Source organism: Bacillus sp. NPDC077411 (genome assembly GCF_044543425.1).
GTDB classification, from domain to species: domain Bacteria; phylum Bacillota; class Bacilli; order Bacillales; family Bacillaceae_G; genus Bacillus_A; species Bacillus_A bruguierae.
Genome location: NZ_JBITWA010000003.1, coordinates 230,685 through 288,355, shown reverse-complemented (window position 1 = coordinate 288,355; position 57,671 = coordinate 230,685). Strand labels below are relative to the sequence as shown.

Annotated in this window: 60 protein-coding genes and 4 pseudogenes (2 of these 64 cut by a window edge); 20 read left to right on the top strand and 44 right to left on the bottom strand. The window is 35.1% G+C overall.

Going from position 1 to position 57,671, the window contains the following annotated elements; translation table 11 throughout:
- Positions 1-645: the 3' portion of an MFS transporter gene (locus ACIGHG_RS07080; protein WP_396547795.1), read on the top strand. It extends 534 nt beyond the left edge of the window; only the last 645 of its 1,179 coding nucleotides appear in the window; the start codon falls outside the window, past its left edge; its stop codon occupies positions 643-645.
- Positions 646-1,026: 381 nt separating this feature from the next.
- On the opposite strand, the gene ACIGHG_RS07070 is transcribed toward ACIGHG_RS07080, so the two are convergent.
- From ACIGHG_RS07070 to ACIGHG_RS07060, 3 genes and pseudogenes are all read right to left on the bottom strand, one after another.
- Positions 1,027-1,296 (bottom strand): DUF1292 domain-containing protein, encoded by a 270-nt coding sequence (locus ACIGHG_RS07070; protein WP_336474612.1) that lies wholly within the window; start codon positions 1,294-1,296, stop codon positions 1,027-1,029.
- Between the two features lie 450 nt (positions 1,297-1,746).
- A complete protein-coding gene (locus ACIGHG_RS07065) occupies positions 1,747-2,214 on the bottom strand; it encodes a VOC family protein (protein WP_336474613.1) in 468 nt (155 codons plus the stop codon).
- A gap of 202 nt (positions 2,215-2,416) precedes the next feature.
- Positions 2,417-2,523, bottom strand: a pseudogene (locus tag ACIGHG_RS07060) (IS6 family transposase); the annotation flags it as partial.
- Between the two features lie 242 nt (positions 2,524-2,765).
- Here ACIGHG_RS07060 and ACIGHG_RS07055 point away from each other — a divergent pair.
- A complete protein-coding gene (locus tag ACIGHG_RS07055; RefSeq protein WP_336474614.1) occupies positions 2,766-3,116 on the top strand; it encodes an ASCH domain-containing protein in 351 nt (116 codons plus the stop codon).
- Positions 3,117-3,134: 18 nt separating this feature from the next.
- Positions 3,135-3,575 (top strand): hypothetical protein, encoded by a 441-nt coding sequence (locus ACIGHG_RS07050; RefSeq protein WP_090913608.1) that lies wholly within the window; start codon positions 3,135-3,137, stop codon positions 3,573-3,575.
- Positions 3,576-3,967: 392 nt separating this feature from the next.
- Here ACIGHG_RS07050 and pssA read toward each other — a convergent pair whose 3' ends face one another.
- Together pssA and yeiL are read right to left on the bottom strand one after the other, a co-directional pair.
- A complete protein-coding gene (gene pssA, locus ACIGHG_RS07045; RefSeq protein WP_336474615.1) occupies positions 3,968-4,459 on the bottom strand; it encodes a CDP-diacylglycerol--serine O-phosphatidyltransferase in 492 nt (163 codons plus the stop codon).
- A 270-nt stretch (positions 4,460-4,729) separates the two neighbouring features.
- Positions 4,730-5,428, bottom strand: a complete 699-nt coding sequence (yeiL, locus tag ACIGHG_RS07040; RefSeq protein WP_396547745.1) for a transcriptional regulator YeiL — start codon at positions 5,426-5,428, stop codon at positions 4,730-4,732.
- A gap of 96 nt (positions 5,429-5,524) precedes the next feature.
- Here yeiL and ACIGHG_RS07035 point away from each other — a divergent pair, with 96 nt between their 5' ends.
- Positions 5,525-5,947: a DMT family transporter gene (locus ACIGHG_RS07035; protein WP_396547743.1), complete on the top strand. Its 423-nt coding sequence runs from the start codon at positions 5,525-5,527 to the stop codon at positions 5,945-5,947.
- Between the two features lie 13 nt (positions 5,948-5,960).
- The gene (locus tag ACIGHG_RS07030) at positions 5,961-6,425 is read left to right on the top strand and encodes a DMT family transporter (protein ID WP_396547792.1); all 465 of its coding nucleotides are present in this window, start codon (positions 5,961-5,963) and stop codon (positions 6,423-6,425) included.
- Between the two features lie 10 nt (positions 6,426-6,435).
- On the opposite strand, the gene ACIGHG_RS07025 is transcribed toward ACIGHG_RS07030, so the two are convergent.
- Entirely contained in the window at positions 6,436-6,567 is a 132-nt protein-coding gene (locus tag ACIGHG_RS07025) for a hypothetical protein (protein WP_396547741.1), read from the bottom strand.
- A gap of 203 nt (positions 6,568-6,770) precedes the next feature.
- On the opposite strand from ACIGHG_RS07025, the gene ACIGHG_RS07020 reads away from it, so the two are divergent.
- Positions 6,771-7,505 carry an alpha/beta fold hydrolase gene (locus ACIGHG_RS07020; protein ID WP_396547739.1) on the top strand — a complete coding sequence of 245 codons (735 nt, stop codon included), beginning with the start codon at positions 6,771-6,773 and terminating at the stop codon, positions 7,503-7,505.
- A gap of 130 nt (positions 7,506-7,635) precedes the next feature.
- Here the strand turns inward: ACIGHG_RS07020 and ACIGHG_RS07015 are convergent, their stop codons facing one another.
- From ACIGHG_RS07015 to ACIGHG_RS07000, 4 genes and pseudogenes are all read right to left on the bottom strand, one after another.
- Complete coding sequence (locus ACIGHG_RS07015) at positions 7,636-8,835, bottom strand: MFS transporter (RefSeq protein WP_396547737.1); 1,200 nt, start codon at positions 8,833-8,835, stop codon at positions 7,636-7,638.
- Between the two features lie 258 nt (positions 8,836-9,093).
- Entirely contained in the window at positions 9,094-9,531 is a 438-nt protein-coding gene (locus ACIGHG_RS07010) for a MarR family winged helix-turn-helix transcriptional regulator (RefSeq protein ID WP_396547735.1), read from the bottom strand.
- 287 nt (positions 9,532-9,818) lie between these two features.
- Positions 9,819-10,448 carry a LysE family translocator gene (locus ACIGHG_RS07005; RefSeq protein WP_396547733.1) on the bottom strand — a complete coding sequence of 210 codons (630 nt, stop codon included), beginning with the start codon at positions 10,446-10,448 and terminating at the stop codon, positions 9,819-9,821.
- A 152-nt stretch (positions 10,449-10,600) separates the two neighbouring features.
- Positions 10,601-10,878, bottom strand: a pseudogene (locus tag ACIGHG_RS07000) (VOC family protein); the annotation flags it as partial.
- Between the two features lie 219 nt (positions 10,879-11,097).
- Here ACIGHG_RS07000 and ACIGHG_RS06995 point away from each other — a divergent pair.
- From ACIGHG_RS06995 to ACIGHG_RS25665, 5 genes and pseudogenes are all read left to right on the top strand, one after another.
- Positions 11,098-11,340, top strand: a complete 243-nt coding sequence (locus ACIGHG_RS06995) for an SRPBCC domain-containing protein (protein WP_396547790.1) — start codon at positions 11,098-11,100, stop codon at positions 11,338-11,340.
- Between the two features lie 538 nt (positions 11,341-11,878).
- A complete protein-coding gene (locus ACIGHG_RS06990; protein WP_396547731.1) occupies positions 11,879-12,259 on the top strand; it encodes a GntR family transcriptional regulator in 381 nt (126 codons plus the stop codon).
- Entirely contained in the window at positions 12,252-13,124 is an 873-nt protein-coding gene (locus ACIGHG_RS06985; protein ID WP_396547729.1) for an ATP-binding cassette domain-containing protein, read from the top strand. The genes ACIGHG_RS06990 and ACIGHG_RS06985 overlap by 8 nt, the downstream gene beginning before the upstream one ends.
- Positions 13,124-13,723 carry a hypothetical protein gene (locus ACIGHG_RS06980; protein ID WP_336472575.1) on the top strand — a complete coding sequence of 200 codons (600 nt, stop codon included), beginning with the start codon at positions 13,124-13,126 and terminating at the stop codon, positions 13,721-13,723. Before ACIGHG_RS06985 ends, ACIGHG_RS06980 begins: the two co-directional genes overlap by 1 nt.
- A gap of 425 nt (positions 13,724-14,148) precedes the next feature.
- Positions 14,149-14,671, top strand: a pseudogene (locus ACIGHG_RS25665) (transposase); the annotation flags it as partial.
- A 110-nt stretch (positions 14,672-14,781) separates the two neighbouring features.
- Here the strand turns inward: ACIGHG_RS25665 and ACIGHG_RS06965 are convergent.
- The 5 genes and pseudogenes from ACIGHG_RS06965 to ACIGHG_RS06945 form a co-directional block, all read right to left on the bottom strand.
- Positions 14,782-14,956 (bottom strand): annotated as a pseudogene (locus ACIGHG_RS06965) (AraC family transcriptional regulator); the annotation flags it as partial.
- A 164-nt stretch (positions 14,957-15,120) separates the two neighbouring features.
- The gene (locus ACIGHG_RS06960; RefSeq protein WP_396547723.1) at positions 15,121-15,957 is read right to left on the bottom strand and encodes an endonuclease I family protein; all 837 of its coding nucleotides are present in this window, start codon (positions 15,955-15,957) and stop codon (positions 15,121-15,123) included.
- A gap of 347 nt (positions 15,958-16,304) precedes the next feature.
- Positions 16,305-17,123, bottom strand: coding sequence for an energy-coupling factor transporter transmembrane component T family protein (locus tag ACIGHG_RS06955; RefSeq protein WP_396547788.1), 819 nt, complete (start codon positions 17,121-17,123; stop codon positions 16,305-16,307).
- Positions 17,124-17,128: 5 nt separating this feature from the next.
- On the bottom strand, positions 17,129-18,823 hold the full coding sequence (locus tag ACIGHG_RS06950) for an ABC transporter ATP-binding protein (protein WP_396547721.1): 1,695 nt from the start codon (positions 18,821-18,823) through the stop codon (positions 17,129-17,131).
- Positions 18,824-18,833: 10 nt separating this feature from the next.
- Positions 18,834-19,385 (bottom strand): ECF-type riboflavin transporter substrate-binding protein, encoded by a 552-nt coding sequence (locus ACIGHG_RS06945; RefSeq protein WP_396547719.1) that lies wholly within the window; start codon positions 19,383-19,385, stop codon positions 18,834-18,836.
- Positions 19,386-19,776: 391 nt separating this feature from the next.
- Between ACIGHG_RS06945 and ACIGHG_RS06940 the strand changes: the two genes are divergently transcribed.
- Positions 19,777-21,438, top strand: coding sequence for a M4 family metallopeptidase (locus ACIGHG_RS06940; protein ID WP_396547786.1), 1,662 nt, complete (start codon positions 19,777-19,779; stop codon positions 21,436-21,438).
- A 209-nt stretch (positions 21,439-21,647) separates the two neighbouring features.
- On the opposite strand, the gene ACIGHG_RS06935 is transcribed toward ACIGHG_RS06940, so the two are convergent.
- Positions 21,648-22,874, bottom strand: a complete 1,227-nt coding sequence (locus ACIGHG_RS06935; RefSeq protein ID WP_336472572.1) for a phospholipase D-like domain-containing protein — start codon at positions 22,872-22,874, stop codon at positions 21,648-21,650.
- 337 nt (positions 22,875-23,211) lie between these two features.
- On the opposite strand from ACIGHG_RS06935, the gene ACIGHG_RS06930 reads away from it, so the two are divergent.
- Positions 23,212-23,412, top strand: a complete 201-nt coding sequence (locus ACIGHG_RS06930) for a DUF1657 domain-containing protein (RefSeq protein WP_003198197.1) — start codon at positions 23,212-23,214, stop codon at positions 23,410-23,412.
- Between the two features lie 200 nt (positions 23,413-23,612).
- On the opposite strand, the gene ACIGHG_RS06925 is transcribed toward ACIGHG_RS06930, so the two are convergent.
- From ACIGHG_RS06925 to ACIGHG_RS06910, 4 genes are all read right to left on the bottom strand, one after another.
- Entirely contained in the window at positions 23,613-23,819 is a 207-nt protein-coding gene (locus ACIGHG_RS06925; protein WP_336472571.1) for a hypothetical protein, read from the bottom strand.
- A gap of 48 nt (positions 23,820-23,867) precedes the next feature.
- Positions 23,868-24,293, bottom strand: coding sequence for an NUDIX hydrolase (locus tag ACIGHG_RS06920; RefSeq protein ID WP_336472598.1), 426 nt, complete (start codon positions 24,291-24,293; stop codon positions 23,868-23,870).
- A 250-nt stretch (positions 24,294-24,543) separates the two neighbouring features.
- Positions 24,544-24,867, bottom strand: coding sequence for a hypothetical protein (locus ACIGHG_RS06915; protein WP_336472570.1), 324 nt, complete (start codon positions 24,865-24,867; stop codon positions 24,544-24,546).
- Entirely contained in the window at positions 24,864-25,070 is a 207-nt protein-coding gene (locus tag ACIGHG_RS06910; protein ID WP_090913563.1) for a helix-turn-helix transcriptional regulator, read from the bottom strand. Before ACIGHG_RS06910 ends, ACIGHG_RS06915 begins: the two co-directional genes overlap by 4 nt.
- Positions 25,071-25,482: 412 nt before the next feature.
- Between ACIGHG_RS06910 and fabZ the strand changes: the two genes are divergently transcribed.
- Positions 25,483-25,920: a 3-hydroxyacyl-ACP dehydratase FabZ gene (gene fabZ, locus ACIGHG_RS06905; RefSeq protein ID WP_336472569.1), complete on the top strand. Its 438-nt coding sequence runs from the start codon at positions 25,483-25,485 to the stop codon at positions 25,918-25,920.
- A gap of 197 nt (positions 25,921-26,117) precedes the next feature.
- On the opposite strand, the gene ACIGHG_RS06900 is transcribed toward fabZ, so the two are convergent.
- The 3 genes from ACIGHG_RS06900 to ACIGHG_RS06890 all read right to left on the bottom strand — a co-directional run bounded on the left by ACIGHG_RS06900 (position 26,118) and on the right by ACIGHG_RS06890 (position 27,547).
- Entirely contained in the window at positions 26,118-26,378 is a 261-nt protein-coding gene (locus tag ACIGHG_RS06900; protein ID WP_090913561.1) for a YuzF family protein, read from the bottom strand.
- 149 nt (positions 26,379-26,527) lie between these two features.
- Entirely contained in the window at positions 26,528-27,184 is a 657-nt protein-coding gene (gene bshB2, locus ACIGHG_RS06895; protein WP_336472568.1) for a bacillithiol biosynthesis deacetylase BshB2, read from the bottom strand.
- 12 nt (positions 27,185-27,196) lie between these two features.
- The gene (locus ACIGHG_RS06890) at positions 27,197-27,547 is read right to left on the bottom strand and encodes a YojF family protein (protein ID WP_090913557.1); all 351 of its coding nucleotides are present in this window, start codon (positions 27,545-27,547) and stop codon (positions 27,197-27,199) included.
- 416 nt (positions 27,548-27,963) lie between these two features.
- Between ACIGHG_RS06890 and ACIGHG_RS06885 the strand changes: the two genes are divergently transcribed.
- On the top strand, positions 27,964-29,289 hold the full coding sequence (locus ACIGHG_RS06885; RefSeq protein ID WP_090913555.1) for an ArsB/NhaD family transporter: 1,326 nt from the start codon (positions 27,964-27,966) through the stop codon (positions 29,287-29,289).
- A gap of 35 nt (positions 29,290-29,324) precedes the next feature.
- On the opposite strand, the gene ACIGHG_RS06880 is transcribed toward ACIGHG_RS06885, so the two are convergent.
- From ACIGHG_RS06880 to ACIGHG_RS06860, 5 genes are all read right to left on the bottom strand, one after another.
- Entirely contained in the window at positions 29,325-29,552 is a 228-nt protein-coding gene (locus ACIGHG_RS06880; RefSeq protein ID WP_336472567.1) for a hypothetical protein, read from the bottom strand.
- A 14-nt stretch (positions 29,553-29,566) separates the two neighbouring features.
- Positions 29,567-30,826: a threonine ammonia-lyase IlvA gene (ilvA, locus tag ACIGHG_RS06875; RefSeq protein WP_396547715.1), complete on the bottom strand. Its 1,260-nt coding sequence runs from the start codon at positions 30,824-30,826 to the stop codon at positions 29,567-29,569.
- A gap of 200 nt (positions 30,827-31,026) precedes the next feature.
- Positions 31,027-32,232 carry a multidrug effflux MFS transporter gene (locus ACIGHG_RS06870; protein WP_396547784.1) on the bottom strand — a complete coding sequence of 402 codons (1,206 nt, stop codon included), beginning with the start codon at positions 32,230-32,232 and terminating at the stop codon, positions 31,027-31,029.
- Between the two features lie 328 nt (positions 32,233-32,560).
- Positions 32,561-34,009, bottom strand: coding sequence for a M36 family metallopeptidase (locus tag ACIGHG_RS06865; protein WP_396547782.1), 1,449 nt, complete (start codon positions 34,007-34,009; stop codon positions 32,561-32,563).
- A 759-nt stretch (positions 34,010-34,768) separates the two neighbouring features.
- Positions 34,769-35,677: a VanW family protein gene (locus tag ACIGHG_RS06860; protein ID WP_336472565.1), complete on the bottom strand. Its 909-nt coding sequence runs from the start codon at positions 35,675-35,677 to the stop codon at positions 34,769-34,771.
- Positions 35,678-36,546: 869 nt separating this feature from the next.
- On the opposite strand from ACIGHG_RS06860, the gene ACIGHG_RS06855 reads away from it, so the two are divergent.
- Positions 36,547-37,638, top strand: a complete 1,092-nt coding sequence (locus tag ACIGHG_RS06855) for a DUF3900 domain-containing protein (RefSeq protein ID WP_396547713.1) — start codon at positions 36,547-36,549, stop codon at positions 37,636-37,638.
- Positions 37,639-38,060: 422 nt separating this feature from the next.
- On the opposite strand, the gene ACIGHG_RS06850 is transcribed toward ACIGHG_RS06855, so the two are convergent.
- From ACIGHG_RS06850 to ACIGHG_RS06825, 6 genes are all read right to left on the bottom strand, one after another.
- The gene (locus ACIGHG_RS06850; RefSeq protein WP_396547711.1) at positions 38,061-39,389 is read right to left on the bottom strand and encodes a glycosyltransferase family 4 protein; all 1,329 of its coding nucleotides are present in this window, start codon (positions 39,387-39,389) and stop codon (positions 38,061-38,063) included.
- Positions 39,390-39,426: 37 nt separating this feature from the next.
- Positions 39,427-40,482, bottom strand: a complete 1,056-nt coding sequence (locus ACIGHG_RS06845) for a phosphotransferase (protein WP_396547780.1) — start codon at positions 40,480-40,482, stop codon at positions 39,427-39,429.
- 5 nt (positions 40,483-40,487) lie between these two features.
- A complete protein-coding gene (locus tag ACIGHG_RS06840; protein WP_336472560.1) occupies positions 40,488-41,663 on the bottom strand; it encodes a carboxylate--amine ligase in 1,176 nt (391 codons plus the stop codon).
- Positions 41,653-42,978 carry a glycosyltransferase family 4 protein gene (locus tag ACIGHG_RS06835; protein WP_336472559.1) on the bottom strand — a complete coding sequence of 442 codons (1,326 nt, stop codon included), beginning with the start codon at positions 42,976-42,978 and terminating at the stop codon, positions 41,653-41,655. Before ACIGHG_RS06835 ends, ACIGHG_RS06840 begins: the two co-directional genes overlap by 11 nt.
- Positions 42,975-43,631, bottom strand: a complete 657-nt coding sequence (locus ACIGHG_RS06830; protein WP_336472558.1) for a PIG-L deacetylase family protein — start codon at positions 43,629-43,631, stop codon at positions 42,975-42,977. The genes ACIGHG_RS06835 and ACIGHG_RS06830 overlap by 4 nt, the downstream gene beginning before the upstream one ends.
- 286 nt (positions 43,632-43,917) lie before the next feature.
- Positions 43,918-44,469, bottom strand: coding sequence for an AarF/UbiB family protein (locus tag ACIGHG_RS06825; protein ID WP_336472557.1), 552 nt, complete (start codon positions 44,467-44,469; stop codon positions 43,918-43,920).
- A 324-nt stretch (positions 44,470-44,793) separates the two neighbouring features.
- Here ACIGHG_RS06825 and ACIGHG_RS06820 point away from each other — a divergent pair, with 324 nt between their 5' ends.
- Positions 44,794-44,916 carry a DUF1361 domain-containing protein gene (locus tag ACIGHG_RS06820; RefSeq protein ID WP_396547708.1) on the top strand — a complete coding sequence of 41 codons (123 nt, stop codon included), beginning with the start codon at positions 44,794-44,796 and terminating at the stop codon, positions 44,914-44,916.
- A gap of 407 nt (positions 44,917-45,323) precedes the next feature.
- On the opposite strand, the gene ACIGHG_RS06815 is transcribed toward ACIGHG_RS06820, so the two are convergent.
- Positions 45,324-46,160, bottom strand: coding sequence for an exonuclease (locus ACIGHG_RS06815; protein WP_336472556.1), 837 nt, complete (start codon positions 46,158-46,160; stop codon positions 45,324-45,326).
- A gap of 120 nt (positions 46,161-46,280) precedes the next feature.
- Positions 46,281-46,481: a cold-shock protein CspD gene (cspD, locus tag ACIGHG_RS06810; protein ID WP_020062101.1), complete on the bottom strand. Its 201-nt coding sequence runs from the start codon at positions 46,479-46,481 to the stop codon at positions 46,281-46,283.
- A gap of 517 nt (positions 46,482-46,998) precedes the next feature.
- Here cspD and ACIGHG_RS06805 point away from each other — a divergent pair.
- Positions 46,999-48,111 carry a phosphodiester glycosidase family protein gene (locus ACIGHG_RS06805; protein WP_396547706.1) on the top strand — a complete coding sequence of 371 codons (1,113 nt, stop codon included), beginning with the start codon at positions 46,999-47,001 and terminating at the stop codon, positions 48,109-48,111.
- Between the two features lie 46 nt (positions 48,112-48,157).
- Here the strand turns inward: ACIGHG_RS06805 and ACIGHG_RS06800 are convergent, their stop codons facing one another.
- From ACIGHG_RS06800 to ACIGHG_RS06790, 3 genes are all read right to left on the bottom strand, one after another.
- Positions 48,158-48,775: an acetate uptake transporter gene (locus tag ACIGHG_RS06800; protein ID WP_020062103.1), complete on the bottom strand. Its 618-nt coding sequence runs from the start codon at positions 48,773-48,775 to the stop codon at positions 48,158-48,160.
- An 85-nt stretch (positions 48,776-48,860) separates the two neighbouring features.
- Positions 48,861-49,262, bottom strand: a complete 402-nt coding sequence (locus ACIGHG_RS06795) for an NUDIX hydrolase (RefSeq protein WP_396547704.1) — start codon at positions 49,260-49,262, stop codon at positions 48,861-48,863.
- A 178-nt stretch (positions 49,263-49,440) separates the two neighbouring features.
- Entirely contained in the window at positions 49,441-49,896 is a 456-nt protein-coding gene (locus tag ACIGHG_RS06790) for a ferritin family protein (RefSeq protein ID WP_396547702.1), read from the bottom strand.
- 129 nt (positions 49,897-50,025) lie between these two features.
- Here ACIGHG_RS06790 and ACIGHG_RS06785 point away from each other — a divergent pair, with 129 nt between their 5' ends.
- Positions 50,026-50,778: a (S)-benzoin forming benzil reductase gene (locus tag ACIGHG_RS06785; RefSeq protein WP_336472552.1), complete on the top strand. Its 753-nt coding sequence runs from the start codon at positions 50,026-50,028 to the stop codon at positions 50,776-50,778.
- Between the two features lie 127 nt (positions 50,779-50,905).
- Here ACIGHG_RS06785 and argH read toward each other — a convergent pair whose 3' ends face one another.
- From argH to ACIGHG_RS06770, 3 genes are all read right to left on the bottom strand, one after another.
- Positions 50,906-52,414 (bottom strand): argininosuccinate lyase, encoded by a 1,509-nt coding sequence (gene argH / locus ACIGHG_RS06780; protein ID WP_396547701.1) that lies wholly within the window; start codon positions 52,412-52,414, stop codon positions 50,906-50,908.
- A gap of 101 nt (positions 52,415-52,515) precedes the next feature.
- Positions 52,516-53,616: a serine hydrolase gene (locus tag ACIGHG_RS06775; protein WP_396547778.1), complete on the bottom strand. Its 1,101-nt coding sequence runs from the start codon at positions 53,614-53,616 to the stop codon at positions 52,516-52,518.
- Between the two features lie 127 nt (positions 53,617-53,743).
- Complete coding sequence (locus ACIGHG_RS06770) at positions 53,744-54,691, bottom strand: nucleoside hydrolase (protein WP_336472550.1); 948 nt, start codon at positions 54,689-54,691, stop codon at positions 53,744-53,746.
- A 219-nt stretch (positions 54,692-54,910) separates the two neighbouring features.
- On the opposite strand from ACIGHG_RS06770, the gene ACIGHG_RS06765 reads away from it, so the two are divergent.
- Positions 54,911-55,417 (top strand): DoxX family membrane protein, encoded by a 507-nt coding sequence (locus tag ACIGHG_RS06765; RefSeq protein WP_336472549.1) that lies wholly within the window; start codon positions 54,911-54,913, stop codon positions 55,415-55,417.
- A gap of 141 nt (positions 55,418-55,558) precedes the next feature.
- Here the strand turns inward: ACIGHG_RS06765 and ACIGHG_RS06760 are convergent, their stop codons facing one another.
- Positions 55,559-55,846 (bottom strand): ribosome small subunit-dependent GTPase A, encoded by a 288-nt coding sequence (locus ACIGHG_RS06760; RefSeq protein ID WP_396547698.1) that lies wholly within the window; start codon positions 55,844-55,846, stop codon positions 55,559-55,561.
- A gap of 1,005 nt (positions 55,847-56,851) precedes the next feature.
- Positions 56,852-57,671, bottom strand: the 3' portion of a protein-coding gene (gene panF / locus ACIGHG_RS06755) for a sodium/pantothenate symporter (protein WP_336472547.1). The gene runs 614 nt beyond the window's last position; only the last 820 of its 1,434 coding nucleotides appear in the window; its start codon lies beyond the right edge, outside the window — the gene reads right to left on this strand; it ends in the stop codon at positions 56,852-56,854.

Genomic DNA, 57,671 nt, shown 5'->3' with positions numbered 1-57,671 from the left:
ATTGATGGGATATTACGAATCACATTGCTTCATGATGAACCGAAACAAGATACAGAGCAACGCGTTTCTTATCGTTCCATCTTAAAGATGCACTCTTTATTTATGATCATCGGAATTATTATAATTGGAGCTGCCTTGCCTAGCGCTTTAGAACCGACTCTTCCTTTATATTTACATAATGTTTTACACGTAAGTTCAGGAACAATTGGACTTTTATTTGCTGTTCCTACTCTCGCCTATGGGTTTACTGCTCCAGTAATTGGGACACTGTCAAATAAACTTGGCAGAAATCAAACAATGATTATTGGACTTATTATTGCTGCTCTATGTTTTCCATTCGTAACACTCGTTCCTAATATTATTACTGAGATATTAGTTCTTGCTGTGTTAGGAATTAGCTTCAGTTTCTTACTAGCACCCGCTCTGCCAGAACTGACATACCTTGCAGACAAAAATGGAATTCGTGCATACGGTACACTCTTTGCTATCTATAACACAGCATACTCTATTGGCATGTTCTGTGGTCCAACGTTAAGCGGTAGTCTATCCGATTTATTTGGATTAACAAATACATTATACATCTTTAGTCTTATTCTCCTATGTTATCTTGGACTGTTTTTTTTGAAAATAAAAAAACAAGCGTGACTATCCTATAACGTATTTTTAAAGGATTTAATGTTAGATTAAAAATGTATCCAAGATATTATCTTTTCTTCTTTGTTCATTCTAGTATATTTAAGTGTCATTTTGGGTGTACTACGATTCAGTATTTCTTATAACATGGCTACATCTTTTGTTTGCTTATAGGGGTCCTGCCCCATCACCATCAAGCTAAAGGAACGAGTTATCCCCAAACAATAAATACGAGCAAAATGCAAAAAATTTTCGTTCTAGGGGTGGTATGAGAGTTTAAGTTGATGGGCATGTGACAGGACCCCACATCCATCAACTTAAGGATGTGTAACGGTACCCCTATATACAAAAACAGAAGGAAAATATACATCCCCCTCCTGTATCCAACCAATATTATTCTTGCTCGTCCATAATTTTCTCAAATGCAGCAGATACTTTTTCAAATTCCTCATCACTCTCAATGTATGAGAATTCACTACCTTCTTCTACTTTTAAAAAGAAGATATCAATGTCTTCCTCTGTTTCCGTTTGAATGTCTTCTACAAAGCCAACAGCAATGTATTCTGCTCCTTCAACATTCAGCGTTCCGAGCACTTCAACTTCCTGCTCCTCATTACTCTCATCGCTAAGGGTAAAAATTTCGCCTACTTCAATTTCCGACATATTCATTCTCCTCCTGTTATACTCTAAAAAATAGAACGTTCAAATCGTATACTTACTAGTATATCTTTCCATAAAAAATCAAATTAATGCGCAAAGAACAACAATTTCTTGCTGCTTCAGCGTAAGAATCCAACTAAAAGGATATCATCTGTGAATATGAATGAATACATTTTGGGCTCTCGTCACCCTTTCTCATTAACATAAGAGAATAGTAACGAGCTTTTAACTTCAAAAATAGTCTAAATCCTTAAGTTGATGGGCATGTGACAGGACCCCATGCCCATCAACTTAAGAAATCTCTTGTCCCCAAAATGAAAAAATGAACTGAATTTTCGTAGACAACTATGGAGAGATAAAGTGAAACTTCCATTTTGGGGATACTCCAAAATATTAGCTTGATAGTGATGTGTTGTGACTCCGTTTAGTAAAATAAACTTATCACACAATCTTTCACTTAAATGTATTGTTAACTCGTTCCTCCCAATCTACGAAGGACAACTTATCTGTAATATGTTTTAATTCATTAGAAACTTCAACATAACATATTAATTCTAAACTGTTACCATCCGGGTCCTTGAAGTATACTGAAGCATTCCCTTGATGCGGGCGAATAAATGGCTCAATAGACTTTCTATTACCAAATGGGACAGCTTCAACTTGAATAGAATCTAGCCACTTTAAAGATTCCTTTAAATCTTCATATGAAACTCGAAAAGCAATATGTCGTAAGGAAGGGTGGTATCGAGTTTCATACTCATTTCCTTCCCATAAACCAAACCAACTTTTCCCTTCTTCAATCCAAAAGAAAGCAGTGTTTTCATCACACCAAGCAAGATCCAATCCTAATTTCCGGTAAAATTCAATTGAATTTTGTAAATTACTAACTGGTAAGTGTGCTTCATACAATCCTTTAATCATATGGTTACCCTCCTACTCTCTATTCTTGAATATTAACTATATCAATGTACAAGCAATATTAAATCCACTAAAAGTATTAAAGTTCTATACATCTTTAGAGGTAGTGTAATAGGGACACACCAATAATACACCATATTGCATTCTCAAAACTAAAAAAGTACGGTAACAAATTTATCGTGAATTTGTTACCATACCTTTTTACCACCAAATCACGAAAACTGAGGTTGTACCGTGTAGATACCATCTCACGGTTAGTAAAATAATACCAGGCAGATAATGCTTCCATTTGAACAAATTTTGATTTTCCATACCGATTACATCCCTTTTTTTGAGTACTAGTATCAATATGTCCAAGATTCAGAGATTAATTGCTATTATCTCGAGGTTTTCGCACCAAAACCAAGGGCTGCTTTTTCCCATTATTGGCGTTTATCATATAAACATTGTACGAAATTTTGTTATCTCTATTAAGTAGAAACTTGCTATATAGAATAATTTTTTTATATGATAAAGTGGACTTATGCTTAAATGAAAAAAGGAGAGTGACCCAGATGACAAACCAAAATGAAACGAACGCTTTACCACCAAAAACATGTACGATTGAACGTCTCATCACGATTCAGGAGGACATTGAAAAAGTGCTTGCAGGACATAAAACGGCTACTCGCCGCAACGGGAGATATGCGGATGTCGGGGAAGTAATGGAGCTTCAAGGTCACCGGTATGTTGTGGAGAAGGTCTATTCGCAGTCACTTGGCGAATTGACTGATGGGCATGCCCGTCAAGAAGGCTATACGAATGTGGAGGAATATAAGCACTCTATCCTGTCTCTTCACCCTGGCATGCCATGGCTGCCAAATATGAGAGTTTGGGTTCATGAATTCCGTCCCATCGAAGGTTAATGTGATATAAGGATGGACATGTTGTATCGACTGCTTCTGTATGTACATATTTTCAGTGTAATCTTATCCATCGGCCCGTTTTTTGTATTGCTTCCGCTCATCAAAAAATTGCGGGCTTCAGAGGCCGGAACACAGCAGGCTTATCTGGATATATTCCGATTTTCGGTAAGGCTGGCCAAGCATGCCGGGCATGTGCTGGTTGCATCCGGAGTTCTGCTTGTACTGGCGGGCCCTTGGACTTGGAAGACCCCTTGGATAGTGATGACCCTTATTCTCATGGCGAGTTCATTATTTTTCCTGGCCCGCGCCTTTTCGCCGACCATTCGGAAATTCGGCGAAAAGGGCCAAGACAAGGACGCCTTGATTCAATTGTTGCGGCGTTCTGTTTGGATTTACATTGTTCTTTTAATGGCGATGTTATGGTTCATGGTGACAAAGCCTGCGTTGTGGCAGGGATGATAGATCTAGGGCGAATAGTGGCTTGGTGTGATTGCCGTTTGAATTCGCCGGGCGGCATGGAACAAGGACAAGCCAAAACTGGCTTGTCCTTATTGTAATTACGCTTTGAAGAGGTGATGGAATAGCCTTTTACGATCTGGGCCTACTATCTCATCACTATCAAGTTAAGAAATACATTCTTCCTCAAAACGAAAAAAATAAACTAAATTTCTATGGGCAACTATGAAAGGATGAAGTTTTCGTTTTGGGGATACTTCAAAATCTTAGGTTGATGGGCATAAGGTCCTGCCACATTGCCATCAACCTAAAAAAACGAGTTACCCATAGGGAAATATTCTCGTTCGGGGGTATTAAAAGATCTTAACTTAATGGCCAAGAGACGGTACCTCCCCTTAAAGTTTTTTAAACCTAATTGGACTTACCATTAAGAGAGCGAGGATTAAGGTAATCCATGCATTACTATATGAAAACAATCCCATGACAGCCAATGGTAATCCAGCAGCTGGAATAGGTAATCCCATAAAATACCCAATGGTTGGTTTAACACTAAATTTAGCTAATCTTAAAGCACCCATCGTTGGGAAGAGGATAAATGCCAAAGAAGTTAAAATAGATGGTGCCGCTATCGAATGAAACAGAAGTGCAGGAGCAACGCCAAAACTAACAATATCAGCTAAGGAATCCAATTCTACGCCAAACTCACTATTCACTTTTAATTTTCTCGCAATCCTTCCATCAAGAAGATCTAAAACAGCCGAAAAGAAAATAAAAATGCAGGCGGCTTCCAAAAAGCCGCTCATATTTAAGGTAATTGAAAAAACACCGCACAATAAATTTCCTATCGTAAATAAATTAGGTATAGATTTTACTATCCAATTGAACAAAGTTGTCCCCCCTAAGTTGATTAAACTTCCTATTTTATGTAGCATTTTCTATATATTCTTCCGTTATTCTTAAAAATACATGACCAGTGTACGCTAAGCAAATTTCGATAAGAAAAAAGCCGATTTTCTGTATGTTAAGGAAAATCGGACCAATTGCCATTAAAGCAGAATTGCCTAAAGGAAGATCGAGCTTATTTCATTTTTTATCGTATTTTCATCATTAATGAAAATCATCTTACTCTACTCACAACTTCACTTACAAACATATATTTAATTTTGTTTATAAACATCTGCCGCTAACTCTTGCAATAAGGGCTCGTCTATTACTTTGAAATAACTGTCCTGCTTCTCTAACACTCCTTTATCACAAAGAATATTTAACGTCCTCAGTAAATGTCGGTAACTTGTTCCTAATAACTCCGATATTTCCGTTAGATTCCCTTGAAATATCATTGTTTTTTCTTCATCTTCTACCCTCTCACCTATCGCAAGAATGTAACTCGCTAATCGATTCTCAAGTGGATAAAGTAAATTAATGGAGCTATTTTGTGCAAGTCTAGCAAGTTTATGGGCTAACGAATCACAAATAAAACTTAAAAAGGTTGCATCATGAAGTAAACGTGTTCTAATTTTTTCTAATGGGATTCCAATGCAATATGATTCCTCTATCACTTGAACATTGGAAAACGTTTTTTGAGAACGAACTAATTCTACATCTCCCATAACTTCAAACCCATTATAAAAAGTTAATAATAACGATTTTCCGTTACTTAAAGTCGTATACACTTTTGCTTTTCCTTCTACAAAAAAGTAAAGATAATGAAGTGTTTCATTTTCTCTACATATATATTCATTCTTTTTAAATAACAATAACTCCATCACAGACTTTATGTCATGACTAAAAAAATCTTCAATATTATTTTTTTGAATATACTCATCTAACTTCTTCGAATCATATATTTTTTTCATAAATTCTCCAAATCCCCTCTTTACTATGACATATGTCATAATACACGATACTTCAATCATGATAAATTAACTTTAAAAATGCAAGGGGGAAACACTATGTATAAATTGCTTTCCGCACTTATCGGTGCTCTCATCGCACTGATGATTCCACTAAACGGCATCTTAGCAGAAGTTATAGGAAATTATAACGCTAGCGTTCTTATTCATATTGTTGGATTAATTACGGTTATTATCATTTTAATAGTAGGGAAATTTAAAATTAAGATTCATAAAGGAATTCCGCTGTACTTATATAGTGCAGGAGCTATCGGGGTGTTCACCGTACTCTTTACTAATGTTAGCTTTTCAACACTTGGTGTATCTTTAACAATCGCTTTAGGTTTACTCGGTCAGTCGATCACTTCTATTATCATCGATCATTTCGGATTATTAGGAATGCAAGTTGTGAAGTTTGAAAAAAAGAAAATGGTCGGCTTATTACTGATTGCTTCTGGAATTGTTGTTATGAATATTTTCTAATGGAGGAGAAATGATGTTATATATATGTATTGCCATTTTAGCTGGCTGTTCCATCGTAATCGCAAGGGTGATTAATGCAAATTTAGCAACGCAAATTGGAATTTTCCAAGGAACTTTTTTCAACTATATTACTGGTCTCGCTTTTTCGTTGCTATTTTTAGTTTTTAGTAATGAATCTTTTAACATGTCCCACACAACATTGCAATCCATACCGTTTCTTGCTTATTTAGGTGGATTAGTAGGTGTTATAGTAATTGGATTATCGAACTATATTATTCCTAAAATATCTTCCTTCTATTTGACATTACTCATTTTTATTGGTCAGTTAAGCATGGGGATTATCATTGATTTTTTCAATTCACATGAAATATCGCTCGGTAAGATAGTAGGTGGTTTGTTAGTGTTAATGGGACTCACATATAATTTAATCATTGATCGGACGGATATACCTGTTCAAGATAAGAAACAAGCTTATTAACGCTTGTTTCTTATTCAATTATGTGCATAATATTTTCTAAATCTAAACTGGATAATACCAACTGACCGTTTTCCAATTTCTCTGTCCTCAATCGTTCTAAATTTAAATAATAACGAAGAGAACATTCAGTAATTCCAGTCACCTTATAAACCTCCTCCCCTTTTAAACAATTTAATTTCCCCAAATGACTTTAACAATAATTGTTAAAGGAGAATTAAACCAATATAAAAACTAACATCTTTTTTTACATATGCTAGAATTCTATTTAGAGATTCTAGTCAAATGCATTTATTTTCAGTACCGTTTCAGAAGGAAAAATATACTTTTAATTATAGGAGGACTACTATGAAACGTAGGGAGAAAGAGCAGTTTGTACAAATCAGTGGTTTCAAATTATTTACAAAGTTGTATGGAGAGCAAACAGACAAACCTACCATTATAATGGATGCTGGATATGGAGACTATTCTAAAGCTTGGAGTTCAATAATTACTGAAATTTCTCTGCTAACGGAAGTACTTGTCTATGATAGAGCTGGATTAGGAAAAAGCGAGAAAAGCCTTAATCCTAGAACGAGCCAAGAGATGCTAGAAGAATTGAATGAACTTCTAATAAAAATGAAGATACAACCCCCATACATATTAGTAGGTCATTCTTTTGGTGGAGTAAACATGCGGATATATGCTGCAAAGTATCCTAACAACGTTGCTGCATTACTTTTAATTGATTCTACACCAGAAGATTATCAAGAAAGATTTCTTCCCACAATGTCAAAAGAATTTCAACAAGCATATAACAACCAATTTATTTATGAAAGTACATACGATGAATTCACTGCAAGTCTAAAGCAACTAAAACAAACAAAACAACAATTAAATGTTCCCTTGATTGTTTTATCAGCAGGAAAAAAAGATCATTATTCTAAAAAATCTCAAGAATTATGGAATGAAATGCAAAAAGAGATTCTTGAGATATCTACAAAAAGTAAGCTTATAATTGCAGAAGATAGTGCCCACTATATACAAAACGATGAACCATTTGTAGTAATTGATGCAATAAAGCGTTTAATTAATAACTTCTAAATTGAATTGATTATATTTTTTGTTAATCACTCAGACTCTTTAGTTTAGTAAAAGGAGAACACATCGTATATATGATTAATATGTGCTCTCCTTTCTTCTTTCTAACAAAGAAAAATTTACTCTTTCTTATTTAATAACTTCTTTTCCTCATAATCGAATTTTCTATTATTAAGAAATGCATAATTAGCAGTACTAAGAAGCTAGCAATTGCACACATAATACCAATAGCTAAAAATGTTTGTCCGCCTACCAATAACCAGGAAGCACCTGCAGAGGCAAACATCATTCCCATATACATTGCTGAGCTATTCAGAGCCATTACGGTCCCCCTTACTTTAGGGCTTAAGTCTGAAATTAAAGCTGTTAATGAAGATTGACCAAATCCAATTGATGTACTCCATAATACATGTACAATCATTGCAAATATTACATGTTCAGTTAACAAAGTGAAACTAACAACTCCAATTGCCGCGATAATAGTAGCAATTGAAACAACTGCTTTTTTACCGATTTGATCTGCTAATTTACCACCTATGACGTTGCCTATAATACTACCGGCTCCTGCCAAAAAAATTACCATTCCTGTTTTTTCTACACTAAAATCAAAATTCTCTTTATAGTAAACTCCAATATAAGAAAATATACCTTGTAAACTAACAGTCCACAAAAAAGTAGATAATAATGCAAAGAACACAGATGTATTGGTAAAGGCTGTCTTTATCCCTGAAACCATTGCCGCTGGTGCAGAAACTGGAATTTCATTTGTTGGTGGCGTTTTAGGCAAGATGCCCATTATAATAAATGCAACCAACATTGCTAAAACCCCTATACCATAAAAAGTCCATTGCCAATTACCAACAGAAGTTAAAAAAGCCCCAATTGGTACACCTAACACAGTAGAGCCAACCATAGCCCCCATGATCATTCCCATTGCTGTGCCTCTCATATTATAAGGTACTTTATCACCTATTAACGCAAAAATACTTGGCATCACCATAGCCCCTGATAAACCTGTTAATGCACGAAAACCCAAAATTGTATTAAAATCTTGTGATAGTCCTGTACAAAAAGTTCCAATTGAAAATATGATCATTCCTGTCACAATCATTTGTTTGCGCCCAAATTTATCAGAAATCGGGCCAAAAAATGGAGCAGTTAATCCATAGAATAATGCATAAGAGGTAATTAACCACCCTCCCCTTTCCATTGGTACTGCGGTAGCTTTAGCAATATCAGGAATTAAAGGTGATACCACTAAAGAATCCATCCCAATAAAAAATGCTACAGTTGCTAGTAGAATTAACATAGGTTTCATTCCATTATCACTCACTTAAATCTCTCCCTTAGTTTCTGATTTTATTTCATATATGAAATAAATACCCAAAAATATAATTCATATATGAAATATTTATGTAAAAAAAATGCAACTATTATATTATATAAATCCATTTTGATTTTTCGACATATACATTGCTGCTATGCAGAAAAAGACCCTGACCGCTTCTATGTACGGCCAGATGCTCTCGTCCACCTAAAAAGAATGGTTTTATGGCGTTTTTTAATTTGGATTTATATAGTTACACTTTTGTTATTTCTTTTCAACGTTTAATAAATGAAGTTTATAGTCTTCAAGAATTTCTGATAATGTTATAAATTTTTCTTCATCAAAATAAGAAAAATTTTCTTTAAGGAATGCTTTGTATTGAACATTTACTTTTTCTTTCGTTTCTTTACCTTTTTCAGTTAAATATACGAATGTTTCTCTTTGATCAGCTGGGTTTTTAGTAGTTGTTACAAAGCCATCTCTTTTCATTCGTTGAACCATAGTAGTAACATTACTAGGAGCACAACCAATTTTTTGTTTTAATTCAGACATCGAAGTTTTTTCTGATTCTGATAACACTTGTATAACTCCAAATTGAACTACACTAATATCGAATTGTTTCAATTGATTCTCGAGATTATTTTGTAATTGATGATATACATCTCTAATTAAAGCATATAATTCCCTTGCCGTTATTTGCATAGAAAACACCCTTTCTTCAGAGAATAAAGTCTACACTAAACAAGTCAAATATAAATAATTATATTCCCAAACATTTATCTGGAGTTTTACAACTATTTCTATGTATCTTCCACATTTCTCTAAAAGTTAACATATATTTCATATATGAATTATATGTTGCCAATACATAACTGTCAACGATTTAAATATCGCAATAACTTAATGTATAACTTTAAAAACTTAGCTATCTTTAAACGAACTCATATATTATAGCAAAAACAAGAAACAATAGCTTAAAACCTCTTATTTTATGTAAAAAGGCTCTTCATTAAATTGTACATAGACCATAAACCAAACATTAATATAATAAATCCAGAAATACGATTCACAATATTTAAAGGGAAATTTTTCATTCGATTCATCAATATTCCTGTTACACTGCTAAGAATTAGCCACCATAATGTAGAACCCAAAAATACTCCTAATACTACGACTAAGCTAGTTATTGTATCATTATTCGAATTAGACATTCCAAGTCCAGAAAAAATGGCTAGGAAAGATAATATGGTTACTGGATTTGTAATAGTTAAAAGAAAGGTTGAAGCATATGCTCCAAAAACATTATTACCATTAGCTTTAGCTGATATTTTTGATGGTTTTGAAACAAAAATTTTCAATCCTATATATAATAAAAACACACTACCAATGAAGTGAATCCATCCTTGTTGTTCAACTAAAAAATTAGTTATAAATGTTAAACCGAGCCCAGCAATCAGCCCATACAGTCCATCAGCTGTTGCTGCACCTAAGCCTGACATAAAACCAATACATTTTCCGTACTCCAATGTGCGTCGTATACATAAAACCCCAATAGGTCCAACTGGAGCAGCTATACTAAGCCCAATGATTAATCCTTTGATAAACAATTCAATGACCAACTTATTCTCCCTCCGATATTAATACTATCCTTTTATGTGTCTTATTCTCATTTGCGCTAGTATCGTACCACCAAACAAAGTGGAATTTTTTCTATTTTGTGAAATGCTAAAAAACTGAAAGTAGTGAAAGAGACCGTTATCAACGATCTCTTTCACTGACATTGTACTTCATTCATTAAAGCATGAGTATTACCTTCTGTATCTTTAAAGAATGTCATCCATGTTTCTATTTGTCCCATTTTCGATACAATATGCGGTTCATCAATAAAACAATTTCTTTACTTAATAGATCTCCATAAGTCTTTTTAATTTTTTCAACTTGAAAATAAATGACTGAACTAGATTGAGCAAATCCCTCTTTTTCTGGGGGACTTAAAAAGAGACGTAACCCGTTACATTCAAAGAATACCATACTGTCAGTTTTAAATAGAATGATTTGCATTAACTTATGAAATTGTTCTTCATAACCAACTGGGTCATTATCAAGAATAGGTAATTTCTCTTTAAATTTTGTTATTTCAGCTAGTAAAGTTTTACTTGTATCATAAGTTTTTTCAAAGAATTCGATACAACTCTTATCCTTAAAAGGATCACTAAGAAGTCTATTGTTTGATTCTCTTAATGAGTTTAAAATTCCCTCTGCAAATCCATCTTTTCCGAAATAATTGAATCTGAAAAGATTGTTATCCACCATCTAGGGCCAATACATGAATTTTTACTAACCATTACATTTGCTGAGAAAGAAGGCAAAACCGAACTTATATGGCAAATGCTCCACAAATCAGTTAAAGAATGCGAAAAAGTGAGAAGTTTCTGTTACGAAGCCAATGAACAGAACTTTGATCGACTTGAGGCGGAACTGACTAAAATGGTTAACGGATTGCAACACTAATTTAATTTTATTAAAATAGGCGCTAACATAGAAATTTTACTTATTCAGCTAAAGGACGCGATTGTGGAGTAACACAGGCAGAAAATGATCAAACTTTTTTATAAAACCGAAACTTAAATATGCTTAAGAAGAATCCATTTTGATCAATCTTTGTGAACTACCCACCACTTAATTTCATATTTTCATATTTATTATATCGCATAGCCTCAAAAGTACATACAAAGAACATATGTAGGCGATCACCTACCGAAAATTCATCCCCCACCTACTCGCTGGGCTACGCCCTTCTCGCTCCTTGAGGAAAGGGACTTCTTTTCGGAAAATATGTTAAAAGGATGATTCAATTGAATTTAGAAAAAGCGTGTTTTGATCAATCTTTTTTCAAAACACGCTTTTTCTATTTGTTCCTTTATCAAGGTTTATTAAGTTAATTTAATCAAACTTTATTTTAAATATACACTTGAAATATTTCCCAAGAGGTATTATACTCTTATATAACACCAGTATACAATAACACTATAAATGAAAGGAGGACGTCATGAAGTCAGCTCTGGATAGTAACCGTCCCATTTATCTCCAAATCAAAGAGGCCATTGAGGAGGATATTCTTAACGGGCGGTTGGCACCTGAAGAACAGATACCCTCAAACAGCCAGCTTGTCAGCCATTACAACATAAATCCCGTCACTGTACTGAAAGGGATTAACCTTCTGGTGGATGAGGGAATAATTTTTAAAAAGCGCGGGCTAGGAATGTATGTGAGCCCCGATGCACCTGAAAAGCTTAAAAGACGCTTTTCAGATGCATTTTTCCAGGAACATGTAGAACCTCTTACGGCCCTGGCAAAGCCCCTGGGCTTTACCCTTCGGGAGATTCATGAAATGATCGATAGTGCGTGGAAAGGAGAAAAAAATGATTAATATTGAAAATGTATCGCTTAAATACGGAAATACCCTTGCACTCAATAATATAAGTTTAAACCTTCCCGAGCAGGCAATCTGCGGGCTGATTGGCAGGAATGGTGCAGGAAAGACCTCACTTTTGTCGCTGCTCAGCGCCTACCGCAGACCATCCTCAGGAACAATAACCATATCCGGCGAAAATCCTTATGAAAACAGGAACATAATGCCACAAATCGCCTATATCTATGACAATCAGAATGAAACAGAAAATTCCTTACATGTAAAAGACTTGTTTAAAATAACGGCTGCGCTCCGTCCTAACTGGGATGCCGCCTATGCAGAAAAACTTATGAAGCTGTTTGAAATACCGATGAAGAAAACAATGGGAGCCTTAAGTCACGGTATGCGTTCAGCGGTACATGTGATTATCGGGCTAGCTGGACAGACGCCGATTACCATTTATGACGAAGCATATCTCGGCATGGATGCCGCCGTACGCAAGCTGTTTATCAGCGAACTTTTATCAGACTATACGCAGAGGCCAAAGCTTATTTTGTTTTCAACACATTTTATCAATGAGATGGAGGGGCTTTTCAGCGAAGCTATAATTATTAATAAGGGACGGGTAATTGCCCACGACGACTGTGATACCCTGCGTTCAAAAGGAACAGCCGTAACAGGATTTAGCGAAGCCGTAGACAGCTTCGTTAACGGTCGTGAAAGCTTGTTGCAGCGAACCTTAGGCCGGCAGAAAGAGGCTGTATTGTTCGGGGAGTTGTCAGAACAGGACCGCCTTGACGCCGCAAAAGCAGGTCTTGAATTCTCTCAGCCCTCGCTGCAGGATTTATTCATCTACATGACCGAAAAAGGAGGAAAAGAGTAATGATGAAAAAAGCTTTGAAGCTTCTGCTATCAACACAGGCTAAGGCCACATGTTGGTTTATAGGCATCTATGCCTTGACAATGGCTATTCTTATAGTGTTTTCTAATGTAATAATAGATGATACTTTATTGATACGGAATTCCATCATATATGCTCCTAAAATATACCTTCTGGTAATGGGAATTGTATATCCACTGGTTGCAATAAAACTATATGTGTCACGGGGCCTGACCAGAAAACAGTTCTTTTGGGCCTATACTGGAGCAATAAGCATTATATCACTGTTTCTGCTCATACCGATTTTAACTTCAATCATTTACTTTGATAACATTTCACTGTTGTCTGTAATTACACATTATCTGCATATGCCGCTGTTTTTTCTCATAGGCTGGAGTTCTGTGGTGGGTTTTCAACTCCGAAAATGGCACATGGCGATATTTGGGATTTTAGGTGCTGTAGTGATGTTTCATGCCATGACTACTTTACCTGGAATTCTTGCTTTATCGGAACTGGCAGTATTAGGCTCTGTGTTACTGTTATTAGCTGCAGTGTTACTAATTCTGCCGCGCATCATTTCTCAAATTCCGTTGAAGGTCTGAGCGGTCTTGGGGCGGCCATATAATTCAGAATATAATGAGACTGAAGATGCCTTCCGCCTCGTTGAAACGTGGCAAAAAAACGCTAACGTTCGCCGCTTCGCATTGAACGTTTAGGTGTCTGCCCATACTCATATTGCATGCCGTGGGCACCTCTGTATTTTCAGGGCTTTTGTGTCACTCGTCAGTTGAACAAGAATTAAGTGATGTTAGGATTAAGATCATATTTTCATTATTCCATTAAAGGCGCGATTCTGGAAAAGAAGTAAAAGATCGATACATATTAGTAATGTCTAATATGTATCGATCTTTATTTTTTTTGACTTTTTACGATTAAGGTCTTGATAAAAAGATTTTTCAAAATGAATTCTTCTTATTTACCGTAAAATACAGGTTTGTGAGGTATTTTTGATCAAACTTTATTTCAGTACTCTTTTCCTTTTATGAGCGATAACTGGGCTTGTACTCTTATCGGAGCGATTGGTGATGTTGAACGATTTAGTACATACAAAGAGTTCAAAAAGTATCTCGATGTTTCGGCTGAAAATAAACAATCAGGAACATCAGTAAAGGGGACAAGAATGACCTTTAATGGTGTTCGAGATGCACGTCGTGTACTCTTTCAAATGGCGATGATTATCATTGCGATGAAAAAGCAACCATCCGTATTCAGTTCCTATTATCATCGTCTAGTAGAGCGTAATATGAATGGGAAAACAGCAATTGGACAATATGTATGGCAAAATTGCCAAAATCCTTTATATGATGTTTAAAACAGGGCAAAAATATGACCCTTTGAAACACGCACAAGCAACAGGTATTCCTTGTAATTCTGTTTATGATAAAAGAAAAAAGGGTATCAACACGGAGAAATTTTATCAAGAAGCATCAGAGCTTGCCGGGGATTCAATATCTGGCGATGTTGAATTAATTGAAACAGAGGAAGAATAAGATTAGCCTGTAAGTGTTTTAAAAAGTAAAAAACAGCTGTTTTCTGCATAAAAATAGTGCTATTTCCAAGAAGAATTTTTTATTTTCTTCTTGGAAATAGCACTACACTACATTGTATAAAACCCTTCATTAAGAAGTAAATATCTACGCAAAAAAACCTTTACTAGTCCTGTAATGTGCTTTTCCATTAGAAAATGTTTTAATAGATAATTGGCCATTCCCTTCCCAATAAAACTGCTTACTTTTTGCATGTAAAGCAAAATTAGTAGAATCCATATAATTCATAATAACGTCTCCGTAAGTATGTGATTATAATTTTTAAATAATTCAATCATACATAGTAATGGAAGTTTAGCCAAAAACCTTTTACTTTCCTAATGAAGAGAAAGGAGTGGTCATAAGGACCACTCCTTTTCACTTTATATTTTTCAAGCTATAATTTTACTTATTTATTTCCAAATTTCATTTGCCCATTCAGGATGATCAATAAATGGATTCCGGTTATGTTGATACTTTGTATAGATTATTTCATTACGCTTTCGCTCAAAATCATCAACAGGATCTTGTTCATTCCATTTTAGTAAAACAGATAGCTTTCCCATATAAGGAGCTTTGTCATTGTTTACTTTATCATTTAGTTCCAAATCTACTTCACGGTTATCCCCTTCATAACGAACAGCCATGTAAAATAACATTCTAGCAATATCACCTTTTACACTATCACGAGGCTCCCAGGAATCACTATCATATTTACATTCTGTTGCTTCTGGATGATTCACACCACCGTTATCAAAATCCAAATTCCCACGTGAGCTATTTACAGATACATCTGTAGCTCTTAAATGATGAAGATCCGTTCCAGGCCCTGCAGCCGTCCCAAACTCACCGTGAGATTTTGCCCAAACATGCTCTCGGTTCCAATTATCGACCCCTGAACCATTTGTAAATTTCCCTTGCGAACGCCCTGTATATAAGAGAAGTACATTATTTTTATTATTTGGATCTTCATCAGTATCTCTTAGCGCTTCCCAAACTGCACTGTATGATATCTTTGTATGATTATCAATAATATTATGAAGTTCCTTTTTTAACTCTAAGCCCGTTTTCCCCTTCATGCTATTATAATATGTATCATCATAATTAGTTGAAGTTACCCCTTGATTTATTTTTGAAGACGAAGAAACTCCTTCACCATACACGGTATCTGTAAATGATAAGGATGAAGAACCTAAAATAAAAAATGAAGAAATAGTAAAGATAGCAAGTTTTGTATTTCGGAACACCATATACACAAATCCCCCTTTAAATTTAATTTTTACTCATTAGCAAAAACAATTCTTTAAAAATATACTTTAATAATAACCTATATTTTTCAATTTATTTATGCAATTATGCATATTTAGTTACTAATTAAAGAAAACTACACAACAAAATGTTTGGCATCTAGAACCGAAATAACAATCAGACTTTTTTATAATTTATCGAACTTTATTTCAAAGCCATAGCTGATAATAAAGCCGTTCATTTTTACTGTCTAAAATACAATAGCCTACAGTCATAGAATTAATTGTAGTTATAGTTATCGTTTATATTCTAGAGCCTATTTACAAATTTGCTAATATACAGTTACTATTCATAAAGGATACCAAAACGAATGAAAAATTGTAACTTTTAAATAAATAGCGATAATCAAAACACAAATCCCAATAAGAATCGTCATATAATCAAGAGACTGCATTTCCGTTCTATAGTACCAAGTTCGTTTCTCCTTTTTTCCAAAACCTCGTAAATCCATAGCATTCGAAACGGTATCAATTCGATCTAATGAATTGATTACAAGTGGCCAAAAAATCGTCACTCGATTTTTAATTCGTTGAAATAGAGTTGCTTCTCCTTTATGAAATGGAATCCCCCTTGCTTCCTGCGCATGTTTAATGAGTTCATATTCTGTTTGTATATTCGGAATATAGCGCAGTGCAATATTAACTGCATAGGCAATTTTATAATGCAGTCCAATTTTGTTTAAGCTGCTAGCAAATTGACTTGGATGTGTTGTGTAAATAAAAATAAGTGTAAACGGTAATAAGGTAAAATATTTTAATGATAATGTCATTGCGAAAAAAAGAGTTTCTATTGTAATAGTCGCATAACCAATGTAGAGAAGTGGCGTATATGTACCAGTTAGCTCCGATCCATGTGTTGGGGTAATCAATAAAATCATGATGGAATTCAGAATACTAAATGTGAAAATAACACTAAAAATAAGTAATATACTACGCGTTGGGATTTTTGCGATACCTAACAGTATGCAGCCGATTAGAAATAAGAATAATAAAATACGAAAATCAAAAAATAGGAATGTAAGAATCATCCATATAATAAATAGGATGAGCTTTACAGCACCATCCATACGATGGAAATAGGATTCACCTTCTATGTGTAATGTCCCCATCTTACTCATGAACGCTTCCTCCTTCTTGCTTCCATATAAGATTGAACAAATTGCTGCGGAATTGGCATGTTCCCATGTTTCGCTAGACGGGTAAGTGAGCTCACACGAAGGTTTGCACGTTTTAAAATACACTCATTCGCCAACACGGTAGTTACTGCATTATCTGCAATAACTTCTCCATTATGTAGCACAATCGCGCGATTTGCGTATTCTATCGCTAAGTTCATATCATGTGTAATCAATAAAAAAGAAATTCCACGTTTTGCTAATTTTTGTATAAACATCATAAACTCTTTGTAGTGAAAATAATCTTGCCCTGCAGTGGGTTCGTCTAAAATAATAAGTTTGGGACTTGTAACAAGAATCGAGGCTATCGTTAGACGCTTTTTTTGCCCATAACTTAATGCTTGTACCGGCCAATTTCGAAATGGATACAAACCGCAAATTTGTAATGCATGTTCTACTTTTTTATGTATTTCTTCTGAAGCATTCTTCAGTTTTAAAGCAAACGCAGCTTCTTCCCAAACCGTTGCTTGTGTAATCATGTGATTCAGGTTTTGCATCACATAAGCGACGACCTCTCCCCGCTTTCGGATTGACCATCTTGTCATATCCGTTCCTTCTAAAAGAATTTTACCTTGATGAGTTTTTTTCATTCCCGTCATAATATGAGCAAGTGTTGATTTTCCAGCACCGTTGTTTCCTAAAAGAGCGAGTATTTCTCCTTTGTATATAGACATAGATATATCCTTCAGTGCAAAATTTCTATTTAGATATGCAAACGATATATTCTCTATTTTACATAGACATTCTTTTTCGAATATTGCTGTATGTATCGGATTTTGTAACATCCATTTTGATAGCGTCTCGTGCAATGTATGAGAATTAACATTTTCTATCGGATAAACTTCTTCGTTCGAGAGTGGATATTCCAATGTTTTTAATGCTTCTACGTATACAGGCTCCCTTAGCCCTGCTTTTTGTAAAACATTTTTCTGCAATAGTTCAAGCGGTGCTTCGATTGCAATGATACGGCCATTTTCCAAAATAATAATTTTATCTAAACCAAGATCGAGTATTTCTTCAATGCGATGCTCAATAATGATTATTGTTTTATTCGTTTGTCTATGAATCTTTTTCATAAGTTGAATTGCTTTTTCGCTGCTTACAGGATCTAAATTCGCTAAAGGTTCATCAAACAGCAAAATCTCGGCATTTGTAGCTAGTACGCCTGCAAGAGAAACGGACTGTTTTTGTCCTCCTGATAAATCGTGAGGGCTATGTGAATGAAACTTAATCATGTCTACCTCTTCAAGTGAACGTTGTACAATTTGCTTCATTTCCACTTGCCCCGTACAATCATTTTCCATCGCAAACGCAACGTCTTCTTCAACCGTTAATCCGATAAATTGAGAATCTTGATCTTGCAGAATCGTTCCTACATGTTGACTTAATTCAAATATACTCGTATGTCTAGGATCTATACCACATACAGAAAGGTTCCCTGTACTTGTCCCTTCATAGGAAAAAGGAATGAGCCCATTAATACAATGAGCTAATGTAGATTTTCCCGACCCGCTTCGCCCAGCGATTAACACTTTTTCGCCAGGATAAATATGAAAGGTAATATCCTGCAAAGTCGGTTCAGCTACGCTTTTATATTGAAATGTGAATTCTTCAAAAGAAACAATCGGTTTCATATGCATCTTCCTACTTCTCGGCCTTTAATTGTGTATTTTTTTTATTCGCCTTCGCAAGTCCTAACACGATTGGTAAACCGAGGATAAAGAACACGAGAATATCTGCGATAATCGCACCACCTACTTGAATAGCAATTTTATCAAACGGTTCGCCCATAATGAAAATGTCAAATATACCAGCAAAGACGATTCCCAAAAGAATACCAATTACACCCGTAATAGAAAGGTAAACGATATCTCCCTTACTATACGTTCCATTTTTCACACTAAATGCAGGGCGCTTTTGGACAAATCCCATAAATAAACCAATGATTCCTGAACTTAATACCCAGCCCCACCAAATGCCCCAACCAGCAATAGCATCTGTAATTGTATGACCGATAAGTCCAATTAATAAAGCTGCAATTGGTCCAAAGATAGCACCGAAAATCGTTAATAAAGCAAGTGCTGGTTTAATAAAAGTATTCGGCGCAATGGAGAATCCCCATAATCCTAATACACCATATATGGCTGAACCAATTCCAATTGCAACAACTAGCTTTGTAGAAAGTTTTTGATTCATTCATATTCCCCCTCTCATTATATAAACTTACTCTGAATAACTTCTATCATTTATATAGATGCTATCAGTTTTATATGCTGAAGCAACGGGAATTATGCTTATATATACCGTTCCTCTTTGCATTGCGCAGGGCAAAATACTGTCCCCTACGATTTGCACATTTACTTGTGAATAATGTTTAATAACAACTATAGTCTAAAACACTCAATCGCTTTGCACGTTTTCTAGAGTTGCAATTTCTTCTTTTGAAAATCTAAATTTTTAAATTGTTTATCAAAACGCAAGAAAACTTGAGAAAAAAATTATTTGAATTTTCAGTATTTTAATAATAGAAATTTAATGTTACTATAAATCTACTCTTTTAAAAATTTTTGTTAGGGGGCAAAAAATGATGAAGAAAAAGGGTTTAGCGTTTGTGTTAGCAGCGGGAATGGCAGTGACAACGTTCGGGGGGACAAGCTCTGCGTTTGCAGATTCAAAGAACGTACTCTCTACAAAGAAATACAATGAGGCTGTCCAGTCTCCAGAATTTGTAGCAGGTGATTTAACAAGTGCGTCTGGGAAAAAAGCAGAATCTGTTGTATTTGATTATTTAAACGCTGCGAAAAAAGATTATAAACTAGGCGAAAAAAGTGCAGAAGAATCTTTTAAAGTACAAAAGGTTGTAAAAGATCCTGTAGGAGAAGCAACAGTTGTCCGTTTACAGCAAATGTATGAAGGTGTGCCGGTATGGGGTTCTACTCAAGTAGCTCATATTGGGAAAGACGGTGTATTAAAAGTTGTATCAGGAACTGTTGCACCTGATTTAGATAAGAAAGAGCAGCTAAAAAATAAAAATAAAATTGACGGAAAACAAGCAATTGAAGCTGCACAAAAAGATTTGGGGCTAAATCCAAAATATGAAGTAGAGCCGGCGGCGGACTTATTTGTATATCAAAATGGTGAGGAAACAATATACGCATATGTTGTGAAACTGAATTTCTTAGATCCAGAGCCAGGAAACTATTATTATTTCATTGAAGCTGATAATGGGAAAGTACTAAATAAATACAATACAATTCATAATGCTAATACTGAGAATAATGCACCGATTCAACCTGTAACAGGAACAAATAAAGTGGGAACAGGTAAAGGGGTATTAGGCGATACAAAATCTATTAATACAACATTATCTCGATCTAGTTATTATTTACAAGATAATACACACGGTGCAACAATTTACACATATGATGCAAAGAATCGTACTACACTTCCAGGAACTTTATGGGCAGATACAGATAACATCTTTAATGCTACCCGTGATGCAGCAGCAGTGGATGCACATTATTATGCAGGTGTAACATATGATTATTATAAGAAAACGTTTAACCGCAACTCTTATAACGATGCTGGTGCACCGTTAAAATCTACAGTTCATTATGGAAGAAATTATAACAATGCTTTCTGGAATGGATCCCAAATGGTGTATGGTGATGGAGATGGATATACATTTATTCCATTTTCCGGAGGAATTGATGTTGTCGGACATGAGTTAACGCATGCCGTTACAGAATATAGTTCAAACCTGATTTATCAAAATGAGTCTGGTGCATTAAATGAGGCATTTTCTGATATCTTTGGAACATTAATCGAATACGCTGATAACCGTAATCCAGATTGGGAAGTTGGTGAAGATATTTATACACCTGGTACAGCTGGAGATGCGCTTCGCTCAATGAGCGATCCAACAAAGTATGATGACCCAGATCATTATTCTAAACGTTATACTGGAACGAGCGATAATGGCGGCGTTCATACAAATAGCGGTATTATCAATAAAGCTGCTTACTTATTGGCAAATGGCGGTACACATTATGGTGTAACCGTAAATGGTATTGGCAAAGATAAAGTAGGCGCAATTTACTATCGTGCAAATACAGTATACTTAACTGAATCTGCAACTTTTAGTCAAGCGCGCGCTGGTTTAGTACAAGCCGCTGCAGATTTATACGGTGCAAACTCTGCAGAAGTGGCAGCCGTGAAACAGTCATATGATGCAGTTGGTGTAAAATAGGTTCCACTCCCCCTTTATATAGTGAAAGAGGCTGTCCCAAAAATGAAACTTTTGGGACAGCCTCTTTCATCTCTAGGTACAAATTTAATGATAACAAGATTCTCACTTAATAGAAAGTCCACAAGCTAAACCTCTTCGCTTGTGTCATTAATTTAATTTATTCTAATAAAATGCAGTTTACTACTCCTTAATATAAAAATACTTTGTTTTCACAAATAATACTCAAATATTTTTGCAACTTTTTCTTTCATTTTTTCTTTTATAGATAATTGATTGACGTCAGAGGACGTTACTCGCTTTGAATTTTGCAAGTCTGTATTAATGACTGGCTTTATTTTCGAAATATAGACAGGGTCATGGATATAACAGTTCATTTCTTCATTTAAATGAAACGAGCGCGAATCAAAATTCACGGTCCCAACCATCAATACTTTTTCATCAATCAAAAATACTTTACCGTGTAACACTCCCTTTTTATAACCATATACTTCCATTCCCTGTTTTAATGCTTTTCGGATATATGGATACGCTGCTTCTTTAACTAACAGTGCATCCGAATGAGGTGAGAACAGAATTTTGACACGAACTCCCCTCTTTCTTGCATCTACTAATGCGTTCCAAATAGTTCTGTCTTTTGGTATAAAATAAGGTGTTAATATAATGATGGACTCCTTTGCTTGTTGAAACAGCATTGCATAATCTTGCCCAAGTTTTTCTCCGCTATAATATGCAGTAAATCGATGCGAGGTTGCTCCCTTTTCCTTTATCGCACTGTGTATCGGAATCGCTTTCTCTGAGTTTTTCTTCCAGTCTAACACAAATTGGTGTTCTAGATCTTGAACTCCTTCTCCTCGTATTTGAAGGTGATAATCTCTCCAGTAACCAAGTTTTTCTTTTTCTCCTAAATACTTCCTGCCAATGTTAAATCCGCCAATGTACCCAATCTTTCCATCAATAATTGAAATACGACGATGATTCCGATGGTCCAAAGAAGAAGAAAGATAAGGGAAAGCAGGCTTATTGTAATACGTAAAATGCACTCCTTTTTTAACTAATAATTCTCTTTCCTTTTTCTTTAGTAAAATTCCACCTAGCCTGTCCACTGCATAGTATACTTCTACACCTTCCTGACTTTTTTTCCTCAATAACTCTAGAAACTGATGACTTACTTCATCATCAGCAATAGAGAAAAAGTTAATATGCACGTAATGTTTTGCATTCTTTATATCTGAGAATAATTGATTGTTTAACTGTTTCCCGTCTGTATACATAGTAATATCACTTTGACGAATAGGGTATTGGCTAGGCTGCTGGCCAAATCTCCCACTTTTTTCAGCTGCTGTTCTGTCAATTTCATCCCAAACAAGCAAAACAAAACATAGGCCGATAAATACAAAGAGGAGTACCAGGAAAGTTTTTCCTATCTTTTTCAACATATTTAATCTCCTTTATATATTATCGTTTTCTTTCTGTTAGTTTTTGTTATCGGGACAAAACTATTCCATATCCATCCATGAAGCTAATCTTTACCATAGAATATACAAATGATTTACCTTCTTATATGGTAGATTTTTCTTATAAATATTCTATTCACGTTAAATTAACATAACATCACTTAATGGTATTCCATGTAGCTATTAGCTAAAAAAATCCTCCTTCGAATAATTAAATGTAAAATTTCTCATTCACATAACCCTAAAATTGGAAATCGTACTATGATAACAAAATAGGCATTCTATATTTTGAAGTACATTTACAAGGAGGAAATACTACATGACAGTAAGCACTAAACTTAAACAAACTATCGCTGGATTAAAGAGTGCTCAAGCATGCCTAGAAGGATTTGTTCTTGATACTGATAACCAGCAAGCAAAACAATTATATAAAGGTGCAGCACAACAAACTCAAGAAATTATTGAATCTTTAAATCCTCGTCTTCAGCAAATTGAACAAGAAGAGCCTCAGTACAAGTAATAGCATAATACCTTTCACATAGAATATCGTCCGCGTGGAAGAGTGCTCAGCTTAGATAACGATTATCAAAATGATGATTACAACTAAAAGGTCTCACCACATCACTATCAAGATAAGAAAAGCAAGTATCCCAAAACAAAAAAACGTACATTTTCATCTGGAGATGTACATTTTTTCGTTTTGGGTGTGTTATAAAATTCTTAAGTTGATGGATGTGGATTTAAAAGTAAACGTAAAGTAATTCTAAAATATACAATATATTTTTGTGTCATAATATACGCCATAATCGACGGGGAAGCGATACTTTTAGGAAAGACAGGAACTGGCATATTGGCTGTTACAATCGGCGTGGATATCTCATCTACTTCACACTTACGACAAGCGTATACATAAATGCTAATTTTCACTATGTATCCTACCTAATCTGTTATCAATAATAAAACCTTTTCTTGATTTTATCGGATACCTTCAAATGCATAAAAAGCCTGTATGTTATCCTTATCACAATTCATTTTTAACATCTCAAATAAAGACGGCATGAATTCCTTTATGGTTTCACTATTTGCCCATCTAACTTCAACAATATCATGATCTGGATCATTAATGTTTATTTCACCATCAATAATCTTTGCATAAAAAGTAATGATTAAAGCATGATGACCTCGTTCTTCAAAGAGCATTTCCCTAACAGAATGTAATCTATCCACAGCAATATTGAATCCTGTTTCCTCTTTTACTTCGCGAATTACAGCTTGTTCTAAAGTCTCATTTCCCTCAACTGCCCCTCCAGGAAGACCCCAATAAAAAGAATTACCCTTTATGTTTTTAACGATTAATATATTTTCATTATTATCATAAATTAAAGCTGAAACTACATTCACTCTTTTCAAAAACAATCCCTCCTATTTAAAGCATATTCAAAAGTATTCATATGTGGGCATTTAAAGAAAATACAACCCTCTAAATCTCCACTTTAAAATACTTTTCCTTGCATTTACTCTTTTTAAATGTTTATCCTTTGTTTAAATATTAATCCATAACTTATCTGGGTACAGCGAAGTAACATAACCAATATGAGTTACCCCTTTTATAATTTTTTTGTTTGTTCATTCCTTCTTACTCCACAATAAACTATATTCTTTTGTCGTAATATTTTACAGCAAAATACTCTACTATATTCCGTGACATTATAAACAAAGCTATAATAAGAAAAATATTGGATAATGTAACTTTAATGTTTAAGTCAACCACTGTTCCAAGAAAAAAGCCTAACAAAACTAACAACGAAAGTAATTTATAGAATTTGAGAGTAACATTATTCACTTTAATTAAAATCAATTTCCACCTTTCGTCATTTTTGTAAGATGTTTGCATTTCTCTTCTTGTACGATCGTTTTTCCATATGAAAAATCCTAAAATAATCACTACAGCTAAACCAAAAAAATTAATAGTCATTGTTCTTCCTCCTCAAATAAAAATACATCTACTATACTTACATCAAATGATTTTGCTATTTTAAATGCAAGTTCAAGAGAAGGCGTGTATTTATATTTTTCTATTGATATTACAGCTTGTCTTGAAATACCAACTTTTTCTGCCAAGGTTTCCTGTGTCCAATTTCTTTCTGCTCTTAAAATCTTAATTCGATTTTTGATCAAAAATAAAAACCTCCAATGTAATCACTTGCTTACATTTATTGTAATCCTAAAATTACTTTTTGTAAATAAGTGATTACATTTATTTGTTTTCGATTTCTGTTCTGGTTATCCTACTAACTTGTCGATATTCGGACTATTGTCTTTTTTTGATCTTCTTCATTGCGCTCTATGACAGAAACCTTGTGACTATGCTTTATACAAAGTAAAAAATTTGTTAATTTCTTTTCAGGTACACAGGTACCAATAGCTGTAATTCTTGCTTTTGACCTCATTTGTTTGTCCCCCTTCACTATTATTATACTTAGTATTATGATCTGATATTAGTATCAGGCTCTAATATATATATCAATTATTCAAGATGAAAATAATGGTAATTAAATGACACTTGTGAAAGCATAAAGGAGAGGGATTTATGTTCAATACTCAACAAATTAAAGAAATCATTCCACATCGTTACCCGTTTCTATTAGTTGATCGCATTCTTGAAATAGAGGAAGGAAAACGCGCAGTTGGAATTAAAAATGTTACTGCTAATGAAGAATTTTTTAATGGTCACTTTTCAGATTATCCAGTAATGCCGGGTGTTCTAATTGTAGAAGCGTTGGCACAAGTAAGTGCTGTTATTATGTTAATGAAAGATGAAAATCGAGGAAAGATTGGGTTGTTTGCTGGTATTGATCGTTGTCGTTTCAAGAAACAAGTTCACCCTGGAGATCAATTACGTTTAGAAGTAAAAATAACAAGAGTTCGTGGCTTAATCGCAAAAGCAAATGCTGTTGCTACAGTAGATGGAGAAATCGCTTGTGAAGCAGAAGTTACATTCGCTCTTTACAACACTATGAAAGCCTAAAGATTCTATAATCTTCATCTTCTTTTCTATAGAATTTACTCTTTTTCTCTTACACAAAAAATCACCTCTTAAGATAGCGATATCTCACGAGGTGATTCTTATCAAACTTTTTTATAAACCTACAATACATCACAATCAACTTCCTGGTTATTACCATCATTACAAATGTATAAAAGATAAAGATTATTTCATCCCCATTATCCTTCTGGCGTAATCCAAACAATTTGTTGCATTCGAATAAAGAACGGTGTATCTTCTTCTTCAATCACAATATGGTCTGGTTTAACGGCCCTTAACATGCCCTGCAAGCTGCCGCGCATTGTATCGACAACAACATTTTTCCCAACAATCATTTGTAACGTTTGCACAACATATGGATCCACACTAGAAATTACTTCTCCGCTTAACTGATAACCATTTCGAAACTCTCCGTACACATCTTCTTTTGAATAATCCATTATTATCCCCCTCTTTCTACAATTCGTTTGTATTGTATGAAAGGAATTAGCTAGATGTGCCTATGTAAAAAAGAAACGAGATGCCATCATTTTCAGCATCTCGTTATGTTTCATAAGCTAGAAGGTTTGCTGGTTCTAGCTTATGATTTTCATTTATACGTCCAAAATTGCTCAATTTGCAACCGTTTTGTCGTCGCTGGGTCCTGCTTTTTCAGCTTTGCTTCCATTTCTTCTAACATCGCTTCTGTTTGCGAACGATGTGCACGAAGCGCCGCTAATTTTTGTGGTAATACATCGCTTATATCGTTGACTACATCTGGCTTTCCTAGTACTTCCTCACGATTTTTCGTGATAGCTACCGCATGAATAACTGGACGTTCTTCTTTTGGCATACGTTCTACTGCACGAACAGCTGCGCGTCCAAATGCATTGTGATCTGGATGTACACCGTGCTCTGGGTAGAATGTGATGATTAAGGAAGGATTCACATCACGAATCACTTCTTCAATTTTATCTGCTACAAAATCAACGTCTTCAAACTCTAATGTTTTATCATGGAAGCCAAGTAAGCGTAAATCTTCAATTCCCATCGCTTGGCAAGCTTCTTCTAATTCCCGTTTTCGAATGCTCGGAATCGTTTCGCGATTCGCAAATACGTTTTTCCCCATGTTACGTCCCATTTGCCCAAGTGTTCCACAAGCATACGTAACAGGAACTCCATTATTTCGATATTGACGAATTGTTCCTCCCGCCGCAAACGATTCATCATCTGGGTGCGGAAATACTACAAGTACATGTCTTTCCATAATCTCCACTCCTTATGCAAATGGCGTTAAACTTAATTGCAGCGCAACTGCTAAACGCCCTTTTTCATCATGACCTGCTAATAAAAGACGATTTTTCTCATCTTTTTCCCAATGTGTCACACCTTCTGCATATACCCAGCCGTGCTCCATTTTTAAACCTATGCGATATGGATTCGTACCTGTAATCTTACCGCGTTCAAAACGAATCACTGCGTTACGGATGAACGCCCCAACTGTCATTGCTTTTTCATTTACATGTGAAGCATATGCACCGTTTGTCGTCTCTAAATGAAGATATACATCGTGATTTAGAAAACGTTCAATTTCGTTTTGTACGACAGAAGTATCTGTAATTATTTCCATCGGATTTCACCTCTTTTAACCAGTTTACGAAAAAATAATGTAAATTGCTATCTCTTATAATAGAGGACAATGATTACTTTGCATACTTTTTTGCTTTTCATTTTTTATATTTAATACGGTATGTGAAATTACTTGTCTTTTTTAGGCAGTATTTTCATTTCTTTCTGTATGCGAATTTGCTACAATAAAGTGAAACTTTAATCAGTGGGGGGTTTCTTCATCCCCCACTGATTAGTAGTTGAACCAATCGGGCTTTTACGGGCAGTTTATCTCCCACCTATCTTCTTTGCTTTCGCTGAATTTTGAGGTGGGAGTATTACTGCCCGTTAATGCGGGGTAAAATTTATGCAGAGGGCTACATTTCGACGTTTTTATACACAACTATGTATAGGATACTTAAAAAGAAGGTGAACACATTGAATCATTCAGCACATGAAGTTGCAAACTGGCAATATTATTTTGCCATTGCTGTATTTTTAATTACATACGGATTTATTATCTCTGAAAAAATTAATCGTGCTGTTATTGCTTTACTTGGCGCTGCCATTATGGTGATTATGGGAATTGTAGACTTACATACTGCCTTTACTACACATATTCAATGGGAAACGATCACTCTGTTAATAGGAATGATGATTCTCGTACATATTACAAGTCAATCTGGTATCTTTGAATATGTGGCAATTAAAGCTGCAAAAGCAGCCGGCGGAAAGCCAATTCGAATTTTACTGCTTCTATCCCTCTTAACCGCAGTTGGTTCTGCCTTTTTAGACAATGTAACGACGGTTTTATTAGTTGTACCTGTTACATTATCAATTACACGTATTTTGAAGGTACCTCCTGTTCCGTTTTTAATTTCAGAAGTATTATTTTCTAATCTCGGCGGAACAGCAACGCTTATTGGCGATCCTCCAAACATTATGATTGGATCTGCAAATAAGCATCTTGATTTTAATGCATTTTTGCTGAACTTAGCACCGATCGTTGCTATAATTTCTGCCGTTACATTACTTATTATATATATCATGTATCGTAACAAATTAAAAACAACAGACGAACAAATTCAAAAACTGATGTCTTTAAATGAAACTGATTATATTCGCGATCGCAGCTTACTCGTTAAGTCTTTATCCATTTTAGGACTAACAATACTTGGATTCATTTTTCATTCTATTATTCATGTTGATGCTGCCGTTATCGCTCTACTTGGCGCTGTTCTTTTAATGTTAATTGGTGTAAAAGAGCATGAAATAGAAAATGTATTTGCGCATATTGAATGGGTAACGATTTTCTTCTTTGCAGGTTTATTCGTTCTCGTTGGTGCGCTTGTTGATATCGGGCTTATTTCCTCACTTGCTAAAAAAGTATTAGACATAACAAATGGAGATATCGGCTATGCATCTATCTTAATTTTATGGGTATCGGGGGCAGCTTCTGCCACAATTGATAACATTCCGTTTGTCGCAACGATGATTCCGCTTATTCAAAACTTAGCAAGCGGACTTGGACTTGGGGCAGATTCTCCGCAAATTGAAGTATTATGGTGGGCATTATCACTTGGAGCTTGCTTAGGAGGAAACGGTACGCTAATTGGTGCTTCTGCCAACGTCGTTGTAGCAGGTATTGCCAAACGTGAAGGATGCGGTTTTTCGTACATGGATTTCTTAAAAATTGGATTACCATTAACAATTGTTGCACTACTTTTATCACATGCATATATTTATTTACGTTATTTAATGTAAAAAGGTTTGCGGCATGAGCTGCAAACCTTTCTTTTTCACCAAAAAATACCGATAATTGCAAGACCACCTAAAATGATACCGCCAACTTTGCCAACCATTGTTGGTGTCCATTCAATTCCCTTTTTCATTTGTACAACTGGTCTTTCATGCCGCAGTTGCTGCACTTCTGCTTGCAGTTGGTGGATAGAACCATGTAACTCTTTCACAAGCTCCTTTAATTCTACTAGTTCTTCTTCAGCTGATTTCCTTTTTTCTAAATTCATTTTCAATACCCCTTTTAAATCAATAGATTAAATAATGTCGGATTGTGATTGATTTCCATATAGCGTATTCCTTCTTCTTCCATTCTTCTAATAAGAGGCTCATAATCTTCTATTTTCTGCAATTCAATTCCAACTAGTGCTGGACCATTATCTTTATTATTCTTCTTCGTATACTCAAAACGAGTAATATCATCATGAGGTCCGAGCACGTTATCTAAAAACTCACGCAGGGCACGTGGTCGCTGTGGAAAATTAATAATAAAATAATGCTTCAGCCCCTCATAAATTAATGATCTTTCCTTTGTTTCTTGCATCCGATCAATGTCGTTATTGCCACCACTTACAATACAAACAACTGTCTTTCCGCGAATTTTATCTCGGTACAAATCAAGCGCTGCAATCGGCAATGCACCAGATGGCTCTGCAACAATCGCATTTTTATTATAAAGTTCAAGTAGTGTTGTGCACACTTTTCCCTCTGGCACAGCAATAATATCATCTAGTACGCGTTTACAAATTTCATATGTAAGATAACCAACTTGTTTAACTGCTGTTCCGTCCACAAACGAGTCAATATGTGGAAGCGTGACAACCTCTCCTCGTGCAAACGCCTCTTTCATCGAAGCAGCACCTGCTGGTTCCACCCCAACAATTTTCGTTAAAGGACTAATCCCTTTTATGTATGTTCCAACTCCTGCAACTAAGCCTCCTCCGCCAATTCCCATAAACATGTAATCAATCATACAATCCGTATCATGTAAAATTTCTACACCAATCGTCCCTTGTCCCGCAATGACATGGGGATCATCAAATGGATGAATAAATGTTAACCCATATTCTTCACAATATTTCACAGCTTGCTCATAAGAGCTGTCAAATGTATCTCCTTGCAACATTACCTCTACGCAATCCCCTCCAAAAAAGCGTACTTGTGATACTTTTTGACTTGGTGTTGTATTTGGCATAAAAATCTTAGCTGGAATCTGTAATTTATGACATGTATAAGCTACGCCTTGTGCATGATTACCAGCGCTAGCGCAGACAATTCCTTTTTCCAAATCTTCCATCGGTAAACTACTAATACAGTTATAGGCGCCTCGTATTTTAAAAGAACGAACAACTTGTAAGTCCTCTCGTTTTAAATATACGTTACATTGATATTTCTCAGATAAAATTGAATCGCGCTCTAAAGATGTATTTCGAATTACATCTTTTAACGTATTATACGCAACGAGAATATCTTCAATTTTGATCATTTCTTTTACATGTTTCATATCTTTGACCGCCTCACTGTTGGATTTAAAAAGTTTTGCTTTATATTATACTTAATAATCTAAATTTTTAAAATATTATTTAAATAAAAATGAACCAACATATTCACTATGTTGATTCATCCTTTCATGATGGCGTTTCCACTTTAATATAATTGCTCTTTAACATGTACAAAATTTATTCTTTTTATCTCATTATTGTATTAAAGTTTTTCAATACTTTTCCGTCTCGTTAAAATAATGAAGCTAAGCATTGCACCAATATGACAACAAACAATTGTTATTCCCATCGGTACAGCTGTATGCTCTCCTTGAATCCCAACCAAAGGTGCTACTACAGCGCCAGAGATAAAAGGTAACAGCCCTAATAAAGCTGCAGCACTTCCTGCTGCTTTTTGCTGATTTTCCATCGCTAACGTAAATCCAGTCGTCCCAACAATCCCGACGCTAGAAACAATCATAAAGAAGCAGATTAACACCCCTATTAAAGAAGGTGCCAATAAAATAAGAAGAAGAAGAGTTATGCCTCCAAACAATGCTAAAAGAAGTCCCGTTACTAATAGAGTACGTTCATTCATTCTTCCTGCCAAACGCCCTGTAACTTGCGATGCAATAATGATACCAAAACCGTTAATCGCAAAAAATAAACTATATAATTGCGGCGAAGCACCAAAAATATTTTGAATCACAAACGGTGACCCTGAAATATACGCAAACATCGCTGCTGTAATAAATCCTTGCGAAAGTGCATATCCCATAAATACACGATCTTTTAATAAGCGTTTATAATGAGATAGGCTCTCTCCCCATCCACCTGCGGTTCTTTTTTCTTCGTGCAATGTTTCTGGCATGATAAAAATAACACTTAATAACATAAGTCCACTTAATATACCTAATACAATGAATACCCAGTGCCAAGAAGCAAAGCTTAAAATTTGTCCCCCAATAATAGGTGCGAAGATTGGAGCAGCTCCGTTTACTAACATTAAAGTAGAAAAGAATTTCGTAAGCTCTGATCCTGTGTATAAATCTCTCACAATCGCACGCGAAAGTACAATCCCCGCCGAACCAGCTGCACCTTGAATAAAACGTAATACAATTAGTACCCATACAGACGGTGTTAGCGCACATAATAATGACGCAACCGCATAAATAACAAGGCCGATTACAATTGGTTTTTTCCTTCCTTGGCGATCACTCCATGCACCGACCCACAATTGACCTAACGCAATTCCTAACAAACATGCAGTTAAACTTAGCTGCGTAAGTGCACTTGTCGCATGCAAATCGTCTGTTAAAGCCGGAAAAGCCGGAAGATACATATCAATAGAAAGTGGCCCAATTGCAGATAAACTTCCGAGAATGATAGCTAAAATGATTCGCTTATCTTTTGCAACTTGTACTTTCATTTGTAATTCTGTTTGCAATCATATAACCTCCCTTTTTCTCCCGCATCAGCGTGCAGAATGAAGCAAACTCCCATTACTAGAAGCTTCATTTTATTATGTTTCAAATTACATATATCCTTTTCACCTGCATCACTTCACAAGAATATAGAATAACAAACATTAATGTAACTATTTTAGTTACATTAATGTTTGTTGTCAATAAATTTACCCGATATTTTTTCTAATTCAAACATATATAAAAGGATATCAACAGATGTCGATATCCTCTTACCTTCTAGATTTTCAGCTCAATTCCCTTTACATTTTGTATTTTCTCACTATTATCTTTCTAGTTTGTACTAATGCCTCGCGCTGCCCAAATACGATCAATTTCTGCACCGTGCACTCCTCCATAAAGAAGGGCATCCGCTTGCTTAATTGCTCTCGCACCGTCACGGAACGTAGCATTAGGAGTAAGAGACCAATGCGATTGTAAAATAATTTTTGTCGCAATATCTCGTCCAAAAGCCTGCGCCATATCATACTCACCTTGCGACCATATTTCGCCGTCATCATGAACTTCATTTACAATATCTTTCGGGTACACTTTGTTGTTATCTAATCTACGAAGGCAAGTTGGATTCGTATTGGAATAAGAAGTCGAATCCCATTCTCCAATACACGCTTTTCCATAACCTGTATCTGATACAGCATCTTCATAAGTAGCTCCTAAGAAATCTCCAAATCCTTCTCCCATTGCTCCGCCTTCCGAAGAATTCCCAAATCCAGGAACTTGATTATCTTGAATAGAATGACCATATTCATGAGCAATCACCCCTGCATCTTCCGCATCATCAACTCCGCCAGAGCCGAATGTCAGTGCCTTAGTCGACGGAGAATAAAAAGAATTATCTGCTGTAGATGTATTCACATTTGCTTTAATAGAACGGTTGTTAATATTACTAATTCCTAGTTGTTGTATATATCGTTGTAAAGTATCAATATGATAATATGCCATAACATCTTCAAATCTATCATTTGAACGTGTGTAATTATATTGAAGAGATGCGGAATATGTTTTCACTTTTGATGAAATTGTTACATAATCACCAGCCAAATATCCTGATCCATTCAGCCCTTTTAAAGTAACTGTTTTCAATTGATTATTCAAAGCAGTCGAGTCTGCATCATTATTATCTGCTAATCCAGCTAAAACTCCATTTGTTACTACAGGGTTTGGTAGAAACACTTTCCCTTGTCCTTCTGCTTTTCGGTTTAAATCTTTTTTCTTAAGTAATTTTCCATTTTCCGCATCAATAAATGTTTCCCAAGCACCAAGCGGCTTTTGAGAATGGATGACAACTCGATACACTGGAATTGCCACACCTTCTTCGATTATATATCCAAACTCACGTGTAGTCGGAGCCCATAAACTTGTATCTTCTGCCTCAATATACTGAGTCGATTTACCTTCAGCTTCCTTTTCACTCAGCTTTTGCTTAATTTGTTTGACACTCTGTACAGGAAGGTAATCTGAAACTGCTAGTACACCTTGTCCTTCTTTATTCAGCGTAACTGTTACTTGTCTAGAAAATACAGGAGCTCCATTTACTGTTTGTTGAAATCTAACATAAGATGCCACCTGTGTATCTGTCGTAGAAACATATTGCAGGTCTGACAAATCCGACTTCAAAGCATACTGCACAGCATTCGCTTTTAAATATTCGGTTGCCTGCACTTGAGGCGGAACGGCCTGTACATTTACTTGTGTTTCCTCTACTGCCGAAGCAGTGGACATAATACCAAAAACCAAAGGAATTGCAGTTGCAACCGCGACAACTTTTTTCAACAAAACTATCACTCCCCCAATTTTAAAATTATTTCGAACGTACGAATAATTCTATAGGAGATAATATTTTACCTTTCTATTTTATACAAACCTAACAAATGAAAGATTTTCTCAATAATTTCGTAGAAAAAGAGAATATTTCAAAATCTATCATTCATAATACATGGACATAATGTTTTACTAAAACTTAAAAAGACAAAAAACTCCATTATACCTCTTCTTTATAACTATTTTGAGAATGTAAATAACATTTTAATTATGTCAATATTATAAATATTATTTATAAAAAAAGCATACAAATGAACGTTTCATTAGTAAAACCTATATCAAAAATGGTGGTATACCTGATTCAAACTATATCGAAGAAGATGGGAATGTTATAAAAAGATATTGGATTGAACTATAGCGCATGAAGTAACGATACATTTATCCCGCTATTCGTGGGCAGTAATACTCCCACCTCAAAATTCGGTAAAGCAGAGAAGTTAGGTGGGAGATAAACTGCCCGTAAAAGCCCGATTGGTGAGGGCTAATAATCAGTGGGGATGAAAAACCCCCCACTGATTAAAGTTTCACTTTATACAAAAAGCTTTAAAATATGAATAAAAAAAGGCGCTTACACAAGAAGCACCTTTTTTATTCATCATCATTCAGCTATTTATTTCAATTCACATCTTTTTAAAAAGTTTCCTAAAAAGAATAAAATACCTATACAGCATGTACCTCTGCGATTAATTTCTGACCATCTATGAACATGACAAGCTTAACTGGGTTATCGCTTGTGTTCTCGAATACTAAATCTAAATACGGATATGCAATCGTCGCATCTCTGCCTTTAGGTACATACCCTACTTCTTTGGAATGAGTCGATCTCTCTACCATTTTTAATCCACCTTGATCTGCAGCGTTAAACAATGTAGAAGAAGTTTGGCATACACCTCCGCCGTATCCATCAACTAGTTTACCATCTACAATCTCTTTCCCTAACTGATACCCTTTATCAGGTGTTGTATCTCCTACTAAAGTGTTAAAGGAAAATCTATCTCCCTTGCCTAATACCACCCCATTGACAGTGTTTGAAGACAAACGGATATTTTCTATTCTACCACCAGTAGAACCCCCTAAATTCGTTTCAAATCTCCCTATTACTGTTCCATTATTCTTTCCATTCTCTGGTGTTGCTACAGGCTTTTTCTCTACAATTGGCAACTGATAAGAAGAATCCCACATTCCGGCATTCATCAACTTATCTATTAACTCTTTTTCCATTAATTCGTAAGAAGGCTTTCCTTCTACCCATGTACCGTCACTCTTCATACGAGAAGGAACCATCTTTGTATCTACACTCTTTGCAATCTCGCTAACAACCTTAGCAACCTCTTTTTTAAATGTCTTTTCATCTTCGAAATAACCTAAACTTGCTAAGTCTATATTTTTCACTTCTTTTCCAGTTCTACCATCTACTAAACTTATACTTTTATTTACCTCTGCTTTTGCTTCTACAGCATGATCCCCCGCCCCGCTTACTAACGCAACTTCGCTGACTTTCCCGCTGCATCCGCTAACTACACTTAAGCATAATGTACCTAATACTAAACTTCGAAACTTACGCAACAATTTACTCTCTCCTTCTATTCTCTATCTTTTTTTCCATTTCAAACAATTCTATGTATGTATAATTACATTACTTCTTAATATAAATTTTATGTATTACTCTATAAATACAAATTAAAAAATCGGCATAAAAGCCCTCTTTCTTTTTAGGTGGGCGAGAGCATCTGGCCATGCATAGAAGCGACTTACAAAGAGAAGCGGAGCCGACTGTTTTAGGCCCGTTGGCTAAGGTTCTTTCACACAGAAGGTGTTTTCACCTTCTTGTATGGAAGGTTCTTAGACATGGTGGCCTAGGAGGCAGAGCTAGACAAAGATGTTGAAAAATTTAAATGGATATATATAGAATATTTCTCCATATTTTAAATTACTCTTTTCTTTCATAAAAGTCTACATATATTTCCTTAAAAATTTCTTAACTCTGCTAAAAATTTAACCAACCTTTTCCATCCATTATATACCAAAGTATACAATGAGACAATTTTTATACAACCGATATTTTATTATACCAATATTACGTAAAAATGTAATGAATAATGATTCTAAAAAAACGAGATATTCTATACATATGTGTTCGCCCTGTCAATCATTCACAATTACACATATGGAGGCTTCATTGACGGAAGTTTTACTTTATCCCGCTATTCGTGGGCAGTAATACTCCCACCTCAAAATTCAGCGAAAGCATTGTCCAGCTCCAGTGGCTAGAATGTTCGGTGGGAGATAAACTGCTGGCATGCGCCCGATTGGGAGGGCTAATAATCAGTGGGGGATGAAGCCCCCCCACTGATTAAAGTTTCACTTTATTAAATTGACGAATGTTTTCTCCATCTCTATACTGAAAAGAGTTAACGAAATGAAACAAGGTGATAATCATGGATTTTGAAATAAATTTTCTTTCCTTTTACGTCGTACAAGTAGATGGACAAGGTGAACAAGCAGACAAACGCTATAAACATTTTCAAACATTAGATGCTGAAGAATACGAAGACAGCCCATTAAAAGACTTTCTAGACGGTGAATTATTAAAAATTTCGAAACGAAAAGTAGATCGTCACCCAAAAAGCGAACAAGTCCCAACAAAAATTGGCCGCTTCATTGTTGAAGTTGGGCATGAATTCGATTCTAACCCGAACTACAACCTTTTCAACCGCATTCGTTTTGCAGAAACGAAAGAAACATTTAAAGATACAAATGAACCACTCGTCTATACGTATATTGATACAAGCGCTGTACGCGGCGGTGTATTTCTCGTTGTCCAAGCAAAGCTTCGCAAATATTTCGACGATCCGTTCGTCTTTGTATTGAAATGTGACTTCGAGCCAAAGGTTGCTTCTATTTCTGATGAAGCAACGCTAATTCGAAATGTTGAAATGGCAATCACAACGAAAAACATGAAGTCAATCCAATACCCATACATGCCAGAAGAAGGCATGGTAGAAGTAGGCGAACTAAAAATCCACCAAGCATCACACGCCCGCTACTTCGAGGATTTCTTAAAATTCGTCGAGTACGAGCGTTCCATGCCAGAAATTATGAAAACACAAGTTATGGACATGGTATACGGCCAAATTGAAGACGTCTTTGAAGAAGGCACAGAAGAACGTGAACAATTTGACCAAGCGATGGAAGTATGGGCAGCGAGTCCAAAGCGTGAAATTATGGAACATTTCACAACAGAAGAAGTTATGGAAGCTACGGCACAAATTGTGGAGCATACCCCTGAGATAGAATTAAAACTAAAGGCCGACCATATTTCTGTGAAAGCGTTGCTTGCGGATTTTGGAGACCAAATTCATATTGCGAAGGTGAATGACAAATATGTCCTAATGATTGAAGCGGATACACTTACGTTTGAGAAAGGCTTCTCTCCGATTGAGTTTTTGAAGCCGGATGAGCTTCAGGATGTGATTGAGCGTATTGAGAAGAAACAACAGTATGGGCATGGTTTAAAAGAAGATATATAGATACCATAAACATGATTTAAAACGTTTTTGTGACTAAAATCTATGTTCTTAAATCTATAAATAAAGGTTTCCTTTTTCTTTTTACTCATCTTAAAGAAGATTTGATCCTGTTTTGGATTCCTTTTTTAAAAGGATATATTAAATATATTGGTCATTTCTCAAAAGTCGGTGAACCCGACTTTTGAGAAATCCCTCTTTTATAAACTGAGTCATTATTCCTCCTATAAATGCATTCTCTATATATACAAATTAAAAAACGACATAAAAGCCCCTTTCTGTTTAGGAGAGGACGAGAGCATCTGGCCGTGCATAGAAGCCGTCAGGACCTTTTTCTGCCACATACGCGGTTAAAAGGTCATGTTGTATTCTGCATAACAGCAACTTATATATCAAAAATTAAAATGGATTTATATATACAGGTTCTAAATATTGCTCATAAAAGAATAATAGATTCTTTCTATCTTTGAAACCATTACATCTTGAGTTAAGTGTTGTCGTGAATAGACCTGAGCTTCTCTTCCTAATTGTTCACGCAAATCCTTATTCGTTAAAAGCAATTTAAGAGCATCGGCAAGCTGTTGCACATTGCCTGGTTCACAAATGATCCCTGTTTTTCCGTTTTGAATCATTTCTGGTATACCGCCGCAGTTTGTTGTAATAATAGCTTGACGAGAAAACATAGCTTCAATAACTGAAATTGGAAAGTTATCGTTAATGGTAGGTAAAACATAGATTGCAGAAGACGAAAGAATTTCTGGTATATCTGTTCTTCTGCCAAAAAATTTAATATTGTCAAGACCAAGCTGTATGACTTGATTTTCTAACTTTTCTCTCATGACACCATCACCAACAATCCATACCTCTACATTAGATAAATCTTGTTGAATTTGCGAGAGTGCTTTTAGAAAAATATCATGACCTTTTCTAGGAGAAAGGCGGGAAATACAGGAAATTACAAGATTATTATTACACTCCTGTTTAGACATAAAATCTTGTTGAAAATGTATACCTGTATGAACAGTAATCAATTGTTCTGTCTTTGCCCCGTAATCTTTTAAAGGAGGATGAAAGGAATTACTGATCGTTATGATTTGATCAGCCGCTCTTATTCCCTGTTTTTCAATTTCACTGAAATACGCCTCTTCAATTGATCCTTTTTTTATTTTATCAAATTTCACTCGGCTCTTTGTGAAATGCCCATGCGGTGTAAAAAAAAATGGTTTCTTATATACTAAGTTTAGTTGTCCTAATAAAAAGACAGAGAATAAATCTTGTGCATGAAACACATCATATTGCTCTAGGTTTTTTTCTCTTAAGAAAGACTTAAACACATTCAAAAAACTCGTATTTTTTATAATTTTTTCATTCACTATACCATATCGTTGTAACATAAAATCTCTTGCGCATTTTGCAGCCTTCGGAATGTCTTGCTCTAAATGAACTGCCGTCATTTGAGTAGGAGAGATGACATCTACGTCATGACCATACTTTTCAAAGCCTGTTTTTAAAGAAGTAATATAGTTTGATAATCCCCCTGTATTAGGATATTTCAAAAATGTTACATAAAGAATTTTTAATTTATTTGTGTTACTTAGTATACTACCTTTTTTGATTCCAAACGTCTGAAACGGTTCGATTATATGATCCTTTTTATGATCTATTTGATAGTATTCATCCATGATTTTTAGTAGACTCGTATGGAAAGGGGAATTACATTCATTTCGCTCTTCCCTTGTTGTATTCAGAAGCATCTCCTCCTAACTCAATTAATGATGAAAGTTGTATATGCTATAAACCTAATTCGCTTCCCCAAGTAGAAATTTTTTCAAGATGATACGGCAATAATTCACCGCCGCGGTTATCAAATATTCTTCGCAATTGGGTATGCAATCCCTTTTCTAATGTTCTCTGCAAATACGCCATTTTATAAAGGTCAATTGGCTTTGTTTTAAAGTTTATGCCATTCTTCTGCATTTCTTTTGCATATACTTCCACACAATGTGTACGAATTTCTTCTGCATTGTTCTGCCAATCTTTTCTGAAACCTAATAATATTTCAACTAGAACAACCATATCAAACCAGACAGGTGCATATTTAGTTGACTCCCAATCGATAAACTGGATATTCCATGGTGCATGTAACGTTACATTATTACTGCAAATATTTTGTAAATGAAGATCGCCATGCGTTATCGATGAACCATTTTTAAATAGTTCCGGGAAAAAATCTGGTCCCCTATTATATAGTTTTACTAGCGATTTATAATAAGGTTTAATAATTCCCCTTAACTGGTCGTCTTTCATTCCATCGTCGAGAAAATCAATCGTCTTTTCAATGTTTCTAGTTCGATCACTCCTCATGCGGCTCGATTCATAAATAGGAAGCCAATATTTCCAAACATCTTTATGCTTTTTAATATTGTCTTCAAATGTGTGTGCGTGAAGTTTAGCAACAGCAGGAATAATGTAATCAAAATGTTTCGGGGAGAAGGTAATCTGACCGCGTATTTGACGTACAAACTCCATAAATATCCATGTCTCATTTCCAGTTTGTTCAATATGATATATTTCAGGAAGAAATTCTTTCAATATAGGATATGCTCTATCGTACATATTAATCTCTATTTCATTTTTGTAATCTGCTGAATTATATATTTTTAAAACAATAGGATAGTAATCAGCTTTTGATTGAATAAATATTTTGTAAATGCTACTTCGTCTTGTTGATTTTAAACACTCTATTTTATCGGGATCAATTGCAACTCTCTTATCCATTGAATAAGAGAGTTTTTCTGCAATTTTTAACTTTTCAAAATGACGGGATAATGTTTTTACCTCGTACAATGTGTTCATTCCTTTCGCTTTCGTTTCCAGGCGTTTTTCAAATGAGACCATGTGCTTCTGATGAACGGCATTGGATCATCCCATGCAAACAAAGCATATTCTTTTTTACCGCGCAACCCTTCATAAAAATCTTTCAACGTCATTTCAGCTCTTTTTTTCTTATAGCGGAATGTTAAATAATACCGCACAAGATAGATCCATTTGATACCATCTATTTGTTTAAGTCTTGGCGCTGGATTTTGCTTCGTTAAATATAAATAATACATGTAAACAAAATCGATGCCGGCAGGTCCTGTCAGACTGTGAGTTAACCAAAAACGAGGGTTTATTTCAATAAACTTATAAACGCCATCACGAGGATCCTTTTTAAACTCTGCCATAGCAATACCTTTAAGATTAATATTTTTAAAAAAGGGTAAACATATATCTACTAATTCTGGAACTTCTTTACTAACGATATGAGCTCCTGTTCCAAATTCAGCTGGGAATTGATGATTCTTTTGTAAAGAAAATAATGCTAGTAGCTCCATGTTATCGTCATAAAATGTAGCAACTTTATAAAAACATTGATTGTCACCAGGAATAATTTCTTGAAGAATAAGCTTTCCGTGCTGTTGATACGATTTATACTCATCTCTAAGTTGGTCTGGATTTTGTATAAGAATTGCCTTTTGGTTTATCTTTTTTCGAAACTCATGACCCAGAACCGGCTTTAATATACACGGAAAATCAAAGCTTACTATCGCTTCTTCCAATTGTTCTTCCGTCTCAATCTCATACGTTTTCGGACACGGAATATTATGCTTAGTTGCCAGTTCATACATTTTATGTTTATTTAATGTTTCCTCAATCAACGAATGTTCAGGAAACAAAAATAAATAGTAGTTAGACAGTTCCATTCGATATTTTGAAATAAATACTACATAATCATCCGCACCTGTATACAAAACAGGTTTCAATTTAAATCCTTTAGCCAAGTTGACTAGAAAAGTTAATAATTCTTTTTCTTCAGATAAAGGACTTGGACATACTCCACATGAAGCAAGGCGTGACTTTCCTATTTTATAAGGTTTCTCTACGTCAAATGCATAAACACTGATTCCTTTTCTCGCCAAACTTCTAATAATTCCAATTCCATTAGCACTTAAATCCAGAACAACTGCTGCATGTTCATGATTCATAGAATCCTTCCTCATCTAAACACTTTTTGTAGATTTGTTCGATATTTGCTATCATTGTCTCTCTAGTTAAATACTTCTTAGCGAACTTTCTTGCATTTTTACCTAACTGCTCCCTAGCCTGTTGATTTCCAATGACATATTTCAATGCCCGCGCCAGTTTATTTGCATCTCCTGCCTCAACAAGGATACCTGTCTTAGAGTGATTAACAAGTTCAGGTATACCTCCCGATGGCGTCGATATGACACAAATTCCGCTATGCATGGCCTCAATAATAGAAATAGGTAGGCTATCATTTAAAGTTGGTAGTACAAAAATATCAGTTTTACTTAAAATGTCCGGAACGTCATCTCTTTCTCCTAAAAACTCTACCATGGAAAGATTCAAATTATTAACTTGCTCTTCTAACGTATGTCTCATCTCACCATCTCCGACAATGAGCAACTTTACATTATCTGTATATTTCCTTTCCATTTGTGACAGAGCATCAAGCAATATATTATGGCCTTTTCTTGGACCTAATCTAGCCACGCATGTAATAACAATTTTTTTATGTGCTGATGATGTATTTTCTGTACGATACTTATCAGGATAATCAATACCCGTCAACACAGTTGTCATATTCTTTTGTTTTGCCTCCAACTGTATTAATGGACGGCGAAATGAATCACTGAGAATAATAAGATGATCAGCAAATTCAATGGCCTTTCTTTCTAATGCCGTATGATAGAATTCTTCCAGCGAACCCTTTTTAAATATGCCAAACTTTAACCGATTAAAAGTATACATTCCATGAGGTGTAAAGAGCATTTTTTTTCCATAGCGTTCGTTAATTCTTCCTAATATATTAGCTGTAAATAAATCTTGCGCATGAAAGATATCATATTTTTTAAAGTTAATATTTTCAAGTAGCATTCTTTCGTATATATACATATTTCTGTGATTTTTGACAATTGTGTTATTATAACTTCCATAACGCGTTTTAAAAAAATTTTTTAATTGCGGAACAACTACTTCACGCATCTTTTCCACTCGGCTTTTAGAAAATTGATTAGGAGAGATAATATCGACGTGATGTCCCTGTTTTCTTAATCCTTCACTAAGTGCCGTAATATAATTAGATAATCCCCCAGTATGAGGATAGTCCCAAAATGTAGCAATTAATATTGAAAGATTCTTCTTTTTAGACACCTTTTTCTGTGTATAACGTTCTTGCACTGCACTCTTCTTTTTTTGTAATGAGAATGATTGAATTCCAAAATATTTATCCATTGTTTTGATTACATAGGGATATGGGAACTCAAATCTCTTTTTCATTGCCAGATCCTCCTTATCACTTCGAATGCTTCGGCATATGGTACGCCAATCGTCATTCCCCTTACTCTTCCTAAATATTGAATTCCTTCGTATGAACGAGGATGAGGAAAATCTCTCATTTCTACATCATAATGTTTAAGCGCCGCAATCTTCGAATCCATTTGATCGGTAATGTTAACAAAATAATTAGGCTTGAAAGATTTATCATTCGTGTGGATATTCCACTCACTAGAGGAAACGGTTTCAAATGTAATCAATTCTATTGGTTGTTGGTTTGGTAGAGGGCGAGTCGCAGTCAAAACCGCTTGAAAAGTAATATGGTGATCGATATTGAGATCTCCATAATGATGAGTGAAGATTTTGCTTGGTTTATAGGTTTTTATTAATTGTTCTATTTCTTTCGTTAATTTGTGTAATGGAATTAATTCCAACTCTAAATTAGCATGTTGGAGGAATATCACTTCTTCAATACCAATCGCCTTATTTGCACACCGGCCTAGCTGCTGTATGTGATGAGCTTCCTCTTTTCTTCCTAGAGCAGTAATGATTGAAATTACCTGATGTCCTTCTTCTACTAATCTTTTTAAAGTCCCGCCTAATCCTAATAATTCATCGTCGGGATGTGCGCCAATGACTAAAATACACTCTTTCATTAGTATTTTCACTCCTTGTACTACCTAATTTATGATTGATGCTGCAAAAAGAAACTGTCATTAGCGGAAAACTGGTTTTTATTTATTACTAATAACCAATAGTTCAGCTATATATTTATATGTGTATTTCCCCCTCTGTGACAAAGAAAACTTTTTATCACAGATGAAAGTTACTTGCTAATTAGGCACATACAAGCAGGTATCGTCCACAAATTTCGGAAACGAAGTAATAAAAAATACAGGTATAGTTTTAATATTAAAATATCAAGTCCCAGACACTTCGTTTTTATTGATGCTTCATCCATGTATTGTAAACAGAAGGCTGTATTTTCTTCACATCTTTTAAAAATTCCTTTTCCAATCCAAATTTTTGAAACCCCTTTAATAACTTACCAGGTACTTTACTATTCGAAGTAAAAGCTCTCTTATGGTCAATGACTTTTAGCTGACCTTGTTCATTTATTAAAATGTGTCTCACTTCCGTGTCCCATCTGGTAAATCCTAAATTTTCGAATTCACTTAACATTGTTAATATTTTCCCAGTTAATTCTTCTGTAATTTTTTGTTCTCTTTTCAAGTGACGTGCAAGTGAAATTCCATGTATATACTCCATAACAATATAATTTTCCCCATATTCATAAAGTCGTGGAATAATCGACGATGATTGTCCAATTACAAGAGCTTTCAACTCTTTTTTTTGAGTTTCTTCCAGAAAAAATATTTTCACACACTTATCATGGCTTAATTGATATACTTCCCCATCCTTCCCACTCCCAATGAGCTTATATTTTTCTATATCTCTTCTACTTACTCTTCTTTTATTGAAGTATGATTTCATTTCATTTCTCCTTAATCGGGATTTCGTAATTTTGTAATCGCTTTATCTCATATTCTATGATTCATCACTCTCATATGTACCCTAAATTAATATATATTTTTATAAATTGATTTAATTTAAAAAAGGAGTAGTGGTTGATGAGTGGTGGAATTTCTTTGTTTTAACAGGCGGCGAACTGCATGTGATAGGAAAAGGCCCTGACCGCTTCTATGCACGGCCAGATGCTCTCGTCTCCCCAAAAAGAAAGAGGTTTTATGTCGTTTTTTACTTGTATATATACATGCTTATGATTAAACAAATTAATACTATTTTATCAAACGTTAAGTGAAGAAAATTATTCTTTCTAGTATTGAAATATTCATAGGAAGATTTCTTCGTTTTTATTTCATTCACTTATTTACTGAACCATTTTCGGTGGTTATTCAATTACTGCGTTCAATAAAATGAAACTTCCATCAGTGATCCTCCACCTATCTTCTTTAGAAAAGCGGAAGCGGCTTGCTCAGAATGTGAGGGGGATGGAGCTTCTGACGTAGAGGTGTTTTTTACCTCGTAGGAAGCAACGCAGCCACCGAACATTCTAGTCACTGGAACTAGACAACGAAGAAAATGTGGAAGTGGCTCGCTCAGAATGTGAGGGGGATGGAGCTTCTGACGTAGAGGTGTTTTTTACCTCGTAGGAAGCAGCGCAGCCACCGAACATTCTAGCCACTGGAACTAGACAACGTTTCTCTCTGCATCTTGAGGCGGGATAAACGGGGATTCCTTACTATTAATAGCATGGATGAGCATTTTACAGTTGATCATTTGCTGGTTATTTTTAGGGTCAAAAAGGAGCACATTCTAATGGAGGGTTACTTCTGGTTATTCATCGCTGCCAATATTTGAAGTTGCTGTTTAGCTTTCTTTAAAGCAGTATTAAAATAATTTTGCAACAGAAGTAAGGTTGGATTATCAAAATGATATTGTTCTAATACATTCTCCCATGTCTTACTCTTCATGAATGTATTCCATGTCAAGCGGCAATGTCCACTTCTCTTTACCTCTTTAAACACCCATCTCTTCATTTTCTTTCTACCCTTATCAGTCAAAACGCCATTTTTCACAAGAATGAGCTCCACATTTCTCTTATACCGTTTACGAATGTCCTTTTGCTTAGCTGCTGTGAGAAAAATATTTGCCGTGTTCTTGGCATCGTCGAAAGCGCGATGTTGTTTCCCTTCCCATTCTAAAGCCAATTGTGCTACTGCAAGTTTCAAACTGGGTGGATTTACAAATAATTCTTTATATGCATGAAATACAAATCTCTGTAAATCAAATCTTCTTTCTTTCTCAAGATTAGGACATTTCACATTATATCGTGCACAATCTTCTGTTAAAAATCCATAATCCTCTTTCCCCCACGTTACAAGCATATAATCCTCTCCAAGAAACTTACGAAATTGCTCAATTACTTTCGGAAATTTTTCTGCACCTTTTACATCTTGTTTTGTAATTCCTGTTAGCTTTGTTGTATGACGAGATAGGGATGCCGTTGGTTTCACTAATGAAGAAAAGACCTCGATGATGCTCATTGTACTTGCTTCAATCTTGATAGCTCCGATATCAACAATTTCCGTTGGAGCATCCGATTGATAAGGTCTAAAATTTCGTTCAATATCAAATACAATATAATACTTTGGTTCATACATACCCAATACCTCTTCCTTATCTCTTCTTAACAGTATATCCCTTATTTCCAATATGTATTAACACCCACTCATATTTAGAGTATTAAAAAAGAGAAGGGAGTCCCTTCTCTTTCACTTCAATTATTTTTTTACTACGTTAGTAGCTTGTGGTCCACGGTTACCTTGTTCAACTTCGAAAGTAACTTCTTGACCTTCTTCTAAAGTTTTGAAGCCGTCGCCTTGGATAGCTGAGAAGTGAACGAATACGTCTTCTCCACCTTCAACTTCGATGAAACCGAAACCTTTGTCAGCGTTAAACCATTTTACTTTACCGTTTTGCATGAAAAAATCCTCCTAAAATATGTACCCTAATGTACATGTCCATTTTCAACCACTTTACAAATAATCATCAGATATAAAAAAACTGTAACCTGGAGAAGATTTAACATTGCTATCCCCTCTGAAGTTACAGCTTATTTAAATCTCTATGGTATTAAAAGTAAAATGGTTTAACTTCACTATACACCTTTATTAACATAAATGCAAATTTTTATTTTTAAAATTTATGTCAAGGGTACCTTAACACCCATTACTTCATATAATTCATGACGTGAACGAATCACAAACTCTGTTTTTTTATTTCCCTCTATTTTGTCTATGTCTTTCTAAATGAGATTCACTTATTTCTTCCGTCATTATTAATCTGACCGTTTTCATTGTGATTTAACGATACACTTTCATATTTTTCTCTTGTCAAATTGTTTATATCATCATATTGTAAAGGAATCTACGCTAGTTAAATAAGAAGTGATTGCACCACAAAAACTAAAAGCTGAATTATTTAAGAGGAGTTTTCAGAATGAAAAAGTATCTAAAAAATGCAATAAAAATATCTTCCATTTTATTGCTTATTTTCATTGTAATTGGTGCTGGTGTTTTGTTTGGTACGCCGTATGGACATAAATTACGTGTAATTGCTGCGGAAAGTATCCTAACTTCACAACACCGTGATTTAGCAAAATTCACTTTTTTATCACAACAAGAGTTGAATGATATTTCAAATTCAATTAATAATCCAAAATGGAAAAACAGCCAATCCGATGGGCTTCAAGAATTTACAAAACAACAATTAGAAGCAAAAAAACATACGCCGCTCCATGTAAAAATTGAAACCGTTCAAAAAAAGTATGAGGATCATTATTTTGAAGGCAAACTCATGACAATTAGTAATCCTTTTAATGTAAAACTTGTAACACAGCAAGGTACACAAGGTAATGATGTTGGTGAAAAAATTTACGTGATGGCGAAGCGGAATCATGCACTTGCTGCGGTAAATGCAAGTGGCTTTTCAGATGAAACAGGACATGGTGGCGGTAAAGTTGGTCTAGGCATTGTGATAGAAAACGGACAAATTATTCATACACCTGAAAATGATAATACGCCAGCTATTATCACCGGTTTAACAAAATACGGACAAATGATAACAGGCGACTACTCTGCACAACAATTGCTGAATAAAAATGTTGTTTCTGCAGCTGGTTTTATGCCCCAACTTATCGTAAATGGTGAAAAAATGCTTACGAATGACGGTGGCTGGGGATATGGCCCGCGAAGCATTATGGCTCAAAAAACAGATGGCTCAATTATGTTCCTTATCGTAGATGGTAGACAACCTCACAGTATTGGCGCTTCTTTAAAAGATTGTCAGGACCTTTTATATGACAGGGGTGCTGAAAACGCGATGGCTATGGATGGCGGTTCTTCTGCAACTATGTATGCCTTAGGAGATATATTAAATACCCCTTCTACTTTATCTCATAAATCTCGTTATCTTCCAAACTGTTGGGTTGTAACTACTAATAAAAATCAAAAAGTGGATGTTACAATTGACGGTCACCCAGCAGAAGCTTCGAAAATTACAGAAGTTATCGGAACATCTGCAGTTGCTTCTCACGAAACAAAGAGCAGTTAAGTATCCTACAGATACTTAACTGCTCTTTTCTGTTTCATTTATGCTGTTATTTTTTGAAGATACCGAATGGCTTACCAACCGGTAATACAACTTTTCCGAAATGTATGTTTAATACGGCTGCTGCTGATCCGTAGAATGAAAGCAGTGAAATAAGCAGTTCAGAAATTGCTGCTAATTTATGCATTGCATGTGGCATAACACCTAAAGTACTAAATGAAAGGCCTATAAATAAGAAATCAATAAGTACAAAAATCGTAAATAATACTTTATGTGTTTCCATTGCGCCAATTGTCATAAACAAGCTAAAAATTAAGTAACCAACAAATGCTACTCCAAGTTGTTTTGGATCCACAGTTGCTGCTAATTTCTCACCAAATACGCCAAGTTGAATTAGCCATGAAGTACCAACACCAAACCAAAATAATGCAAATCCACCAAACGCTGTTGTACCGAATGTATTATTGTGCTTTGCATCGTTAATGCAAGCAAATAATTGAGCAAAACCTCCTAAAAAGATCGCCCATGGCAATACAAATGAAACACCACTTGTTAAGCCAAGTTTTTGTGAGGACGCAACAAGTGTAACCATTGCAAGTCCAAATAAACCTAGTGCAGACGGATCTGCTGTTGTCATTTTCACATGATGTGTAGTTTGCTTTTCCATAATACCCTCCTGATTTAAACACATACCTGAATACAATACTGAAATCAGAGGGTACTGTCAATCTTTTTTATAACATTTCCGTAAATTACATATTTCCATATAATCGATATACATATTCTCCCACTTCTAACGGTTTAATATTTATATTTAATACATCCTTTATCGGTACCCATATTGGAATATATTTGTTACAGTCACTGTCATTATATATATATTCCTCACCTTTTCCATTACCAAATGTACCACCTACAAATGTTGCTTCATAGTAATATTGTGTCCCATTGTAGTTCACCTTCTGTGCAAGCCGCTTAATATGTATATGTATCCCAAGTTCTTCATATACTTCTCTAACTGTTGCTTCTTCTGAAGTTTCTCCTTCCTCAATTCCACCGCCTGGAAAAACATAGTAAACCTCTTTATCCCGAATCCGTTTTATAAGAGCTAGTTTTCCTTCTTTTACAATAATTGCTGCGCCTCGATTTCTCATTTTTATAACATCTCCTCATAATATTATTTTTTATCTATTTCTGCCTCTTTCAGCAACTTCATTCATTGATAAAGTAAAACTTCCATCAGCGGGTTCTCTCTTCTCTCTCAATCTTAATATAGGGGTTTTACTGCCCTCGAATAGTAGAGATAAAAAAACTAGACAACATCGTCTAGTTTTAAAATAAAGAAGATCGTAAAAAACCAAAGCGTATGGCATGCTCTATTTCATCTGTCATCGCTCGAAAAAAAACATCTCGAACTGCTAAGTTTTGAGTTAGTAAATAAGCATTCCGATAGTCTTCATACGCTTCTAGTTCATCTTCATACGCACGTTCTAACCCTTCTTTATAAGAAGAATATTGCGTTTGCATCACTTGATACGTCGGCTGTTTCCCCGTTAATGTTGTAAACAATTGTATAAATTGCTGTAAATGTACTTTTTCGTCTTCTAATGCATGTGCAATATCTTTTTTATGTTTCGCATTTGGCGCTTCTTTTACAAGCCGACTATAAAAATCAATTGCAGCAGCTTCACCTTTAATGGCTTCTAAAATCGCTTGTGATACTTGTTTATAAGTTCCTTCATATACTCGATATAATTGATTATACGAGTTAGGATTTACATAGTACATGTCTACTCCCCCTCAAAACAATGCATTACTTTATTGTATGTAGGGGCAATTATTTCGTTCAGTTTCGTTTCGCTTAAACAAAAGAATGCCTTATACTAATACATGTATAGGAAAAGGAGAGATAATCATATGCGTTATATAATAGTAACAGGAACTTCTCGCGGTTTAGGTGAGGCAATTGCCACGCAATTATTAGAAAAAGGGACGAAACTCATTTCTATATCACGTAAACCAAATGAACAACTCATTGAAAAAGCAAAATACCTTACTATTCCGTTTGATTTTTATTCGTTTGATCTACAGGAGATTCATCAAATTGAATCGTTCATGGAAAAGATTTTTTCAAATATTGATGTAACAAACGTTTCTTCTATTCACCTTATTAATAATGCTGGTATGTTAGCACCCATGAAACCACTTGAGCGGTCAGAAAGTGAGCAATTAATTGCAAATGTTCATGTGAATTTAGTAGCACCTATGTTACTTTCTTCAGCGTTTATGAAACATACGAAAGGCTGGAACATAGATAAACGTATTATTAACATTTCTTCTGGCGCTGGACAAAAACCGTACTTCGGCTGGGGAGCATACTGTACAACGAAAGCTGGTATAAATATGCTCACGAAATGTATTGCGCTAGAGGAAACTGACAAAGAATACCCAGTAAAAGTTATTTCTTTTGCACCGGGTGTAGTAGATACAAACATGCAGGCAGAAATTAGACAAACACCAAAAGAAGATTTTATTCAGGTTGAACGTTTCTTAACTTTGAAAGAAAATGATCATTTACTTTCACCAGATTATGTAGCAAAAGCTGTTATTGAATTATTAGAAACAAATCATTTCGATCAAGGTGGCATTATACGTATCGATGAGCAATAGAAAACTCGTTATTAGCGAGTTTTCTATTGCTTAGATTCTAAAAATAATGGAGTCGTATCACTATAATCTCTTCTTTCCTAATATATAGTGATATATTGGCGACTTAAAAAGGAAAACCTTCTTCATTTTATGAGTTTACAATAGTTGTAACAATTGTATTGACTTGTATTTCAGCTTCACTAAGCTGCTTCTTTACATCTCTTAACATTTGTTCCTGCCCTGCAACATTGTCTTTTCTTTCTCTAATCATCCGTTGCATTTGCTCTCGGCTCGGTCCTCCGTATACGTTTCTCCTTGCAACAAAAGAATAAGGGGAAATCATTTCTTTCCACTCTTCTTCTGCTAGTACCACCTGTAGTTCATTTTGTAAATACACATTAATATCGGCAAGGTTTAGTTCATGTAAATCTTTTTTCTGTTCTTCTGAAAATTTTGCTATATAGCTAGCTACGTGGTGGGCACGGCGAAATGGAACATCATACTTCCGAGTTAATGAATCAGCTAATTCAGTTATCGTAATTGCATACCTATTTGCACGACTTTGCAAAATTTCCTTTTCAATTTTCATTGAACGTACCACCGCATTCATTATACGAACAACTCGAATTGCCTTCTCAAACCCTTCATATAAATGAGGCTGTAAATCATCTTCTGTATCAACTATATCTCCAAATGGAGTATTATGAATCATTTGAAAAACCGTAAATGCTTCTCCCCAAATGCTACTCGCAAGAGATCTTGCATGTTCAATGGATACTGGATTTCGTTTTTGTGGCATAATACTGCTAATTTGCACATAAGGATCTGCAACTGTAATGCCACTATATTCTTTCGTAGCTAATAATAAAAAGTCTTGAAGCCATCTACTTGTATTTGTCATCATTATCATAAGTGTGCTGCTTGTTTCTAATAAATAATCAGTGCTTGCAATCGCGTCATATGAATTTTCAATTACTTTTGAAAAACCAAGAAGATCCGCAACGCGCTTTCGATTAATTGGAAAACTTGTTGTAGCAAGTGCTGCCGCTCCTAAAGGAGATTGATTTACAGCGCGATACGCCCTCCATAACCGCTTCATATCACGCCCCATCATATCATAAATGGCAAGCAAATAATGTCCAAACGTTGTTGGCTGAGCTGGCTGTGTATGCGTATATGCTGGCATAATCGTTTCCATATGCTCTTCAGCCTGCTCTAGAATACCCTCTTGTAGTAACATAAAATGTTCGATGTATCGTAATAAATAACGTCGTAAGCTCATCCGATACATCGCCACCCCCATATCATTTCGACTTCGACCAATATGCATATTGCTAATACTATCACTGTTTGCTTCTTTTTGAATCAGATGCTCAACTAAAAAGAAGAGATCTTCATACTCTTTACTATATACAAGCTTGTCTAATGGGATAGTTTTTACTTTTTCTACTGCCGTTACAATTATCTTAGCATCTTGTTTTTTTAACAAACCTTCTTCTTCCAACATAATGACATGTGCATGATGAATACGAAACATGTCCTCCAATAAATAATTTCTCTGAAAATAGAATATGTGCTGTAATATACAATCTGCATATGTCTTACCAGGAAAGCTTACTCCTTCCCGTTGCAAAAACTCCTTGTTCCCCTCCTGCATTTCAAATAGCTCCCCTCGTCTATTGATTATTAATCATCATACCCAACTACTTAAAATAATGTGTTTATCCAAAGAAAAAAACCGATGCATACACATTGGTTTTACTTAATAATAGTTGCTTTATATTTATCACTTTGTAACATTTGAAAATGCAAATTAAGTAAATGTTTACGTAATTCAGCACTGTCGTCTTCATTTACATCATTTGCCAAAAAGACAATTTCTGTGCAGTTCCCCTGTTTGTCTGTTGCATATACAGCTTTAGATAAAGACCATGGTGTATAGCCATTTTTTTGACCGGCATGTCGAAAAACTTGGCGATACTTTTTCCCTTGCATATCTGATTCTACAAGTTGTGCCCATTCTTTCTCTTCTTCTTTTGTAAGATCCCTCTTATGATTTGCTTTCTCTAATAAAATCATATAATCATTCGCAGAAGCGGCCGGAAACCTTTCAGACCATATTTTTTCATATTTTTCTCCTAAGAAAAGCGGAATTTCATTTTGCAACTGCGTGCCTTTTTTCTTTAAACGCTCATGCATTAACATCGCATATTTGCGATATTCTTCTTGCGACATGTTTTTTAACTTATGTTCCAGTTGCTGTTTTGGAACATGTAATTCCTTGTGTAAATATCCCGGAATATACAAAGACGCAACAATCGGAAATAATGGCTGATGTGACGGTAATGCCAGTTTATTTATGTTTGCATTAATATTGTCGATACCAAGACGCTCCATTAAATACTCTGTATTTGCATTTGAGCTAAATTTCATCATTCCTTTTGCGATTTCTTCTAGCGTAACGGCATTTTCCTCAATGAGTCCTTTTTTCATTAAAACTTTTTGCCATCTTTCATGAGCACCGCCATCTGTCTTTGGAATGTAATAACGATTAACATCTTCCAATGACACAAGCTCATTTGGATCAATTTTTCCTTCTCCTACTTGTTTTGTAAATTCCATTGCTACAATAAGCTTCATCGTACTCGCTACAGGTAATACAATATTAGGATTTACAGAATAAACCAACTTATCATTTCGTTTTACTAACAATGAGCTGTTTTTTTGCTCTTTATTTTCTTCTACAAATGACGCAACATACTGCGCATCATCATAATTTGAACTCCATACTTTTTTCACTAAAAAATTACCTGAGATAATAAATGCGAATAAACCAATTATCCCCACACATAATCCAATTGTTCTCAAATGGAATTCCTCTCCTAAATTTTCTCTTTTAATCTATTATATAAAATTCATATTCAAAACAATAGAGGCGATCTTTTTACAGATCGCCTCTATTGTAACTTGTAAACTTGCATATTGTCTATGTCATAATCCGAATAAAATCTTCAAGAAATTGTTTGTAGTGTAATTTCCAGCCAATTCTTATCCAATTTTTCATCGCCTCTGCACTTGGCTGCGGTCTAAAATCAGCAATACTTTCTCCTTTTGCAAGACCACCTACATCAACTTGAACACGACGATATACATATTCCACCAAAGAAGGATTCACGACAGCCATCATTGTTAAAACATCGTGAATCGGACTTCCCCCTATTTTGGGATTTAATTTTTTATAGGCTACGTAATAATAATTAAAAATTGGTTCAATCAATTTATTAAAATTTGTTTTTGTATTCTTTGCAATATATGTAACAGTATGAGGAGTAATGATCGCTTCATTCGTTACATTCAGCGGGATTAACGTAACATGTTCAGCATATTGCATGACTAAATTCGAAGCAATCGCATCTCCGTGAAAATTTGCTTCTGCAACAGGAGTAACATTACCTGGAACAAAAAATCCGCCTCCCATTATGTAATACCCTTTTACACTTTTCATCAATTCTTTCTCTAAAATAAAAGCCGTTGCTAAACTTGTTGAACGACCTGTATCAACGATAATCAGCTCTCCTTTGTACCTTTTAATAACCTCAAATATTTCACAAAATGGTTTCACATTTGCCTTAATTGTTTCAGGTGGACGAATAGGACCTAATCCTTCTTGTCCATGTATTTCTGGATAATATGTTATAAATTCTCCTGATAAAGGAATCTTTGCCCCATTAATAATGGGAATATCTTCTCTTCCAGCTATTTGCAATAAATATGCTGCATTATTCGTAGCTTGTTCTTGTGTAACGTTTCCATATCCTGTTACAATGCCAACAATATCAATATCAGGATGTAATAAACCGTATATGATTGCCAATGAATCATCAATACCAGGATCTCCAAGAAACAGTACTTTTTTCAAGGCATTCAACTCCATCCTATCAATTGCTATTACTATATGAATAAAAAAAAGTGTACAGAAGTAAAATATAGGCGTTTTTATCTCATATGAAAAAAAATTATAAACAAATTATGAATTATCTACAAAATAATCCATTCATGTGAATTGTTCACACTTTATACATTGCGATTACTTTCACAAAGTTACATGATAAATATATAAAGAAATTTCACATACGAATCTGGAGGGATTTTCATGTTTATTAATTTCTTAAGAAATAATAAAAGCGCTTCCTTTGTATTACTATTTTTACGCTTATATATAGGCTATACATGGTTATCTGCCGGAATAGGAAAACTTACTGGACAATCTTTCAATGCAAGCGGCTTTTTAAAAGGGGCAATCGCTCAAGCATCTGGCAATCATCCTGCTGTACAAGGCTGGTGGGCTGATTTCCTTCAACATTTTGCTCTTCCTCATGCAGAATTATTCAGCTTCCTTGTACAATGGGGAGAAATTTTAGTAGGACTTGGTCTTATTTTAGGTGGCTTAACAAAAACAGCTGCATTTTTTGGAATTATGATGAATCTATCTTTCTTATTAAGTGGAACTGTAAGTACAAATCCAAATATGATTATTTTAACTATGTTTATTTTAGTATCAGGTTATAATGCTGGACGTATTGGATTAGATGGCTATGTCTTTCCAAAACTATTTCATAAAAACGACCGTTTTACATATAGAACACGTAAATTTGCATAATAAGAAGAGCAGGAGAATACATTTATCAAAACCTAAATTTTAAAAAATCCCAATAAATAAAGAGCAATACATATAAATATGTATTGCTCTTTATTTATAATTTATATGTATTGCAGTGTAATTAATTATGAATAAACTTAGCTAAGACCTTTGAAAAAGTTTCAATTGTTTCATATAATCAATAGCCTTAGTTTTATTCTTTTGCTGAGAAACATATTCTGCTTCGTTTGTAACTCTATAATAGTTATTAAATCTTTCCTCTGAGAAAATGCCCTCAGAAATCGCTTTTTTAACTGCACAGCCAGGCTCGGTTGTATGAGTGCAGTTAGAAAACTTACATTTCATGGATAATTCTACTATATCTTCAAATCCATCATCTAAGTTTTCTACAGAATCTATTATTTCAAATACCTTTTTATTAATTTTCATTTTTCAACTCCCTTTGACTTTTCTGATATTTCGTAATTATCAATTTATCATACTATATTATCTATATTTATAAAACAGCAATTTTCTTAAACAGATCCATTCAATTCAAGCATGTGTTAGTTGAAAAAGCTTTGTCTATCGACCCCAATACGTTCCTTTAATATTTTTTACATCATAGACTAATTTTCTAAATTCTGAATATGCATATAAATACAAATTAAAAAATCGACATAAAAACCCTCTTTCTTTTTAGGTGGACGAGAGCTTCTGGCCATGCCTAGAAGCGGCCAGGGCCTTTTTCTACCATATACAAGGTTGAAAACAAAAGGAGAAAGCAAGTAGCGATCATGTTGTATTCTACATAACAGCGACTTATAAAGAAAAGCGGAGCCGACTGTTTAGGCCTGTTGGCTAAGGTTCTTTCACACAGAAGGTGTTTTTTACCTTCTCGTGCGGAAGGTTCTTAGACATGAGGGCCTAGGAGGCAGAGCTAGACAAAGATTTCAAAAAAATCGAAATGGATATGTATAGTAAATAACGTAAAAAAGAGGTTCACCACCGTAACATGGGGTTGATTTTTTAAAAGTGAATCATTTTCAATACACGGAACGGAGAGTGACGACTCCTGCGGGAATAGCGAGGAAAGTGAGACCCCGCAGGCTTGCCGAGGAGGCTCGCTCTCGCCCGCGGAAAGCGTCCACTCGGAGTGGAGTGTACATCTATCTAAATGTCCCCCCTGTCTTTTGGTGATGAACCAAAAAAGAAGAGGAACTATGCTCTCATATTTAACATAGTATCCTCTTCTAAATATAGTACGTTTAATGATGTTCTCTTTTTATGTAGAGATTTCAAGTTTGTCCCGCACTAACGGGCAGTAAGACCCCCACCTCAAGATTTAGAGAAAGCGAAGAAGATAGGTGGGGGATAACTGCCCGTAAAAGCCCGATTGGTTCAACTAACCATCAGTGGGAGATGAAAAAACTCTCCACTGATGGAAGTTTCACTTTATTGCAACTTACGTGAAAACAACATGCTTCCTATAATATAAGCAATAAGCGCTAAACAGACTGGAAATACGACCGTATGAACACCAAAAGCATTAGGGAGCAGCAAATGAAATCCCATATAAGAACCTACTCCAACAATAATAGAAGCAAGTGCCCCGGCAGCATTCCCTTTTCTCCAATATAACCCAAGTACAAGCGGCCAAATAAATGCTGCTTCTAAACCACCAAAAGAAAATAGATTTAGCCAAATTAAAAAGTCAGGTGGTTTAATTGCCGCAGCATAAACAAGCAATCCAACAATTGCTGTAATCCAGAGCGTTCCCCTTTTTACTGTTCGATCCGCAGCATTTTCGTTTATATAATTTACATAAATATCTTTAATAATAGAAGAACTCACAAGTAACAACAATGAGTTCACTGTCGACATAATGGCTGCCATTGGAGCTGCTAAGAAAATACCAGCTAGCCAAGGCGGCAATACTTTCATCGCAAGCAACGGCATTACTTTATCTGGTACATTCACTCCTGGCAAAACGACACGAGCGAATACACCTGTTAGATGCATACCAATCATAATTGTCCCAACAACTACAGTGCCGATAATTAAAGCTTGATGCATCGCTTTTGAATTTTTATAAGACATAGCACGCACGCTAATTTGCGGCAAGCCAACTACTCCAACGCCAATTAAAATCCAAAATGATGACACATATACTTTTGTTAAACTACCATCTGCTCCAAACGGCGTAATAAGATTTGGATTAATCTGTACAAGCTCGTGCATAATATTTGAAATACCACCGCCTGCAACAATTGTA

Excerpts from the sequence above, each read along its gene's own strand:
- ACIGHG_RS07070 (WP_336474612.1), bottom strand. The coding sequence starts at position 1,296 with ATGTCGGAAATTGAAGTAGGCGAAATTTTTACCCTTAGCGATGAGAGT.
- ACIGHG_RS07065 (WP_336474613.1), bottom strand. The coding sequence starts at position 2,214 with ATGATTAAAGGATTGTATGAAGCACACTTACCAGTTAGTAATTTACAA.
- ACIGHG_RS07055 (WP_336474614.1), top strand. The coding sequence starts at position 2,766 with ATGACAAACCAAAATGAAACGAACGCTTTACCACCAAAAACATGTACG.
- ACIGHG_RS07050 (WP_090913608.1), top strand. The coding sequence starts at position 3,135 with ATGTTGTATCGACTGCTTCTGTATGTACATATTTTCAGTGTAATCTTA.
- yeiL (WP_396547745.1), bottom strand. The coding sequence starts at position 5,428 with ATGAAAAAAATATATGATTCGAAGAAGTTAGATGAGTATATTCAAAAA.
- ACIGHG_RS07035 (WP_396547743.1), top strand. The coding sequence starts at position 5,525 with ATGTATAAATTGCTTTCCGCACTTATCGGTGCTCTCATCGCACTGATG.
- ACIGHG_RS07030 (WP_396547792.1), top strand. The coding sequence starts at position 5,961 with ATGTTATATATATGTATTGCCATTTTAGCTGGCTGTTCCATCGTAATC.
- ACIGHG_RS07020 (WP_396547739.1), top strand. The coding sequence starts at position 6,771 with ATGAAACGTAGGGAGAAAGAGCAGTTTGTACAAATCAGTGGTTTCAAA.
- ACIGHG_RS07010 (WP_396547735.1), bottom strand. The coding sequence starts at position 9,531 with ATGCAAATAACGGCAAGGGAATTATATGCTTTAATTAGAGATGTATAT.
- ACIGHG_RS06990 (WP_396547731.1), top strand. The coding sequence starts at position 11,879 with ATGAAGTCAGCTCTGGATAGTAACCGTCCCATTTATCTCCAAATCAAA.
- ACIGHG_RS06985 (WP_396547729.1), top strand. The coding sequence starts at position 12,252 with ATGATTAATATTGAAAATGTATCGCTTAAATACGGAAATACCCTTGCA.
- ACIGHG_RS06980 (WP_336472575.1), top strand. The coding sequence starts at position 13,124 with ATGATGAAAAAAGCTTTGAAGCTTCTGCTATCAACACAGGCTAAGGCC.
- ACIGHG_RS06960 (WP_396547723.1), bottom strand. The coding sequence starts at position 15,957 with ATGGTGTTCCGAAATACAAAACTTGCTATCTTTACTATTTCTTCATTT.
- ACIGHG_RS06955 (WP_396547788.1), bottom strand. The coding sequence starts at position 17,123 with ATGGGGACATTACACATAGAAGGTGAATCCTATTTCCATCGTATGGAT.
- ACIGHG_RS06950 (WP_396547721.1), bottom strand. The coding sequence starts at position 18,823 with ATGAAACCGATTGTTTCTTTTGAAGAATTCACATTTCAATATAAAAGC.
- ACIGHG_RS06945 (WP_396547719.1), bottom strand. The coding sequence starts at position 19,385 with ATGAATCAAAAACTTTCTACAAAGCTAGTTGTTGCAATTGGAATTGGT.
- ACIGHG_RS06940 (WP_396547786.1), top strand. The coding sequence starts at position 19,777 with ATGAAGAAAAAGGGTTTAGCGTTTGTGTTAGCAGCGGGAATGGCAGTG.
- ACIGHG_RS06935 (WP_336472572.1), bottom strand. The coding sequence starts at position 22,874 with ATGTTGAAAAAGATAGGAAAAACTTTCCTGGTACTCCTCTTTGTATTT.
- ACIGHG_RS06930 (WP_003198197.1), top strand. The coding sequence starts at position 23,212 with ATGACAGTAAGCACTAAACTTAAACAAACTATCGCTGGATTAAAGAGT.
- ACIGHG_RS06915 (WP_336472570.1), bottom strand. The coding sequence starts at position 24,867 with ATGACTATTAATTTTTTTGGTTTAGCTGTAGTGATTATTTTAGGATTT.
- fabZ (WP_336472569.1), top strand. The coding sequence starts at position 25,483 with ATGTTCAATACTCAACAAATTAAAGAAATCATTCCACATCGTTACCCG.
- ACIGHG_RS06900 (WP_090913561.1), bottom strand. The coding sequence starts at position 26,378 with ATGGATTATTCAAAAGAAGATGTGTACGGAGAGTTTCGAAATGGTTAT.
- bshB2 (WP_336472568.1), bottom strand. The coding sequence starts at position 27,184 with ATGGAAAGACATGTACTTGTAGTATTTCCGCACCCAGATGATGAATCG.
- ACIGHG_RS06890 (WP_090913557.1), bottom strand. The coding sequence starts at position 27,547 with ATGGAAATAATTACAGATACTTCTGTCGTACAAAACGAAATTGAACGT.
- ACIGHG_RS06880 (WP_336472567.1), bottom strand. The coding sequence starts at position 29,552 with ATGAATTTAGAAAAAAGGAAATCAGCTGAAGAAGAACTAGTAGAATTA.
- ilvA (WP_396547715.1), bottom strand. The coding sequence starts at position 30,826 with ATGAAACATGTAAAAGAAATGATCAAAATTGAAGATATTCTCGTTGCG.
- ACIGHG_RS06870 (WP_396547784.1), bottom strand. The coding sequence starts at position 32,232 with ATGAAAGTACAAGTTGCAAAAGATAAGCGAATCATTTTAGCTATCATT.
- ACIGHG_RS06865 (WP_396547782.1), bottom strand. The coding sequence starts at position 34,009 with ATGTCCACTGCTTCGGCAGTAGAGGAAACACAAGTAAATGTACAGGCC.
- ACIGHG_RS06855 (WP_396547713.1), top strand. The coding sequence starts at position 36,547 with ATGGATTTTGAAATAAATTTTCTTTCCTTTTACGTCGTACAAGTAGAT.
- ACIGHG_RS06850 (WP_396547711.1), bottom strand. The coding sequence starts at position 39,389 with ATGCTTCTGAATACAACAAGGGAAGAGCGAAATGAATGTAATTCCCCT.
- ACIGHG_RS06840 (WP_336472560.1), bottom strand. The coding sequence starts at position 41,663 with ATGAATCATGAACATGCAGCAGTTGTTCTGGATTTAAGTGCTAATGGA.
- ACIGHG_RS06835 (WP_336472559.1), bottom strand. The coding sequence starts at position 42,978 with ATGAAAAAGAGATTTGAGTTCCCATATCCCTATGTAATCAAAACAATG.
- ACIGHG_RS06830 (WP_336472558.1), bottom strand. The coding sequence starts at position 43,631 with ATGAAAGAGTGTATTTTAGTCATTGGCGCACATCCCGACGATGAATTA.
- ACIGHG_RS06825 (WP_336472557.1), bottom strand. The coding sequence starts at position 44,469 with ATGAAATCATACTTCAATAAAAGAAGAGTAAGTAGAAGAGATATAGAA.
- ACIGHG_RS06815 (WP_336472556.1), bottom strand. The coding sequence starts at position 46,160 with ATGTATGAACCAAAGTATTATATTGTATTTGATATTGAACGAAATTTT.
- cspD (WP_020062101.1), bottom strand. The coding sequence starts at position 46,481 with ATGCAAAACGGTAAAGTAAAATGGTTTAACGCTGACAAAGGTTTCGGT.
- ACIGHG_RS06805 (WP_396547706.1), top strand. The coding sequence starts at position 46,999 with ATGAAAAAGTATCTAAAAAATGCAATAAAAATATCTTCCATTTTATTG.
- ACIGHG_RS06800 (WP_020062103.1), bottom strand. The coding sequence starts at position 48,775 with ATGGAAAAGCAAACTACACATCATGTGAAAATGACAACAGCAGATCCG.
- ACIGHG_RS06795 (WP_396547704.1), bottom strand. The coding sequence starts at position 49,262 with ATGAGAAATCGAGGCGCAGCAATTATTGTAAAAGAAGGAAAACTAGCT.
- ACIGHG_RS06790 (WP_396547702.1), bottom strand. The coding sequence starts at position 49,896 with ATGTACTATGTAAATCCTAACTCGTATAATCAATTATATCGAGTATAT.
- ACIGHG_RS06785 (WP_336472552.1), top strand. The coding sequence starts at position 50,026 with ATGCGTTATATAATAGTAACAGGAACTTCTCGCGGTTTAGGTGAGGCA.
- argH (WP_396547701.1), bottom strand. The coding sequence starts at position 52,414 with ATGCAGGAGGGGAACAAGGAGTTTTTGCAACGGGAAGGAGTAAGCTTT.
- ACIGHG_RS06770 (WP_336472550.1), bottom strand. The coding sequence starts at position 54,691 with ATGGAGTTGAATGCCTTGAAAAAAGTACTGTTTCTTGGAGATCCTGGT.
- ACIGHG_RS06765 (WP_336472549.1), top strand. The coding sequence starts at position 54,911 with ATGTTTATTAATTTCTTAAGAAATAATAAAAGCGCTTCCTTTGTATTA.
- ACIGHG_RS06760 (WP_396547698.1), bottom strand. The coding sequence starts at position 55,846 with ATGAAAATTAATAAAAAGGTATTTGAAATAATAGATTCTGTAGAAAAC.